Origin of the sequence: Pseudomonas nabeulensis (genome assembly GCF_004682045.1) — a bacterium.
GTDB classification, from domain to species: Bacteria; Pseudomonadota; Gammaproteobacteria; order Pseudomonadales; family Pseudomonadaceae; genus Aquipseudomonas; species Aquipseudomonas nabeulensis.
Map to the genome: position 1 here is coordinate 57672 of NZ_QUZT01000008.1, position 55588 is coordinate 113259.

The following is a 55588-nucleotide window of genomic DNA, read 5'->3' on the forward strand; positions in this document are numbered from 1 at the left end:
CTCAGCCTGTTGACCGTTGGCATCCTTGGGCTGTGTGCCCAACACACGGCCCAGGCCGAAGAAAAATCCCTGAGCAGCGATACCGCGCTGCAAACCGTGGTGGTCACCGGCGCCCGTGACAGCGGCCGCACCGTGGCCAAGAGCCTGGCGCCGATCGATGTGATCAGCGCCGACGACCTCGCTCGTTCCGGCAAGCAGAACCTGCGCGATGCGCTGGCCGCCAGCGTGCCGTCCTATACCAACGCGGCAGGTTTTACCGGCGGCACCGGGCTGTCGGTCAAGTCGGCAACTTTGCGCGGCCTGGGTGGCAACCATGTGTTGGTGCTGGTCAACGGCAAGCGCCGTCACAACACGTCGCTGATCTTTGTGCAGACCGCCGCCACCTCCAGCGGCCAGTCGCCGGCTGACCTCGATTTGATCCCCATCGCCGCTGTCGACCACGTCGAAGTGCTACGTGACGGCGCAGCGGCGCAGTACGGTTCGGATGCGATTGCGGGGGTGATCAACATCATCCTAAAGCGCAACCACTCCGGCGGCAGCGGCAGCGCGTTGTACGGGCAATACGCCAACCGTGTGGGCGGCAAGGGCAACTTCGGTGCGCGGGGCCAGGGCCAGGTCAACCAGGGTTTCGAACTGCCCAATGATGGTTTCTTCAGCCTGAGTGCCGACGTCGGCATCCAGGAAAGCTCTAACGTGGCCGGCGCGGTGCCGGATCGCACCAGCATCTATTTCCGTCAGAATGGCCAGCCCGACCCGCGCGAGACCAGCGAAAGCCGCTATCGCCAGCAATTGGGGCAGCCGCGCTCGCAGACCTACAACTTCGGCTACAACGCCGAATTGCCGCTGAACCAGGATTACACGCTGTATTCGTTCTCCACCCTCAGCCACCGCAACTCCACCAGTTGGGGCACTTACCGCACGGCCAACTCGCCACAGAATATTGTCTCGGTGTACCCGGACGGTTTCTCGCCGCGTTTCGTGGTGGAAGAAGACGACTTCCAAAGCGTGTTCGGCGTGCGCAACGATGACCTGCTCGGCTGGGCCTGGGACCTGAGCACCAGCTACGGCTACAACAACGCCAACACCCGCAACGAGCGCTCGTTGAACCCCTCTCTCGGCCCCGACAGCCCGCAGAATATGGACGGCGGCAACCTGATTGCCAGCCAGTGGACCAACAACCTCGACCTGACCCGCTCGTTCGACACCGGCCTGTTCGATAAGCCCTTGAACGTCTCCACCGGCCTTGAGTTCCGCCGCGACGGCTTCGAAATCCAGGCCGGCGAATACGCCTCCTATGCCGATGGCGGCTACGTGTTCCCCGCCGGCAGCCCGCTGGCCGGCCAGCGCCCCAACCCCGGCGCGCCTGGCCTGGTGGGGTTCACCCCGGCGGACGCACATAACTATTCGCGCACCAACACCGCCGCCTACGTGGATTTCAGCCAGAGCCTCACGGACAAGTGGGACGTGAGCCTGGCCGGGCGTTTTGAGCACTACAGCGATTTTGGCGACACCGGCAGCGGCAAGTTCTCCACCCGCTACGCGTTCACCCCACAATTCGCCGTGCGCGGTACGGTGAGCAACGGTTTCCGAGCGCCGTCCCTGCAACAGCAGTTCTACTCCTCGTCGCTGACCGCCTGGCGCACCAGCCCGCTCAACGGGCAGTTGGAGCAGGCCACCACCCGCTACGTGACGGTGGACGACGCCGCCGGCAAGGCTCTGGGCGCCAAGCAACTCAAGCCTGAACGCTCGATGAACTACAGCCTCGGGTTTGTCGCCACGCCCACCGACAACCTGGACGTGACCGTCGACCTGTACCAGATCGACATCAAGGACCGCATCCTGCAAACCAGTAACCTGCAAGGCACCGCCGTGTCCAACGTGCTGGCCGCCCAGGGCCTGGACCCGAACCAGATCATCTCCTACTTCGGCAACCTGGCCGACACCCGCACCCGTGGCATCGACCTGGTGGCGGACTATCGCTATGACCTGGGCCGCTACGGCAAGACCAAGTGGACCTTGCTCAGCAACCAGAGCCTGCAAACCATCGAGAAGATCAAGGAACCCGCCGCACTCGCCGGCACCGGTGTGAGCGCCGTGGGCCGTGACCGCCAGGGCAACCTGACCTCGGCGTACCCAAAGAACACCACCTCGCTGAATGCCGCGTGGCAACTGGGGGACTTCGAGGTCAACCTCAAGGAAACCCGTTACTCCAAGGTCACCGGGCGCAACCAGATTTCCGCCAGCCGCGATGAAGTGATCAAGCCGGCGTTCATCACCGACCTGAGTGTGGGTTACTGGCTGAGCGATGCGGTGAAAATCACCGTAGGCGGCGAGAACATCTTCGACAAACGCCCCGAACAGTTGAATGACGAAGCCAAGCGTTACTACTTCTTCCCCACCGACAACCCGACCTACAGCTGGTATTCGCCCTACGGCCTGGAAGGCGCGTACTACTTCGCTAAAGTCGACGTGAGCTGGTAATGACTAACTTCGAACGCCCGGCGGCCGTCTTTGACCAACGCCTGTACCGCAAACTGGCGTGGCGGATCATGCCGTTCCTGTTCCTGTGCTTTGTGCTCAATTGGCTGGACCGGGTCAACATCAGCTTTGCGCACTTGCAGTTCAAGACCGACCTGAACATCAGCGACGCCACGTTCGGCATCATCGTCGGGGTGTTCTCCATCGGTTACCTGCTGTTCGAGATCCCCAGCAACTTGCTGCTGGAAAAGATCGGCGCGAAGAAAACCATGATGCGCATCATGGTGCTGTGGGGGCTGGTGACCATCGCCACGGCGTTTGCCCAGACCCCGGCGCAGTTCTATGTGCTGCGGGTGTTGTTGGGCGCGGCCGAGGCCGGGTTCTTTCCGGGGGTGATCCTGTACCTCACCTACTGGTTTCCGGCCAGCCACCGGGCGCGCATCACCTCGCGCTTCATCATGGCAATTGCGGTGTGCGGGATCATCGGCGGGCCGCTGTCCACGGGCATCATGGGGCACTTCGCGGGCGTCGGCGGCTTTACCGGTTGGCAATGGTTGTTTGTGATCACCGGTATTCCGCCGGTGCTCGCGGGGTTGTTCGCCTGGTATTGGCTGGATGACAAACCGGCGTCGGCCAAGTGGTTGAGCGCCGATGAAAAAGCCGCTATCGAACAGGCCCTGGCCCATGAACGCCAGCAGCGCAAACCCGGCGGGCATACGCGGTTTATCGAGGCGCTGAAGGACCGCAAGGTGTGGTTCATCACCCTGGCGTACTGCCTGACCATCATGTGCACCGGCAACGTCACCAATATTTGGGCGCCGTCGATCATCCGCGATTCCGGCGTAAGCAACCTCGGGCAACTGGGGCTGTTGTCGGCGCTGCCCTATGTGGTCGGCGTGGGCGTGATGTTGTGGGCGTGTCGGCATTCGGACGTGCAACAAGAGCGGCGTTGGCACTTCGCCGTGGGCGGCCTGACGGCGGCGCTGGCGATGCTGGTATTGCCCAATTTTCTGTTCAGCCCGTATTCGGCGATTGCCGTGTTGACCCTGATGACCAGCGGCTACCTGGTGGCCACGGCGATTTTCTGGACCATCCCCACGTATTACCTGTCGGACCACGCCAAGGCCGCCGGCCTGGCGCTGGTCAATTGCTGCGGGCAGATCAGCAGCCTGCTCACGCCGATCATGATCGGCGCAATCAAGACCTCCACCGGCAGCATCAGCCTTGCCTTGTACATCGTCGCAGCGCTGGTGGCAGTGGGCACGTTGATCCTGTTGTTCGGCGTTCCACGCAGCGCCCTGCGCGACGCTTCCTGACCTTTTTTGATGGACATTTCCATGACCGATTACCTTGCCCTCGCCCACCAACTCGCTGCGCAAATCCAACCCGGCGCCGCCGACCGCGATGCCGGCAGGATCTTGCCGTATGCCCAGCTCGACCTGATCCGCGAGTCGGGCCTCGGTGCCGCGCGCGTGCCCACCGAATTGGGCGGCGGTGACGTCAGCCAACTGCAAGTGGCGCAGATTTTCATCACGCTGGCCAAGGCCGATCCGAGCGTCGCGCAGGCGTTGTTTCCGCACTTTGCCACCGTCGAACATTTGCGCCTGATCGCCAGCCCGGCGCAGCAACGCGAATACCTCGGTGCGTTTGCCGAACGCCAGTTATCGTCCGGCGCGATTGCCGAGCGCAGCGGCACCTTTCGCGGTGAGATCCACACGCGCCTGGAACGTCGCGGCGACCAGTGGGTGCTCAATGGCAGCAAGTTCTACAGCACCGGTTGCCTGTTTGCCGACCTGCTGAAAATCCAGGCGGTGGACGAGGCCGGTAACGCGGTATACGTGATGCTGCCCGCCGACACCGCCGGCATTACCTTGCTGGATGACTGGGACGGCATGGGCCAACGCGTTACCGCCAGCGGTAGCACTTTGCTGGAAGAGGTGCAGGTACGCCCGGAGCAGGTGATCCCGTTGGCACAGTGGTACCAACGCCGCAACTATATCGGTGCCAGCGCGCAATTGATCCACTGTGCCCTGGATGTCGGCATCGGCCTGGCCGCGCTGGATGACGCCGTGGCCTGGGCGCGCAGCGGTACGCGACCCGTGCGGGAAAGTGGTGTGGATTCGGCACGTCAGGATCCTTACATCCTGCACACCCTGGGCGATTTGGCGGCACGTATCCACGGCGCCGAAGCGCTGGTGGAGAAAGCCGCCGGCGCGGTGGACCTGGCAGCGCGTACGCAGTTGCAGGGGTTGGCGGAGGGTGAGGCACTGGAGGCGATTCTGGTGAAGTCCTCGATTGCGGTGGCCGAAGCCAAGATCGCCTCGACCCGCGCCGCCTTGTTTGTGTGCGAACGCCTGTACGAAGTCGGCGGCGCCGCCACCACGCAGTCGCGCTACAACTTCGACCGCCACTGGCGCAATGCACGCACCCACACCACCCACGACGCGCTGGCCTACAAGTACAAGGCCATCGGCGACTACCTGCTGAACGCCAAGGCACCGCCGATTGCGTTTACTTATTGAGCCTTGGATATGTCCAAACTACCGTTGTTACTGCTGCTTCTGTCCGGTGCGGTCTCCGCCGCCGAGCCTTGGGCGGATCTGGATGCGCAGATCAGCCAAGCCTTGCCTGGCGTGATCAAACTGCGCCATGCCATTCATCAGCAGCCCGAACTGGGCAACCGTGAATTCCATACCAGCGAACGCATCGCGCAGCGCCTGCGCGAACTCGGCCTGGAGGTACAGACGGGGATCGCCCACACCGGTGTGATTGGTATTTTACGCGGTGGCAAACCCGGCCCCGTAGTGGCGATTCGTGCCGAGCTGGATGCCTTGCCGCTCACCGAGCAAACCGGCCTGCCCTACGCCTCGACCGTTCGCACCCAGGACGAAGGCGGTGATTTTCGCAGCCGTGGCAAAGAGGTCGGGGTGATGCACGCCTGCGGTCACGATGCGCATATGGCGATGGCACTGGGCGTCGCCGAGGTGTTGGCGGCCCATCGTGATCAACTGCCGGGCACGCTCAAGTTGATCTTCCAGCCGGCCGAGGAAGGCCCGCCACTGGGAGAACAGGGCGGTGCGCAATTGATGATCAACGAAGGCGCGTTGCAGAATCCGGCGCCCGCAGTGATCTTCGGTATTCACGTAACGGCCGGCACGGCGGGCACGTTCACCCTCAGCCGACAACGCACCACGGCGGCGGCGGATACCTTTGTCGCGCACATCGTCGGTCGTCAAACCCACGCCGCATTCCCCTGGACCGGCATCGACCCGGTGCCGGTGGCGGCCCAGGTAATCCTGGCATGGCAGACCATTGCGAGCCGTCAATCGAACCTCAGCCTGTTGCCGGCGCCGGTGATTTCCGTGGGCCGTATCGAGGCCGGTGATCGCCACAACATCATCCCCGCCGAAGTGCGCCTGGAGGGCTCGATACGTACGGTCAGCGATGAACAGCGCGAAGACGTATTGCAACGCATGACCCGTACCGCCGAGAAAATCGCCGAAGCATCGGGGGCCTCCGCCAAGGTCGACTACCTGCCCGGCAACTACCGCGCTGGCTACAACAACACAGCCTTGGTGGATCAATTGATGCCCGTGCTGCAACAGGTCTCCACCACCCCGGTGCGTATTGACAATGGCACCTACGGCGCTGATGACTTCGCCGAATATGCACGCCAGGTGCCGGGGATTTTCATGCGCATGGGCGTGACGCCACCCGCCTTGGAAGGCAAGACCGTCTGGCCGACCCATTCGCCGGGGTTCCAGGTGGACGACCCAACCCTGGCGGTGGGCATCCGGGCGTTGAGCCGCATGACCTTGAGCTACATGGCCAGCGGTGGTTCGGCCGAATAGATGATGGTTTGCGCGCTATCGGGTGCAACCGACGGCCGGGTGAAGTAGGTGTCGCCTTCGTCGGTAAGAATCTCGTAGTCGACTTTGCGGGTGCCGTTGGCGTGCTTGATGATCTTGAGCACGCGCTGGAACTTCACGCTCTGCGTGCCGTTCTGGTTCGGCCCGGTCAGTACGCTGACGCTTTGGAACCAGCCGGCGTGTTGCTTGTGGGTGACCAGGGTGCTGGTCATCGCCTCGAAACGCTCCAGGCGAGTAAAGCCCCACAGTGTCTGCTCGTGCACCGTGGCATCCGGCGTGGCGGCGCCGGTAAAGACAAACAGATTGATCGCCGGGCTGTCTTCGCAAAAGAAGTCGTAGGGGACCAGGCCGTCGACCATTTTCCTGCCGGGCACGAAGCCCTTTTTGTGCACCTGAAACATCGCCACCTCCACTCAATCAATGGCGACAAGTCTAATCAGGCGTCACGTACAGGGCGGTCAAGCCAATGTAATGTCGTGTAAAGATCGTGCGCTGTGCAGGTTGATTTCGACGGTGAGCCCGCCTTCGGGTTCGTTGCGCGCGAGGATGGTGCCGCCATGCATCTGCACCGCCCTGGCAGCGATGGCCAGGCCCAGGCCGAAGCCGACGCTGGCATCGCCCACGCCGCGCTCGAAGGGGTGGAAGATGCTTTGCAGGCGCTCGCTTTCGACGCCGGGGCCGTGGTCGGTGATGCAAACATTCAAGCGGCCGCCTTCGGTGTTCACCTGGGCTGAAACCCGCACCGTGGTGCCCGGCCGGGTATAACGCACGGCATTGCGGATAACGTTTTCAAAGCAGCGGTAGAGCAACTCGCCACTGACACACGCGATAAACGGCGGGCCAGCGTGCAACTCGACGCGACAGTTTTTGATAGCGGCTTCGAACTGTGCGTTCTCGACAATCATCCTTAGCAGCTCGACGACATCCAACGACTCACGTTCGATGCTTTCGGGGCGACCCTGCAGGCGCGCCAGGGTCAACAGCGCTTCGATGAGCGTGTCCATTCGCTCGGATTCGCGCTCGATGCGCTCAAGCATTTCCACGCGAGCGTTGTCCTGGCGGAACAGCCCAATGGCCGCCTGGATACGGGTCAACGGGGAGCGCAGTTCATGGGAGATGTCGTGCAACAGATGTTGCTGGGCATTCACCAAGACCTTCAACTGGTTGGCCATGCGGTCGCAATCTTCGGCCAGGTCCACGATTTCATCCCGCCGATGGCCCATGGCGGGCCTGACCCGGGTTTCGAAACGCCCCTGGGCCACATCGCTCATGGCCCGGCGCAGGTAAGCCAGGGGCCAGGCCAGGTAATAGGCCATGTAGCCGCTGAACAACGCGCTCATGACCGTGCCGATGATCAACGGGATCTCGTGCCAGGGCCGACCTGGATCCTTGCCAGGCGCGTGGGTGGAACGAATCGACAGCGCCAGGCCTTCCTTACTGATGACTGATCGTTCATGGGCAACGTGCGTCACCGGCGCCCCGGCCAATAATTTGCCAGCACTGTCGTAGACGCCGATGCCCTCATCCGCCGGGCGCTCCCACACCGTCAGCAACTCCCCACCCGCCTCTACGCCAAATTGCTGCAGCAACTTCTCTTCGGCAGCGAGGATGGCTTCTACGTGGGGGTCGTTCGGGCGAAAGCGCCCCAGTTCCAGGACACCGATCCCCACCAGAAAAGTCAGGGTGGTCGCCAGCCAGAAGGCCAGGAACAGTTTCCAGAACAGCAGGCTAGGCTTGGTCATTCGGCAATCAACAGGTAACCGAGACCGCGCACGCTCTGGATCCAGGCCTTGGCGTCGGGGCGCGGCCCGAGTTTTTGCCGGATGCTGCTGATGTGCACGTCGATGCGCCGGTCGTAGCGCGTCAGCGGGCAGCCCAGGGCGTTGAGTGACAGATCTTTTTTACTGACCACCTGGCCGGCACTGCGGGCCAGTTCTTCGAGCAGGCTGAATTCGGTGCTGGTCACCCCCAGCTCGACGCCGTGCCACAAGGCCTGGCGCTTGCCGGGCCAGAGCACCAGTGCGCCGGTCTTGATCACTTCAGTGGTCGGCTGGCCCTGCGGCTGCACCCTGCGCATGATCGCGCGCAGGCGCGCCACCAATTCGCCGGGAGAGCTGGGCTTGGGCACGTAGTCGTCGGCGCCCAGCTCAAGCCCGGTGATGCGATCAATGTTGTCACCACGGGCGGTGAGCAACACCACCGGCACCTGGCTCACTGCACGGATGCGCCGCAGCACTTCGATACCCGAACGTTTGGGCAACATCACGTCGAGCACCACGATGCTGTAGCGCCCGGACAGCGCCTCGGCCTCGCCCTCCTCACCCGTATGCACTGCGGTCGCGGCAAAACCTTCGCTGGCCAGGTATTGGCTCAGCATTCCAGTCAGTTCCTGGTCATCGTCAACCAACAGTACGGAAATCATTGCGGGCTCGTCAGTGGGGGCTGCGCATTATCAGCCTTGGTTAAGGAATGCGGGCCAACCTTTACCTAACTTGACATTCGGTTAACCGCATCAAACGCGGGGCGCTCTTAAGCTGGATATTCACCAGTCCGGCCGCGCCGGCGCTGCTTGTCGATGTGTTCTGGAAAAGATCTTGATGAATTTTTCGCGCCTGCTCTGCTCGGTTGCGCTGCTGCTCAATGCCTCTTTGGCCCTCGCCCAGGGTTTCAAAATCTCGGATATTCGAATCAACGGCCTGCAACGGGTGTCGGCGGGCAGCGTGTTCGGCGCCCTGCCGCTCAATGTCGGTGATGAGGCGGATGACCGGCGTCTGGTGGACTCCACCCGTGCGCTGTTCAAGACCGGCTACTTCCAGGACATCCACCTGAGCCGTGAGGGCGATGTGCTGATTATCAATGTAGTCGAGCGCCCTTCGGTTGCCAGTATCGAGTTCGAGGGCAACAAGGCGATTTCCACCGAAGACTTGATGAAAGGCATGAAGCAATCCGGCCTGGCCGAGGGCGAGATTTTCCAGCGCGCAACCCTGGAGGGTGTACGCAACGAACTGCAGCGCCAATACGTGGCCCAGGGGCGTTATTCGGCATCGGTCGAGACTGAGGTAGTGGCCCAGCCGCGCAACCGGGTGGGGGTAAAGATCAAGATCAATGAGGGCGAAGTGGCAGCGATCCAGCACATCAATGTGGTGGGCAATACGGTATTTCCCGATGAAGCGCTGATCGACCAGTTCACCCTCAAGACCAGCAATTGGCTGTCGTTTTTCAAGAATGACGACAAATACGCACGGGAAAAACTCTCCGGCGACCTGGAGCGGTTGCGCTCGTATTACCTGGACCGTGGCTATATCAATATGGATATCAGCTCGACCCAGGTGTCCATGAGCCCGGATAAGAAACACGTGTTCATCACCGTGAATATCCAGGAAGGCCAGAAGTATACGGTGCGTGACGTCAAGCTGAGCGGCGAGCTGAAGGTCCCGGAAAACCAGGTGCAGTCGTTGCTGCTGGTGCAGAAGGGCCAGGTGTTTTCGCGCAAGTTGATGACCACCACCTCGGAACTGATCACCCGCCGCCTCGGTAATGAAGGCTACACCTTTGCCAACGTCAACGGCGTGCCGCAGGCTGACGATAAATCACACACCGTGGATGTCACTTTCGCCGTCGACCCCGGCAAGCGCGCCTACGTCAACCGAGTCAATTTCCGTGGCAATACCAAGACCGACGACAAGGTGCTGCGCCGCGAAATGCGCCAGATGGAAGGTGGTTGGGCCTCGACCTACCTGATCGACCAATCCAAGGTGCGCCTGGAGCGTCTGGGTTTCTTCAAGGAGGTCAACGTCGAGACCCCTGCAGTGGCCGGTGTGGACGATCAACTGGACGTGAACTATGCGGTGGAAGAGCAGGCGTCCGGCTCGATCACCGCCAGCGTCGGCTTCGCCCAAAGTGCCGGCTTGATCCTGGGTGGCTCGATCACCCAGAACAACTTCCTCGGCACCGGCAATTACGCCAGCCTCGGGCTGACCCGCTCCGAATACCAGAGCAAGTACAACATCGGCTTTACCGACCCCTACTTCACCCCGGACGGCGTGAGCCTGGGTTACAACGCGTTCTACAGCAAGACCGACTACAACAAGTACTACGACGATGGCGTCTCGTATTACTCGGTCAACAGTTATGGCCTGGGCGCCACCCTTGGCTACCCGATCAACGAAACCTCACGCCTGAGCTTTGGCCTGACGGTGCAGCACGACAGCATCGAGCCGGGCACCTACAGCGCGGACGAGATCTATGATTTTGTCGAGCGCGAAGGCAAGGACTTCACCAACTTCAAGGCCAACCTGGGCTGGTCGGAATCCACCCTGAACAAAGGCGTGCTGCCCACCCGAGGCTACTCGCAGAACCTCAACCTGATGGCAACGGTGCCGGGCAGCGACTTGAGCTTTTACAAGATCGACTACACGGGGCAAACCTACGTGCCCGTCACCAACAGCACCACCCTGCGCTTCCATACCAAACTCGGCTACGGCAGCGGCTACGGCTCGACCGATGGCCTGCCCTTCTATGAGACCTACACGGCCGGTGGCGAAGGTACGGTGCGCGGCTTTGAAAGCGGCACCCTCGGCCCGCGCAACACACCGGCCACCGGTGCCTATGCCAGTGCCGGCCAGGCGTACTATTCGGACCGCGACACCGAGGCGCTGGGCGGCAATATCCTGATCACCGGCGGCGCGGAATACCTGTTCCCCGTGCCGTTTATCAAGGACAACAAATCCGTGCGCACCTCCTTGTTCTGGGATGTGGGCACGGTGTATTCGGACAAGTGCTACCTGAGCACCACGCAGGGCTGTGGCAGTGTGGACTTGAGCCAGATGGCCAGCTCGGTAGGGGTGGGCGTGACGTGGTACAGCCCGCTGGGGCCGTTGAGCGTGAATTTGGCGTACCCGATCAAGACGCCTGAGAACGCGGATAAGCAGGTGTTTCAGTTCTCGATGGGGCAGACGTTTTGAGCCGCGAGCGCGGGCAGTGATCCTGGACCGGGCATTGGTTTAGAATCCCGCGCCACGATCCTGCAATGCTACGCGATTGGCTCAATCGTTTGAAAAAAGGGAATTTGAATGCGATTCACCGTCGTCCTCTCGGCGCTTGCTCTGAGCGCCTGTGCTACCCAACCGCCCGCCCTGTCCCAAAGCGCCAAGACGCACCTATACGCCCCCATGCCAACATCCGAGGCGCAGCGCGTCTGGGAGTGCGCTGGCGTCAGTAACGTCATTGAAGGTCAGAAGTTCGTGCTCAAGCTTCAGGGCCGGCCCGAGAATTGGGGCGGTGAAATCTGGGCGACCCGGGAACGGGGCAAGCGCTTGCATTGCTCCCAGGCTGAGATGGATGCGCCGGATATGGGTAACTTCTCCAGTCCGCCCAAGTCGCCGCGACCGCGTTGATGTTGACGTTTTTTAAATGCCAGAAACGAGAAAGGGGGCCAATCACCTAAGTGATTGGCCCCCTTCAGAATATGGTCGGGACGGAGTGATTCGAACACTCGACCCCTAGCACCCCATGCTAGTGCGCTACCGGACTGCGCTACGCCCCGACTAGGCGTGTTACTGGGTTTGCTTCGTAACGAAGCGAACCGGAATATACCGCAAGCTTTTGAAATGTGGAAGTATTTTAAAAGCTTGAATCACTTCTTGAGAACCACCAGCACATCTTCAAGCTCGGCGATCATCTGGCGGATCATTTGCTTGTATTGGGTGGTGTCGTCTTTGGCTTCATCACCGGACATGCGCTGGCGCGCGCCGCTGATGGTGAACCCCTGGTCATACAGCAACGCGCGGATCTGTCGGATCATCAGCACATCCTGGCGCTGATAATACCGACGGTTCCCGGTGCGTTTGACGGGGTTGAGTTGAGGAAACTCCTGCTCCCAATAGCGCAGCACGTGCGGTTTTACCGCACAGAGCTCGCTGACTTCACCAATGGTGAAGTAGCGTTTGCCTGGGATGACGGGTAGCTCGTCGTTATGACTTGGTTCCAGCATAAGCCTCAACTCGGGCCTTCAACTTCTGCCCTGGACGAAAGGTGACCACACGGCGAGCCGTGATCGGGATTTCTTCTCCCGTTTTTGGATTGCGGCCAGGCCGCTGGCGTTTGTCCCGCAGGTCAAAATTGCCGAAACCGGACAATTTGACCTGTTCGTTGTCTTCCAGAGCGTGTCTGATTTCTTCAAAGAACAGCTCGACCAATTCCTTGGCCTCGCGCTTGTTCAGACCCAACTCTTCGTACAGACGTTCCGCCATCTCAGCTTTCGTCAAAGCCCCCATACGTCACTTCCTTAACGTGGCGTTCAACCTTTGTTCGAGCGAGGTGAGGATATTTTGTGTCGTGGTATTCACCTCATCGTCATTAAGAGTGCGCGATGGATGCTGCCAGGTCAAGCCAACTGCAAGGCTTTTTCTATGTGGATCAATACCTTTACCCTGATAGACGTCAAATAGCCTGAGGTCTGTCAGCCATTCCCCTGCATTTTCACGGATTACATCCAGAACAGCAGTGGCGGCCACATCACGGTCAGCGATCAACGCCAGGTCACGGCGCACTTCCGGGAAGCGCGACAACTCGCTGAATTTCGGCATTTTGCCCGAGGCCACTTCAGCCAGGACGAGCTCAAACACGAACACCGGGCGGTCGAGACCGAGGGTTTTCGACAGTTCTGGGTGGATAGCACCGACGAAGCCCACCAGGCGACCTTCACGCTCGATGCGCGCAGTCTGGCCCGGATGCAACGCTGGGTGACTGCCAGGCACAAAAGTAAAGTCGTTCAATGCACCGGCGAAGCCCAGTACCGCTTCCACGTCAGCCTTGACGTCAAAGAAGTCCACGGCATCACGGCCTTGCGCCCAACCTTCCGGCAGACGGCTACCGCACACCACGCCCGCCAGCATCGGCTCTTGCTTCAAGCCATCCAGCTGGCCGACAAAACGCAGGCCGCTTTCGAACATGCGCACGCGGTCTTGCTGGCGGTTCAGGTTATGGGAAAGTGCTTTCACCAGGCCCGGCCACAGGGACGAACGCATGGCCGCCATGTCGTTGGAGATCGGGTTGGCCAGCAGCAACGGCTCGACACCCGGGTTGAACAGCTCGAACTGTTTAGGATCGATGAAGCTGTAGGTGACCGCTTCCTGATAGCCACGGGCTACCAGCAGGCGACGCAGCTCAGGCAGGTGCGCACGCGCCTCGGCCTTGGGTTGCGGTGCCAGGCGGGCTTGCGGGTAACGAACCGGCAGGCGGTTGTAACCATACAAGCGGGCCAGTTCTTCGATCAGGTCGACTTCCAGGCTGATATCGAAGCGATGGCTTGGCACTTCAACGTGCCACTGCCCTTCCCCACTGACGGAGATGGCCAGACCGAGCGCCGACAGCAATTGCTCGATTTCAGCAGGCTCGATTACCAGGCCAAGCATTTGCTCAACGCTTTTGGCACGCAAGGTGATCGGCGCAACGGACGGCAGGAACTGTTCGTTGACGGTTTCAGTAATCGGGCCGGCTTCGCCCCCGGTGATTTCCAGCAGCAGGCCAGTGGCGCGCTCCATGGCTTCACGGGCCAGCTTCCAGTCCACACCACGCTCATAGCGGTGCGAAGCATCGGTGTGCAGGCCATAGGAACGGGCCTTGCCAGCGATGGCGATCTGGTCGAAGAACGCACTTTCAAGGAATACGTCACGAGTGGTCGCAGACACACCGCTGTGCTCGCCACCCATCACGCCAGCAATCGCCAGGGCGCGGGAATGGTCAGCGATGACCAGGGTGTCGGCACGTAGGCTGACTTCCTGGCCGTCGAGCAGTACCAGCTTCTCGCCTTCTTCGGCCATGCGTACGCGGATACCGCCGTTGATTTCGGCAAGATCGAACGCGTGCAGCGGTTGGCCCAGCTCGAGCATCACGTAGTTGGTGATGTCGACGGCAGCATCGATACTGCGCACGTCGGCGCGACGTAGACGCTCAACCATCCACAGAGGAGTTGGCTTGGACAAGTCGACGTTACGGATCACACGACCCAGGTAACGTGGGCAGGCGTTGGGAGCCAATACTTCAATCGGACGCACTTCGTCGTGCACCGCAGGCACAGCCGCAACCACCGGACGGGTGACAGGGGCGTTGTACAGCGCGCCCACTTCACGGGCCAGGCCGGCCAGGGACAGGCAATCACCACGGTTCGGGGTCAGGTCGACCTCGATGCTAGCGTCTTCAAGCTCCAGGTAGACACGGATGTCCTGGCCCACGGGCGCGTCGGCCGGTAGCTCCATCAGACCATCATTGCCCTCGCCGACTTGCAGCTCAGCCTGGGAGCACAGCATGCCGTTGGACTCAACGCCACGCAGCTTGGCCTTCTTGATCTTGAAGTCGCCTGGCAGCTCAGCGCCGATCATGGCGAACGGGATCTTCAGGCCCGGGCGCACGTTTGGCGCTCCGCACACGACCTGGAAGGTTTCCGCGCCATTGCTGACCTGGCATACACGCAACTTATCGGCATCCGGGTGCTGCTCGGTGCTCAGCACCTCGCCCACTACCACGCCGCTGAAAACACCGGCGGCCGGTGTAACGCTGTCGACCTCAAGGCCGGCCATCGACAGACGAGCAACCAGCTCGTCGCGATCTACCTGCGGGCTAACCCAGCCACGCAGCCATTGTTCACTGAATTTCATCCTGCTCTCCTAAAGATTCGTTACGACTAGCGAAATTGCGCGAGGAACCGCAAGTCGTTGTCGAAGAACAGACGCAAGTCGTTCACGCCGTAACGCAGCATCGCCAGGCGCTCAACGCCCATGCCGAAGGCAAAGCCCGAGAATTCTTCCGGATCGATGCCGGACATGCGCAGCACGTTAGGGTGAACCATGCCGCAGCCCATCACTTCCAGCCAACCGGTCTGCTTGCAGACGCGGCAGCCTTTGCCGCTGCACATCACGCATTCCATGTCGACTTCGGCGGATGGCTCGGTGAACGGGAAGAACGATGGACGGAAACGTACCGCCAGCTCCTTTTCGAAGAACACTCGCAGGAACTCTTCGATGGTGCCCTTGAGGTCGGCGAAGTTGATATCGCGATCAACCAGCAGGCCTTCGACCTGGTGGAACATCGGCGAGTGGGTGATATCGGAGTCGCTACGGTACACACGGCCCGGGCAGACAATGCGAATCGGCGGCTTGTTCGCTTCCATGGTGCGGACCTGTACCGGCGAGGTATGGGTACGCAACAGCATGTTCGCGTTGAAATAGAAGGTGTCGTGCATCGACCGGGCCGGGTGGTGGCCTGGGATGTTGAGCGCCTCGAAGTTGTGATAGTCGTCTTCGACCTCTGGGCCTTCGGCGATGCCGTAGCCAATATGGGTGAAGAACTGTTCGATACGTTCCAGAGTCCGGGTGATCGGATGCAGGCCGCCCGAGGCCTGGCCACGGCCAGGCAGGGTTACGTCAATGGACTCGGCGGCGAGTTTGGCTGCAAGATCAGCCTCCTCCATCGTCGCCTTGCGCGCATTGAGCACCTCTGTGACACGCTCCTTGGCAACGTTGATCAGCGCACCGACTTGCGGACGCTCTTCAGCCGGCAAATTCCCCAGGGTCTTCATCACCTGAGTCAATTCACCCTTTTTACCAAGGTAGTGAACCCGGATTTGCTCCAGGGCATTGATATCTTCAGCGCTTTGCACAGCCTCAAGAGCTTGAGCGACGAGCGCGTCCAGGTTTTCCATGTACAGACTCCAGATACAAAATAGGGGAAGAGCTTGAAGGCTCTTCCCCTATTTAAGACGTTCACCACCTTGGGCTGCAGGAGCAACCCAGGGTGACTGTCGGGGGTACTTAAGCCAAGGTGGCTTTAGCTTTCTCGACAATCGCGGCAAACACCGCTTTTTCGTTCACTGCCAGATCAGCCAGAACCTTACGGTCGATCTCGATGGACGCTTTTTTCAGGCCAGCGATGAAACGGCTGTAGGACAGACCGTTAACACGTGCACCAGCGTTGATACGAGCGATCCACAGAGCGCGGAACTGACGTTTTTTCTGACGACGGTCACGGTAGGCGTATTGGCCTGCCTTGATTACCGCTTGCTTGGCAACACGGAATACGCGTGAACGCGCGCCGTAGTAGCCTTTAGCAAGTTTCAGAATTTTTTTGTGACGTTTACGGGCAATGACGCCACGCTTTACACGAGCCATGAGTTACTTCCTCTATTCTTGATCCAAAAATTAACGAAGGCGCAGCATGCGCTCGACTTTTGCCACGTCAGACGGATGCAGCAAGCTGCTACCGCGCAGTTGACGCTTACGCTTGGTCGACATTTTGGTCAGGATGTGGCTCTTGAAAGCGTGCTTGTGCTTGATACCGTTAGCAGTTTTCAGAAACCGCTTAGCAGCACCACTTTTAGTCTTCATCTTTGGCATGTTCGGATACTCCGCATTCAGTTGATAAACATAATCAGAAGGCCTGCCGTGCCCTGTTGATTACTTCTTCTTTTTCGGGGCGATGACCATGATCAGCTGGCGTCCTTCCATCTTAGGATGCTGTTCGACGGTACCGTACTCAACCAGGTCAGCTTCAACCCGCTTGAGGAGTTCCATCCCCAGCTCCTGGTGGGCCATCTCACGGCCGCGGAATCGCAAGGATACCTTGGCCCTGTCCCCATCACTCAGGAAACGTACCAGGTTGCGCAGTTTTACCTGGTAATCCCCTTCCTCCGTCCCTGGACGAAACTTGATTTCTTTTACTTGAATCTGCTTCTGGTTCTTCTTCGCCGCCGCAATCTGCTTCTTCTTTTCGAAGATCGACTTGCCGTAGTCCATCACCCGGCAAACAGGCGGGACTGCGTCGGCGGAGATTTCCACCAGGTCCAATTTGGACTCTTCAGCGATACGAAGCGCTTCATCAATCGAGACGATGCCAATCTGCTCGCCGTCAGCGCCAATTAACCGAACCTCGCGTGCCGAGATATTCTCGTTGATCGGGGCTTTCGGTGCAGCTCGTTTATCTTGTCTCATTTCACGCTTAATAATAATTACTCCGAATCTGGGCGACCACGCCGGGAAACCGCTTGCGCGAGGAACTCAGCGAACTGGGCGACGGGCATCGAGCCCAGGTCAGCACCTTCACGAGTACGCACAGCGACAGTCTGCATCTCGACTTCCCGATCTCCGATAACCAAAAGATAGGGAACCTTGAGCAAAGTATGCTCGCGGATTTTAAAGCCGATCTTTTCATTTCTCAAGTCGGACTTGGCACGAAACCCGCTTTCGTTGAGAGTTTTTTCAACTTCGGCGGCAAAATCTGCCTGTTTATCAGTGATATTCATGATCACTGCCTGGGTCGGAGCCAGCCACGCAGGGAATGCACCCTCGTAGTGCTCGATCAGGATCCCGACGAACCGTTCGAACGAGCCGAGGATCGCCCGGTGCAGCATAACCGGGTGTTTACGGCTGTTGTCTTCGGAGACGTATTCGGCTCCCAGACGGATCGGCAGGTTAAAATCGAGCTGCAGAGTACCACACTGCCAGACGCGGCCAAGGCAATCTTTCAGCGAGAACTCGATCTTCGGACCGTAGAAGGCACCCTCGCCCGGCTGCAGATCGTACGCAAGGCCCGCACTGTCCAGCGCTGCGGCCAGTGCAGCTTCGGCGCGATCCCACAATTCGTCGGAACCGACGCGTTTTTCCGGACGAGTGGACAACTTCATCTCGACTTCGGTAAAGCCGAAATCACGATACACATCCATGGTCAGCTTGATGAACGCAGCGGATTCAGCCTGCATCTGCTCTTCGGTGCAGAAGATGTGGGCGTCGTCCTGGGTGAAGCCACGCACGCGCATGATGCCGTGCAATGCACCCGATGGCTCGTTACGGTGGCAGGCACCGAACTCGGCCAGGCGCATCGGCAACTCGCGGTAGCTCTTCAGGCCCTGGTTGAACACCTGCACGTGGCACGGGCAGTTCATTGGCTTGATGGCGTAGTCGCGGCTCTCCGACTCAGTGGTGAACATGTTGTCGGCGTAGTTGGCCCAGTGCCCGGATTTCTCCCACAGGCTACGGTCAACAACCTGCGGAGTCTTGATCTCCAGGTAACCGTTCTCACGCTGAACCTTGCGCATGTACTGCTCGAGCACCTGGTACAGGGTCCAGCCGTTCGGGTGCCAGAACACCATGCCCGGCGCTTCTTCCTGGAGATGGAACAGGTTCAGGCGCTTGCCGATCTTGCGATGGTCGCGTTTTTCAGCTTCTTCGATGCGCTGGATGTAGGCAGCCAGTTGCTTCTTGTCAGCCCAGGCGGTGCCGTAGATCCGTTGCAGCTGCTCGTTCTTCGCATCGCCGCGCCAGTAGGCGCCAGACAGCTTGGTCAGCTTGAACGACTTGAGGAAACGCGTATTCGGCACGTGCGGGCCACGGCACATGTCGACGTATTCTTCGTGGTAATACAGGCCCATGGCCTGTTCGTCTGGCATGTCTTCCACCAGGCGCAGCTTGTAGTCCTCGCCACGAGCAGTGAACACGTCGATCACTTCGGCGCGCGGCGTGACTTTCTTGATCACGTCGTAATCTTTTTCGATCAGCTGGTGCATGCGCTGTTCGATGGCCGCCAGGTCGTCCGGGGTGAAAGGACGCTCGTAGGCGATGTCGTAATAGAAACCTTCGTCGATGACCGGACCAATCACCATTTTTGCGGTTGGATACAGCTGCTTGACCGCGTGGCCAATCAGGTGAGCGCAGGAGTGGCGAATGATCTCAAGCCCCTCTTGGTCCTTGGGCGTGATGATTTGCAGGCTGGCATCGGTGGTGATCAGGTCGCTGGCGTCGACCAGCTTGCCGTCGACCTTACCGGCTACGGTGGCCTTGGCCAGGCCGGCACCAATGGATGCGGCGACCTCGGCTACGGAAACCGAATGATCGAATGAACGTTGACTGCCGTCGGGAAGAGTAATAGTTGGCATGGCGCCTCCTCTCCTAGTGGTGACCCCTACCAAAGGTCACGTGGGTTGGGATGAGCCAGTACAAGATCCAACACCAGGCCGTTCAGTGATGAACGCCTGCCTTACAGCGGCAGGAGCCTTTCGGCCAACCGATAATCGAACCAGAGTGACTGGAGTGAGCTAAAAAGAACATGGCAAGGCGGCAAATGGCGCGCCTGGGAATAGCCAGGACCACGATGCTAGCACAGATGAACGGTCATCGCGCCGATGCCACGCTGGGTATCTATAATTTCCAGGCTTTATAGCTGCAAAACGGAACTTGAGCTGTACGCACTACCTCAAACCCACTGAGAATCGCCGTTCGTCCTCGACCCAAAGGAGCATCCTCATGATGCGTTTCACCTCTACCCTAGCTCTCGCCGCTTCCCTGACCCTCCTGTCCCTGGGCGCCCAGGCTGCCGCCCCGTCGAACTGGCCTGCCGGTGCACGCGACAGCTTCGTCAAAGACTGCAGCGCAGCCGCCAGCCAGAACGTAGACGTCAAAACTGCCAAAGACCATTGTGAATGTGGCGCCGACAAGATCAACGCCGAGCTGACCACGGCAGAAATCAAGGAGCTGATGACCAACCAGAACGCCAGCCCTGACCTGAAAAACAAAGCGGTGGCGGCAATTTCGTCCTGCAAAGTGGTGAAGAAAAAGTAAGAACGACGCCCGATAAGACGGTCGTCTTGCTGGAAAAACAGCTCTAAAACTGCCATTTCTCACAAATTACGCAGCTTTTACGGCTTTTTTTAACAGCTGATATTTCGCAGCAAAGCCCCGTAGAACGGGGCTTTCAGCCGAAACAGGCACTAAACGCAACGCTATTGATTAGCAAACAATGCCTTGGGGGGGCTCCCAAGCCGAACATTTCGACTATGATAGCCCGGTGTGCCCAGTTGGCCTGAGCAGCACAGCACTACTGAAAATATATGTTTCTTGGAGATACACCATGTCTAATCGCCAAACCGGCACCGTTAAATGGTTCAACGATGAAAAAGGCTTCGGCTTCATCACTCCTCAAGGTGGCGGTGACGACCTGTTCGTACACTTCAAAGCTATCGAAAGCGACGGTTTCAAAAGCCTGAAAGAAGGCCAAACCGTTTCCTTCGTGGCTGAGAAAGGCCAAAAGGGTATGCAAGCTGCACAGGTTCGCGGCGAGTAATTCTCCGCTGAGCTAAAAAACCCCGTCCATGTGACGGGGTTTTTTATGGGCGCTGCAAAAGCCTGGAAAGGCTTAGCCGCAATTGACCCGAGTAATCACCAGATTGTCATCGGTGTTCAGGTTGAGGCGGTCGGAGCGGTACTCCAGGGTAATCATGTCGTTAGGTTTGAGGATCCGCGCGTTCTGCGCACCAGCGCGAGTACGGGCCTGTTCCAGCAACTGGGGCGACGCTTTCTGGCCGATGGTGAACTCGGCGGCCTTCGACTCACAGCGACTATGACCAGCATCGGCCACGGTGGCGTCTTTGGCTGGCTCAGAGGTACCCGGGGTGCTGCAACCCGCCAACGCGAGTGCTGCCAACAAAGTACCGAGTGATGCGAGCTTCCAAGGCATGAAGCCTCCTATGATAAAAATGGACAGAGTTCGTGCGACAGCGGTCTGGCTGATTGGTTTCAAGACGTAAACTGCCGATAGGCAAGTCTGCCTGAGTCCTGACAGGCATTCGCCCGCTCAATCGTGACCAGATATGAACGTAATCAATAGATGTCGATATAGTCAAATGGCGGCTTCGGCCAGTTCTGCTTCAACGCATTGAAAATCTGCGTGACCCAGACTTCGTCACTGGCAGCCACGTTACCGACATAGCCGGAGCCCTTGGCCCAGGTTTCCAGGCGAAACAGCAGCCCGTCGATGTCCACGCCACCCACGGCCCTTCCGGACGAGATATACGCGATTCCGCCCTTGGTTACTCGCAACTGCGTATGTTCGTCGTCACTGGCACTGGCGATGAGTTGGCGTACGGCGGCCAGGGTCAGGTTCTCGGGGTTATTCAAATCGATCTGCACGTGGTAGTCCCCGGTCATTAAACAGAAGACCAGTGTCGCACAGCGACCGCCTCAATCCGAAGCGCCTCATGCCTAAGTCTCAGTGCCAAACCCGACACAAAATGGTTAACTGCCCCGGTATTCCAGCCCCGTGAGACCTCCATGACCACCGTAACGCTCCAAGCCGATATCAAAGCCAAGTGGCCCCAGGGACAGAGTTCCTACAGCCCCGGCAGCCCAGAGGAATTGGCAATCATCGGCATCGACCTGTTGGTCAAGGAATTGGGGACCCAGGCAGCACAAGCGTTCATCGGCCAGATTTTCGAAAAGTACCCGGCCGATCATATGGGCGCCCATAACCCCGAGCGCGAATAAGAGCCCGCCTACTTCAGACGCGCCAGACGCTCGGTCAGCAGATCGAAAAAGCCCTGGGCGTCGCCACTCTCAACCCAGAACACATTCTTTTCCTGCTGCAGGCCGTCGTACCAATCCACAATGGTCTGACCGAAAGTCGGGCCTTCGCGACTGTCGACCACCATATTGGCTTGGCGTCCGCTAAACAGAGACGGCTTGAGCAGGTAGGCAATAACGGTGGCGTCGTGCACCGGCCCGCCTGGAATGCCGTAGTGCTCCATGTCGCCCTTGACGTATTCGTTGAGGATATTGCTGACGACCTTGCTGGCGTTATTGTTCAGGTCGGCGATCTTTTTCAGTCGCGCCTCGCTGGTCAATACCTTGTGGGTCACATCAAGCGGCAGATAGGTCAGCTTGACGCCACTCTTGAGCACGACCTCAGCTGCAACCGGGTCGGCAAACAAGTTGAATTCGGCCACCGGCGTGATGTTGCCACCGTTAAAATGCGCACCGCCCATCACCACGACTTCCTTGATACCTTGGGTGATTTCGGGAGCCTGGGTGAGCGCCAGCGCCAGGTTGGTCTGCGGGCCGAGCATCGCAATGGTGATGCTGTGGGGCTTCGCGGCACTTAACGTCTTGATCAGGTAGTCAACGGCATTACCCTCAGCCAAGCCCTTTTTCGGCTCGTGCACGGTGACACCGGAGATGCCTTCCTTGCCATGGATGTTCTCGGCATAGATCGGCGTGCGCAGCAACGGCTTCGGCGCGCCCGCGTACACCGGGATGTCTTCCCGCCCTGCCCACTCGCGAGCCAGCCGGGCGTTGCGGGAGGTCTTGTCCAGGCGCACGTTGCCGGCAACGGTGGTCAGCGCTCGAATGTTCAATTCATCCGGGGAGGCCATTGCAAACAACAAGGCCACCACATCATCGGCGCCAGGGTCAGTGTCGATGATCAGGTCGATCTTCTCCGCCGCATGGGCGCTTGTTGCTGTGAGCGCGGACAAAAGCAGAACACTCCTAAACAGGTTTGCCAGGGTTGGGCGACTACGCTGCATAAAACTCTCCTTGTTGGTGGGAAACGCTAGAAGGTAACCCCTGATACCAGCGCAATATTGCAGTAAGGCTGGCACTCACCGGTGCGCACCACCGCACGCGCCTGGCGACTCAGTTGCTTGAATTCTTCATGACTGACCAAGCGCCGCTCACCGAGGGCGGCCTGCTCCGTAAGGGTATTGAGCTCGCTCAATGCGGGCGGCTGCTTGAGCAAGATCTCTTCCGCCAACAAATGGCTTTCCACCTGCATCTCGCTCAGCACGACACGCAAGGTGCTGATGAAATCCGGAATACCCTGGGTCAACGCCAGATCGATCAACTCAACGCCTGCAGGAACCGGCAGTCCGGCATCACCGATGACCAGGATGTCACCATGCCCCAGGGAGGCGATCAGCCGTGACAAGGCGATATTAAGTAGAGGGGTCTTTTTCATGGGAACACAAAACCTTGCACTTCATGCAACGTGGGAATGGAGGGTTGCGCACCCGCACGGGTCACCGACAACGCCGCCGCGACCTGGCCAAAACGGATGGCCTCGGCCTCGCTCTTGCCAACCGCCAGCGCGGCAGCAAAGCCACCCACAAACGTGTCGCCAGCCGCCGTGGTATCCACCGCCTTCACCTTGGGCGCCAGCAAGTGCTCAAAGGTCTGGCCGTCCGTGAACAGCGCGCCCTGGGCGCCCAGAGTAATGATGACTTTCCCCGCGCCCGCCTTGATCAGCTGCGTCGCGGCGAGCTTGGCGCTATCAAGTGTGTCGACTGTGATGCCGCTCAACGCGGCGGCTTCGCTTTCATTGGGAATCAGGTAATCAATCGAGGCGTACCATTCAGCAGGCAGCGGCGCACTGGCGGGCGCCGGGTTGAGGATGACCGTCTTGCCCAACTCACGCGCGCGCTTGAGCGTAAACCCCACGGTCTCCATCGGCACTTCCAACTGGCAGACAACCACATCCGCGGCCTGTAGCACCGCATCAAACGACTGCAGCGAGGCAGGTGTCAGCTCACCATTGCTGCCGGCGACGATCACAATTGCGTTCTGGCTGTTGTCGTCCACTACGATCAGTGCAACACCACTGGAACCTTCCACACGGCTGACGGCCTGGCAATCAATACCTTCGACCAACAACGCGTCACGCAGTTGAGTGCCATAGGCATCGGAGCCGACACAACCGATCATCGCCACCTCCGCCCCCAGCCGCGCCGACGCCACGGCCTGGTTGGCGCCTTTGCCACCGGGCACTGTGGAAAACGTTTGCCCGATCAGGGTTTCACCGGCACGGGGCAACCGGCTGGCGCGGGTGACCAGGTCCATGTTCAAGCTGCCTACTACCACTACTTTTGCTGGCATACATCAATACTCATCAATTCGGTTCAGCGGTATTGGGCAAACACACCGGCAACGGGCGCCGTGGACTCACGCAATACGATGCTCGGCGTCACGATACGTTGATCGATCGGCAGTTGGGGTGTCGCAATTCGGTTCAGTAAAAGCTCGGCTGCGGTCTCACCCAGTTGCACAATGGACTGCCCGACCGTGGTCAGCGCCGGATAAACATAACGGCCCATCTGGATGTCATCGAACCCGATGACTGACAGTTCGCCAGGCACGCGAATATTGCGCTCGGCCGCCGCCCGCAATACGCCGAAGCCAATCATGTCGTTACTGGCGAAAATCGCGCTGGGCGGTTTCTCTGCCAGCAATTGCACAGCGGCGGCATAACCACCGGTGCTGGTGAAATCGCTTTCCTGGGTTCGGTTGGGCGCGGCTTCTACGCCAGCCTCACGCAATGCGCGGTGATAGCCGGCCAAACGCATTTGCGCGACGCGGGTATGCGCGGGGCCACCAATACAGGCGATATCCCGGTGCCCCAACTCAAGCAAGTGTCGGGTCGCCAGGTACGCGCCCTCCTCGTGGTCGATGCGTACCAGGTCGACATCAATACCATCCAGCGCCCGGTCGACAATCACCATCGGCGTGCGCACCGCGCTCAAGCCGGCGGCCAACCCGCTATCGTCGCCGCCCACCGAGGTCACGATCAGCCCGTCGATACGCTTCTCCAGCAACACTCGCAAATAGTTGCGCTGCTTTTCAGCATTGTCATCGGAATTGCAGAGGATCACGCAGTAGCCATTACGCTCGCAGTAATCCTCGATACCCCGCGCCAGCTCGGCGAAGTAGGGGTTGAGGCTGTTGGGCACCAGCAAGCCGATGGTGGCCGTGGTCTTGGCTTTGAGCGAGCGCGCGACGGCGCTGGGCACGTAGTCAAGTTGCTTGATCGCAGCCTCGACCTTGATGCGTACCGGCTCGCTGACCGGACGCGTCTTGTTCACCACATGGGACACCGTGGTGTAGGAAATACCTGCAAGCGCTGCCACATCCTTGATCGTTGCCATGGTTCAGCCCCGCCGACTGGCGCGGTGACTGCGGTAGGTATCGAGCACCACGGCAATCACAATCACCGCCCCGGTGATGATGCGCTTGGTGGGTTCCGTGGCACCGATCTGTGCCAGGCCTGCGGCCAATACCGAAATAATCAAAACGCCAAAGAAGGTGCTGATGACCGAACCACGGCCGCCCATCAAGCTGGTACCGCCAATCACCACTGCCGCGATCACTTGCAACTCGAGGCCGGAGCCGGCATTCGGGTCCGCGGCTTCCAGGCGTGAGATCTGGAACAGAGCAGCCACACCGGCCAATAGGCCCATCAGGCTGAATACCAGGATTTTGTAGGGTTTGGGATTGATCCCCGCCAGACGCACAGCCTCTTCGTTCGTGCCGATCCCGATCAGGTATCGACCAAACACAGTGCGTGTCAGCACCAACTGGGCGACGATGATCACCAGCAGGGCAATGATGAATGAAGGCGAAATACCGAACGCCAGCGGGTTGGACAGCCAGGCAAACGAGTCACCGATATAAGCCGTACGCGAGCCGGTCATCTGGTAAGCCACGCCCCGTGCCATCTCCAGCACGCCAAGAGACACGATAAACGACGGAATGCGCCAGGCCACGGTGATCGAACCGGTGATCGTACCGGCCAGCGCCGCGCAGGCCATACCCAGCACGGCGGCCGGCAACACGCTCCAGCCCCAGCCAAGGATTGCCACGCTGACTGCCGACGCCGCCAGCGCCAGCACCGACCCCACCGACAGGTCGATGCCGCCGATGATCAGGATGAAAGTCATGCCCACCGCCAGCACCATCAAGTCTGGAATCTGGTTGGCCAGGGTGCTGAAGGTGTCATAGGACAGGAAGTGATCGCTGAGTACCGAGAACAGCGCGATCATCGCCAGCAACGCACCCGCCAGCCCCAGGTAAGTGCCCAGGCCATAGAAGTTGCCGCCAGTTTTACCGGGGGAAGTTGTGGTTTTCATGGAGTATCCCTAAGCGCCGCTTCGTTGAGCAGCGCATCACGTTTCTGATAGCCGGCAAACGCGGCGGCAAGCAATTCATCCTGGGTCCAACTGTCGCGCTCAAAGGTCTCGATCAAGCGCCCGGCGGACAACACGCCGATGCGGTCGCATATCAGCATAAGTTCGCGCAGGTCACTGGACACCACCACCAGCGCTTTGCCCTGGCGGGTCAATTCGCCGAGCAACGCATAAATATCGAACTTGGCACCGACGTCGATGCCACGGGTTGGCTCATCGAACAACATCACCGAGCAATCGCGCTCCAGCCAGCGGCCGATCACCACTTTCTGCTGGTTGCCACCCGACAGCTCGGAGACCAACTGCGCCGGGCTGGAACTGCGGATGCGCATGGCGTCGATCTGGCGTTTGGCCAAGGCCGTTTCGTCACGACCATTCACCACGCCACCGCCGGAGATCTCCGGCATGTTGCCCAGGGCAATATTGGCGCTGATGGACTGAGTCAGCAGCAGGCCTTCCCCCTTGCGGTCTTCGGTAATCAGGGCGATACCATGGCCCACCGCGTCCACTGGCGAGCGAATACTCACTGCCTGGGCCGGCGACCCCAGTGCGATGGTGCCGCTGTCGGCAAGGTCGGCGCCGAAGATCAGGCGCAGCAACTCAGTACGACCGGCGCCGATCAGGCCGGAAATGCCATAGATCTCACCAGCGCGCACCTCAAAGGACACGTCACGAACCTTGTCCGAGCGCGTCAGGCCTTTCACTGTCAGCGCAGGAGCGCCGATGGTGCGCGGTCCCAGATCAATGTGTTCTCCCAACTCGCGACCGACCATCAAGGTCACCAGTTGCTCACTGTTGTAGTTAGCCATCGGCTCGACGCACACCAGTTTGCCGTCACGCAATACCGCAATGCGCTGGGCAACGCGGGCCAGCTCCTCCAGCCGGTGCGAGATATAAATGATCGCCACGCCCCGGGCCTGCAGGCGAGTGATTTGCTCGAACAACATTTCGACTTCACGGGCGGTGAGCATCGCCGTGGGTTCGTCGAGGATCAGCACGTGACAGTCGCCGATCAGGTTGCGCGCAATTTCGACCATTTGTTGATGGCCGATACCGAGGCTGCCGACCAGGGTGTCCGGGTCGATAGCGTCCAGGCCCACTTGGGCCATGGCTTCGATGGCGGCCTTGCGCAATTGCTTACGGCTGATCCAGCCGCAATGGCTGGGCAGGTTATCCAGGAAAAGGTTTTCGGCCACGGTCAGCGTTGGCAGCAGGTTGAGCTCCTGCATGACCATGCGCACGCCCAGCTCTTCAGCCTGGGTGCGGCTGCCTGGACGGTAGTCCTGCCCATTGAATTGCATGTGCCCGGCGGTCGGCGTAACCAGCCCGCCAATGATCTTCGACAACGTGCTTTTGCCGGCGCCGTTCTCACCGGTCAGCGCCAGTACTTCGCCGCGATTGAGCGTCAGAGTGATGTCGGATAGGACCGGCTGGGCATAAGTCTTACCGATACCGCTGACCGAGAGGACAGCGTTCGGGGCGGAAGATGACATAGGAAAATCTCCAGGCGCCCGCTCAGGACGAGCGGACGCTTCAGCGTGCTGCCAGGGTTACTGCTTGATGACGAGTTCGACCGGGGTTTCGATCACGCCGTCTTTGGCATCGACTTTCTCACCCTTGATCAGCTTGAGCGCGTTCTGGATACCGAACACCGCCTGGTCCTTGGCTGCCTGGTCGGCAGTCGCCAGCACCCGACCGTCCTGCAGCATTGGCTTGATCGCTTCGATGTTGTCGTAGCCCACCACCAGCACTTTGCCGGCCTTGCCTGCCGCACGCACAGCGGAAACAGCGCCCAACGCCATGTTGTCGTTACCGGCCAACAACGCCTTGAGGTCCGGGTATTCACTCAACATGGCAGAGGCCACTTTTTGGCCCTGATCGATTTCCCAGTTACCCGACTGGGTGGACACGATTTTCATGCCAGCCGCATCCATCGCATCCTTGAAGCCAGCGGTACGCTGCTGAGCGTTGGTGGTGGTCGGTACACCTTCGATGATACCGACCTTGTCACCCGCGGCCAGTTGCTTGGCCAGGTAGTCGCCCACCAGTTTGGAACCTTTACGGTTGTCGGGACCAACGAAGGGGATAACGAGGCTTTTGCTTTTCAGCACGTCCGGATCGAGGCGGTTGTCGATGTTGACCACCTTGATACCCGCGTCGGAAGCCTTCTTGAGTACCGTGACCAGTGCCTTGGAGTCGGCGGGTGCAATCACGATGGCGTTCACTTTCGAGAGGATCATCTGATTGACGATATCAATCTGCGCGCTGGTATCGGTTTCGTTCTTGATCCCGTTGGTGATCATGTCGAAGTCGGCAGAGTGAGCCTTTTGATAGTCCTTGGCGCCGTCTTGCATCGTGACGAAAAACTCATTGGCGAGGGATTTCATCACCAGGCCGACCTTGGGTTTGGCGGCGTCATCGGCAAATGCAGAAGAAAGAGGTAGAACGGCGGATGCGGCAGCAAGCACAGCGACAGCAAGAAGACGTCCGGCGAATGGCAGCTTCATGGGTGTACTCCGATCTTATGATTATTCTAAGCAACGCTTGTCGTGAAACATCTCGCAAACGTTTGCGTTACATCAAACTATGAGAATCTTGTCGAGATTTGTCAACGGTCAAAGACAGAATTTCATCCATACGGTCCAGGCTCCCCTTCGCCCTCTTTTTCGGACAACCGAACGCGGCAGTGGCCAATGTTCGGAAAGCCGGACACATGCACTCTCCCCCGCTTCAATCGTTCAATTAAATATTTTATAAATCAATACGTTACCTAATAGTCGAGAACACCCTGACGGCTGGTACAGATCCTGCTCTAACCCAGCACCTCGCGGCGCTCAGAACCGCCCGGGTGTTCTAGATGAACCTGCTACAGCACTCATCAAAAACCAGAGAGAAAAATAATGAAATCTGCACTGAAAAATTTTGTTCCGGGCGCGTTGGCCCTCCTGCTGCTGTTCCCCGTTGCCGCCCAGGCAAAGGAAGTTGAATCCAAGACCAAACTGTCCAACGTGGTGATCCTCGCCACCGGTGGCACCATCGCCGGCGCTGGCGCCAGCGCGGCCAATAGCGCCACCTATCAGGCAGCCAAAGTCGGCATCGAACAATTGATCGCCGGTGTTCCTGAGCTTAGCCAGATCGCCAATGTACGCGGCGAACAAGTGATGCAAATTGCGTCCGAGAGCATCAACAACGAGAACCTGCTGCAACTGGGTCGCCGCGTCGCCGAACTGGCCGACAGCAAGGATGTGGACGGCATCGTGATCACCCACGGTACCGACACCCTGGAAGAAACCGCCTACTTCCTCAATCTGGTAGAAAAAACCAATAAGCCAATCGTGGTAGTCGGCTCCATGCGCCCAGGCACCGCGATGTCGGCGGACGGCATGCTCAACCTGTACAACGCCGTGGCCGTGGCCGGCAGCAAGGATGCGCGCGGCAAAGGCGTGCTGGTGACCATGAACGACGAGATCCAGTCGGGTCGCGACGTCAGCAAGATGATCAACATCAAGACCGAAGCCTTCAAGAGCCCTTGGGGCCCGCTGGGCATGGTGGTTGAAGGCAAGTCCTACTGGTTCCGCCTGCCGGCCAAGCGTCACACCATGGACTCGGAATTCGACATCAAGAACATCAAGAGCCTGCCCGATGTTGAAATCGCCTATGGCTATGGCAACGTGAGTGATACCGCCTACAAGGCCCTGGCCCAGGCTGGCGCCAAAGCCATCATCCACGCCGGTACCGGCAATGGGTCGGTCTCGTCCAAAGTCGTTCCTGCATTGGTGGAACTGCGCAAACAAGGCGTGCAGATCATTCGCTCTTCCCACGTGAATGCCGGTGGCATGGTCCTGCGCAACGCAGAGCAGCCTGATGACAAGTATGACTGGGTCGCTGCCCTCGATCTGAACCCGCAGAAAGCCCGCATCCTGGCAATGGTCGCCTTGACCAAGACCCAGGACAGCAAAGAGCTGCAACGGATGTTCTGGGAATATTGATTCCGAGTGACACCCTGGCAGGGGCGGCTCAACCGCTCCTGCACCGCTGACATATCCCACGATACAACCATCCCCGCCCTACGCCGATCTACCTGAAACGCTGTCAGACGAACTTCTTGAAGTTTAAGCAGTTGCGAAATCGCTTACAGTTAAATACTGTATGCACATACAGCTAATTAAGGAGTTCTCCGTGGCAAAGTCTTCTTCCGCAGCGCCAACACCGCCTGACGCCTACCAACGCCTGGCGATTCGCGTACAAAAGATCATCAATTCGACCAATGCCCAAAAAGCCAAGGCAGCCTTGATCTTCCGCCTGCCGGATGAGCCCGAGGATGAGTGGGAACGCTTGCTGGAGGAAATCGCGGAAAACGACAACGTCACCCTCGCCTATCGGGACGACGGCGGCGTGCAGATTTTCTGGGTAGTTCCAAAGGAAGATTGATTCAATGAGTGCCCGTTTTATCGCCGTGTGTTGTCTGCTTTTCGCCATCACCGCCCATGCCCAGGCACCTCGAACGTTCAGCGAAGCCAAGAAAGTTGCCTGGACGCTCTACGCCCCACAATCCACCGAGTTCTATTGCGGTTGCAAATACACCGGCAACCGTGTGGACCTGAAGGCCTGCGGGTATATCCCGCGCAAAAACGCCAGCCGTGCGGCCCGCATCGAATGGGAGCACATCGTGCCGGCCTGGCAGATCGGGCATCAGCGCCAGTGCTGGCAGAATGGCGGGCGCAAGAATTGCACCCGAAATGACAAGGTATTCCAACGCGCCGAAGCCGACCTGCACAACCTTGTGCCCAGCATTGGTGAGGTCAACGGCGACCGTAACAATTTCAGTTTTGGCTGGCTGCCGGTGCAAAGCGGGCAGTACGGTTCTTGCCTGACCCAAGTGGACTTCAAGGCCAAGAAGGTCATGCCGCGCCCCTCCATTCGCGGGATGATCGCTCGGACGTACTTCTACATGAGCAAGCAATACGGCCTGCGCCTGTCTAAACAGGACCGCCAACTCTACGAAGCCTGGAACAAGACGTACCCGGTTCAGGCCTGGGAGCGTCAGCGCAACCAGACCGTTGCCTGCGTAATGGGGCGCGGCAATGAGTTTGTCGGCCCGGTGAACCTCAAGGCCTGCGGCTGAGACTGGGCGGGACTCCCGCCCAACCGTTCCCCTACTGCGCGGACGTGTGTTCGATAATTTCCGACACGGTATCGGTTTTCTTGGCACGCGCCATTTTTTCGTTGAGCAGTGTTTGCTTGGCCTCGGCCTCAGCCTTGGTCGCAAATGGGCCCAGCAACACTTCATCCTTGCCGTCGACCTTGACGATGTAGAAATTGAAACCATGCTCCAGCAACCAGGCGGTCAGATCGGTAATCGCCTGCAACTTGTGGTCTGGCGGCCCAACTCGCACATCCCACTCCTGAGGGGCAATCGCGCCGGTCTGTGGCTGGCTTTCGGTCACGGCAGGCTTGGCCTTGGGTGCATCAACGCTTTTGCCTTCACCGCAACCGGCCAATGCCAACACCACAATTGCCATCGCTACTTTACGCACTGCCCTGCTCCTTTGAGGATAAAGAGGCGACTTTATCATTCACTGTCTATTCTGGCCGTCATAAACGTTGTCTTAAACAATGCGAATCATGTATCGCAGACCTGTATGATGCCGCCATGGGAATTAATGTCGCCTCTATGCGTCCTAAAAGAGGCAGTCACAGGGAAGCGCTTAGCAGTAAGCTACACACATCCGACACCTGCCCTGTCTGAAACATGTGTCCTTAAAAGTAATCAAGGAGAAGTCCATGCTGATACTCACCCGTAAAGTTGGTGAAAGCATAAACATCGGTGATGACATTACGATCACCATCCTGGGCGTCAGCGGCCAGCAAGTTCGAATCGGCATCAACGCACCCAAGGACGTTGCCGTGCATCGCGAAGAGATCTACCAGCGTATCCAGGCCGGTCTGACTGCTCCGGACAAAAACCAGACGCCTTGAAGCGCCCTCAGTAGCCAGCCCTTTCGATCACTGTTACGGCTGGCGAAAACCTCTCGAGCGGCCCTTGCCCTGGCAGAGGGAGCAGCGCACTCATCTTTGCGCAAAGATGAAACTGTCTACGCCCCTGGAACTTGTCACCTCGTTAACAGCCGAAGCTTCTGACTGACACCTTGCCATCCGTGTGTGTTCAGGAGCATGTCGATGAGGCCTACCTCTGCGCAATCCTTTACCTCCAGATCCTGGGTAATCACCCTGCTGATCGGGGTGGTTTTCGTCTCGCTTGAATACGCCTTGTGGGCTGAAATCGAAGGCCACGATGCCTCCGACAGCCATTCATGGTTCGACCTGGCATTGCTGCTATCGGGCTACCTGTTCATGTTTTGCCTCAAACCCATCCAGAAAGCGGTCCAACGCAAATTGTGGCAACAATTCGTTCGGAAAAAGGCCCTTTGATAGCTCAACGCGGGCTATCGGATTACTGGTATTTACAGCCCCGAAACAGAGCCTATGCTTTGCCTTGCACGACCACTGAAAGGCGCCAAAGCAGATGGATACCCTGAGTAAATCCGAAATCGAATCTGCACTGGCCGCCCGCCTGCCCAGCTATACGGTCACCTGCTCTCTGCATGCTGACGGTACGCTTTCAGCAGTGCTCAGCGGTCCGGAAACCGACCATTTCGCAATTACTGGCATCGTGCGCGCGCACTACCGAGGGGCCGAGGCCATTTCGCGCCTGGCCAACGAGTTGCTCAGGGAAATGGTGCTTTCACGCCAGGGTATTCGAAGCGGCCGGTTGCTAGTGCCGCCCGGCCCGACGCCCAGCGAGCAAGATTGAGCCCTATAACAATCTCGGACATGCCACATCAGCCCGTCGCGATAGTCAGGCTCAGCAAGCCATCAGCGCCGCGCTGCACCTGCAATTGCTCGTACCCGTCGATCGAAGGATGCTGCGTCGTCATCGGTTCATGATGTGTGGACGTCAGCACCATCACATCCGCCCCCGCCGCCTCTCCCGCGCGAATACCTGCCAGCACATCTTCGAACACCAGGCATTCCTCTACCGGCACGCCCAGACGCTGGGCACCGAGCACATAACAGGCAGGGTTCGGTTTGCCGATGGCGACGTCTTCGGCCGTTACCAGCGCTGCCGGGGGCACAATACCTGCCGCTTGCAAACGACGCAGCGCCAACGCTTTGGGCGCGGACGTGACCAGTGCCCATTGATCTCCAGGCAGGCTGTTTAAAAACGCAACGGCACCGGGAATCGCCACGACGCCTTCGACATCATTGATTTCGGCCTCGGTAATCCACTGCGCCTCAAGCTCGGGATCAACGCCAGGCAACCCCTGGCGCGTGATGGTGTCGATAGCGCGCACACCGTGAATGGTGGCCAGGAACCTCGGAACATCCAACCCATGGCGCTCAGCCCAGGTACTCCATACGCGCTCAGCTGCGGCAATGGAGTTGAGCAGGGTGCCGTCCATGTCGAACAAGAAGGCACGGTAACGTCGGGCAAGTACGGCTGAACCTCGGATGGACACTGCGCAATTTCCTCGTAAGCGGTAACAAATGATCGGCCCGGTGCAATCTACGGATCAGCTCATCGCTTGTAAACGCCACCGGCTCTGTGTTCGCAATCCACGACAAACGAGCTTCTTCATGCATCTGGACGTCAACAAGGTGCTGTCGAGCACCGATAACTACGGACAATGCAGCATCATCCCCGCACGTCTCGACTACCTGGACCACCAGGGTCGCGAGCACGTGCTGGCGCGCGCATGTGACATGCTTTGAGTTGTTCTTTCCGCGACGCGAGGACTGAAAAGTACGCGCCAGACACTCGGTGGTATTTTGCAAAAATTTGCCTGCCACCCTTGGTCCCGGCTCCTACTATTCTTGCTTCCCAAGTGCAGTCTCACAGTATTTGAAACAGGTGGAATGCTTTGGAGAAGAAACAGTATCGATTTGGCGATGCGAATACGCTGAACATCCCGGTTCAAGGTGGAAGCGGTGGCGGTAACGACGGAGGCTCAGGCATGGAAAAACGCTTGGGCCTACTGGAAAAGAGGCTGGCTGAAATGAAAGAGAAGCTATTTGCCGTTTCGAGCAAGACCGACTCCATTGAGAAACACTTCGCGACCAGGGCCGACCTGGCGACCACGGAGTTGAACCTCATCAAATGGTACGTCGCCACCGCATTCGCAATGACTGGGCTGGCCTGCGCCATCACGTTTGGGCTAACCCGATTGTTCGCATCCTGAAACCGCACGGGGATGGTCAACTGACTTGACCACCCCCTTGCATTACATCCACGGATGTTTGCCAAGCTGTCAGTACAGCCTTCAGCAGCCCGTCGACCATGGCGTCCAGCGCCATCGAGGATTGTCCCGGATCCACTACCTGCTCCGGCAGATAGGGCACGTGAATAAAACCACTGCGTACGGCCGTCCCGGCGAGGGTGTGCTGTAGCAGATAGAACACCTGGTTGCACACAAATGTACCCGCTGTCTGCGAAACCGACGCTGCGATCCCCGCCTCACGCACAGCCTGGACCATCGCCTTGATCGGCAGCGTACTGAAGTAAGCCGCCGGCCCCTCCCGCACCACCGCCGTATCGATAGGCTGGTCACCCAGGTTATCGGGGATACGTGCATCGTTAATGTTAATCGCCACCCGCTCAATGGAAATATCGCTGCGCCCTGGGCCAAGACCTGTGGCGATCACCATCGCCGGGCGCAGCTCACTGATCAACTGGGCCACGCACTCACCCGCCGTGGCAAATGCGCAAGGCAGTCGACGCGCAACAATTTGCACATCGGCTTCCAGCAGCACACCGTCCAACTGGCGCACGGCCTCCCAGGACGGGTTCACCGTGTCTTGGTCAAACGGCTCGAACCCCGTCAGCAGTACGGTTTTCATCCTCACCTCACATCAACAGGTAAAGCAGCACGATATTCACCACCAGCATCATCAACGCTGTAGGTAACTGGGCCTTGATCACGGCATTTTTGTCCGGCAGTTCCAGCAACGCCGCCGGCACGATATTGAAGTTGGCGGCCATGGGCGTCATTAGGGTTCCGCAGTAGCCGGAGAACATGCCGATCGCCGCCATCACCGCCGGGTTGCCGCCGTAGATGCCCACCAGCACCGGCACGCCGACACCGCCAGTCATCACCGGGAACGCGGCAAAACCATTGCCCATGATGACCGTGAACAACGCCATGCCCAGTACATAGACCATCACCGCAACCAACTTGAAGTCCAGGTTGATGTACGTGGTGGTGACGTGCGCTACCGCCGTGCCGACGCCGGCTTCATTGAACAGTAACCCGAGCATCGCCAGCATCTGTGGCAACACCATGGCCCAGCCAAGGGCCTCGGTGAGGCGGCGCGATTCGCGCAAGGCTTGCACTGGGGTGTCACGCGTCAGCCAGCAGGCCAAGCCGAGGGCAATCAGGCAGCCTATGCCCAGGGAAACGAAGGTGGTGTTCTTGGGATCCAACAACGGAACGCCGCCGATCTCGGTGTGCTTGAGCAAGACCGAGCCGATCACCGTGGTCAACGGAATGGCCAACGCCGGGATAAACAGCTTGTGCCCCAGGCGACCGGCACTGGCGCGGGAAGCCTTGTCATGCAACTCGGCATGCTGGCCGCGCCCCACGCCGCCCATGCCGGCGATCAACGCCATGACCACCACGCCTGCACCGATAACCACCGATGGCAAGCGCTCACCGACCAGGAATGGAATAGCGAACAACAACCAGAACAACGCACTGGACCAACGCTTGGGATGGGTGCGGTCGATCAGGATCATGCCGGCGGTAATCAGCAGCAGAACCCCGGCCAGCCAGTAGAGGTATTGAATGGAGATGATCATTGCGCGGCCTCCGCTGGGGTGGCCGCAGGGGTCAGCTCACGGGTGAGCCTTCGATCAAAGCGATGGAGTCGGATGGCATGCACGATAAACGCACAGATCGCTGTAGGAATGCCCCACACCGCAATATGCAGAGGCTCGACATCGATGCCCGACCCCAGCAAGAACGTGTGCATCAACGCAATCGCGCCAAAGGCCACAAAGATATCTTCACCAAAAAACAGCCCGACATTGTCGGTTGCCGCGCACATGGCCAACACTTTGTGGCGCAACTTGTCCGGCAGTTTGCCGAAGCGTTTTTCCGCTGCGCCTTCGGCCATCGGTGCCAGCAGCGGCCGCACCATTTGCGGGTGCCCGCCCAGGCTGGTCAACCCCATCGCCGCCGTGGATTCACGCACAAACAGATAGATGATCAACAAGCGCCCGACGGTGGCGCGCTCGAACCGCGCAATCCAGTTCTGCGCATGCAGGCGCAACCCGTGACGCTCCAGCAAGCCAATGACCGCCAGAGGCAACAACAGGATCAATTGCAGGGCACGGGTCTGAAGGAAACCATCCCCCATGGTGGCGAGGATTTTTTCCAACGGGAAATGGGCGGCAAGCCCGGTAGCGATAGCGGCGGCGGTCACCACCAACAGCGGGTTGAAGCGCAAGACAAAGCCAACCACGATGACGAGTACGCCGATCAACGGCCATAAGTTCACAACAGTTTGCATGACGGTGAGGTCCTTGGGTGCGCACTGCGGCGCCATTACAGCAGGATGTGAACAAAGGGTTCACAGCAAGAAGGTGGCGTGCAGTCGGCTCGGTTTTTTATTGTTGACGTCGATGGCGGCAACTTTGCTGCCTGGGGCGGGAGGTGTCCAACAAGAAAAATTGTTGCTGCACACCAATAAATTTTGTGGGTATTGGCTGTCGCTGAACGACCCGCGGACCGCCGAGCGGCACGCCACTTTGATGTTGCATCACGCGCGCGCATTCCTCAGGATGACGCACTGATTTGAAGACCTGCGAAAGGCCAAGGCATGAAGCTATTGCGTAAGTGGCGCGAACATCAAGAACGCAAGGCGCTCAGGGCGCTGAGTCCGCTTGAACGCTCCACTCAAAAACTGCGAAATCGTTACCCCAAGTACAGCTTTGGCCTGGGCACCTATGGCGAGCCGAAAGTGCATGACTGGAATGAAGGCACCACGCTGCGTGTCGGCGCCTACACGTCGATTGCAGGCGATGTAGAAATCTACCTCGGTGGTCACCATCGTACAGACTGGCTGAGCTGCTACCCCTTCCCCGCCAAGGTCAAGGCACTTGCACACATCACCGATTTTGGCGGCAGCAACGGCGACGTGAACATCGGCAATGATTGCTGGATCAGTTCTCACTCCATCATTCTATCGGGCATCACCATTGGCAATGGCGCCGTGGTGGCAGCCGGTTCGGTGGTGACCAAAAGCGTCGAACCCTACGCCATCGTAGGTGGCAACCCGGCCAAACACATTCGCTGGCGCTTCGATGAGCCCACTCGCCAACTGCTTGAGCAATCCGCCTGGTGGGACTGGCCAGAGGCAGAGGTTCGTGCCGTGGCCCACCTGCTGTGCAGCTCGGATATCGAGCCGTTCGTTGACTACCTCAAGCAGCGCACACGTCCTTAGTCCCGGCAACATCCATTGCAAAGAGGCAGCATCGGTGACCACTCCAGACACGACCACCGCAACCAGCCTCAACCTGCAAACCCGCCTGATTGCGCTGGTGGTCGCGGTGACCTTCTTTATGGAAAACCTCGACGCCACCGTCATCGCCACGGCGTTGCCGACCATGGCTTCGGCGTTCGGCGTAACACCGGTGGACATGAACATCGGCATCACCGCCTACATTCTTGCCGTGGCGATCTTCATACCGCTCTCCAGCTGGGTCGCCGATCGTTTCGGTGCACGGCGGGTGTTTGCCGGCGCGATCATCGTATTCACCTTGGCGTCGCTGCTCTGCGGGCTTAGCCAAAGCCTTGGGATGTTCGTCTTCGCCCGTGTGCTACAAGGCATCGGCGGTGCACTGATGGTGCCCGTCGGGCGCCTGGCGGTGCTGCGCAATACGGATAAAAAAGATTTGGTGAAAATGATCGCGATCATCACCTGGCCCGGCCTGGTCGCCCCCATTCTGGGGCCATTGGCTGGCGGGCTGATCGTGACCCATGCATCGTGGCCCTGGATCTTCTACGTGAACCTGCCGCTCGGCGCACTCGCACTGGTCGCTGCCCTGTGGCTGGTACCGGAAGGCCGCGAAGCGAGCGTACGCAAGTTCGACGCAAAGGGCTTTGTGTTGCTGGCAGGCGCTTGCGTGGCGCTGCTGGGCGGTTTGGAATGGCTCGGCAGCCAGACAGGGGAAATGTTAATCCCAGGCGCTGCCCTGGTTGCGGCGGGCGTATTGCTGACCGCATGGGCCATCCACCATTGCCAGCACTCCAGCGGCCCGCTGCTGCCGCTGGACACCCTGTCCATCAATACCTTCCGCGTGAGCATCTACGGGGGATCGCTGTTTCGCCTGGCGATCAGTGCCCTGCCGTTCCTGCTGCCCCTCTTGTTTCAGGTCGCCTTTGGACTGTCACCCGTGGATGCAGGCCTGCTGGTGCTGGCGGTATTCGCCGGCAACCTGGCGATGAAGCCTTTCACCACCGCCATCATGCAGCGCTTTGGGTTTCGCAGAGTGTTGCTCGTGAATGGGGTGATTGGCGTGGTATCGATTGTCGCTTGCGCGTTTTTTACCGCACAGACGCCCTTTGCGGTGATTGCAGTGGTGTTGTTCGTGGGCGGGCTGTCACGCTCGATGCAGTTTACCTGCTACAACTCTATCGGCTTTGCGGACGTGCCCAAGGCACGCATGAGCGAAGCGTCGGCACTGTTCAGCATGTCGTTCCAACTCGCCATGGGGATGGGCGTGACAGTCGCGGCGCTCTTGCTGCGTGCGTCCATGACCGTACAGGGGCATGAGATCCAGGCCCAGGCCGGGGATTTTCGGGTGGCGTTTATCGGGGTGGCGCTGCTGGGAATACTGGCGCTGGTGGACGTGTATCGTCTGCCGGTAGGCGCAGGTGAAAGTGTGTTGAAACGCGCTTGAGCGCCTCAACACACTTTACAGATCATCAAGCGGTGGTGCTGACCATTGAGCCCGACGTGCTGCCACCCTCTTGGGTAAGGGCTTGCAACAGCGCGGAAGTAGCGGTCTGCAAGGCAGCGGTGGTCGCTGCAATCTGCGTTTGAGCGGCGGCAACGGCAGCTGCTTTAGCATCCTCGCTCTGGTTGCTTGATTGCACCTTCTGCAAATTCTGTTGCTGTTCCTGCAGCTGCTTTTGCAATTGCTCGATCTGCTTCTTCAGCTCTTTGACCGTGTCCGACTCGGTTGAGCTCGAATCGCTCTCACTGCTACCGCCTACGCCACCCGCACCTTGCGCACCCGCTTTCGCGTCTACGGTCGTACCGCCGGTGCTCTCAGTGCCGTTGGTGCTGTCGACGTTCGTGGCATCAACCGGGCTGACAACGTTGGGAGTGCTAGTGACCGAGGCGGGATAGCTGATATTGACCTGCATGCCAAATGTCCGATAACGAGAAAGTACTAACCACATCGGCCTGACGGAGGAATACTTTAGGAAAACGTAGAGGTCCTTCGCAAGCTTTTGGTCTTTCTTGAGGATCGACGAGCCCTACATTTACGCGAATCCGGAAAACCACCGCATGCCATGACCCACCCAGGACATCCCGAATGGTTGTCCGAATCTACTTACGAAAGCCCACCAAACCAGCTCAGCACTGTTATCGTCTTCGCAAACTGTTTTTCATTCGCCAGCAACACCAGCAACACCAAGCCGCCCCCCATAAAGATGCAAAGCCCACCCCCCGTTCTATCAATGACAATCAGAAACATACCCAGCGCCACAAGCGCAACGCCGAACGCCCCTACCCACTTTCGGGCCTGTTTTTGCTCGGGATACTTGTCGAACATCCATTTTCTCCCCATCGAGTAACGCCTCGATCAACTGTAGACCAACCGCGACTACTCACTGCCCGCCTCCAGTTGCCCAAGTCGCCCAGCGCGGCGACGCCTCATGTTCGCAATCAGACGCCCGCTGATGCTCGCAGGCAGGCGCTGATGGGTCACGCGGATTAGAAGATGACCAAACACTTTCAGGAGGGGCACGAAGAAAGAAGATCGAGCACCTGATGGTGGCGCCGAATTAGCGTTCTGAGGTGGGGGCTTTGCAAATCACAGACAACAAAAAAGGGCCCACCTTTCGGTGAGCCCTTCTAGACCGCCCAGCAGAGCGGATTTTGTTTGGTAGGCGCGATTGGACTCGAACCAACGACCCCCACCATGTCAAGGTGGTGCTCTAACCAACTGAGCTACGTGCCTGCTGTGAGGCGGCATTCTACGGAATTCCGGAGGGGTGTCAACATCTTTTTTGCAGCTAACCCTATGAATATGCGAATTTTTTATTTGTGCCGGGTACACACGGGATTTCCGGGTGGCTGGCAGGCAATTTTCAACTCAGGTAGGATCGGAACACTCGTAAAAAATATAAAACAGAGGTTCCAGGATGGCGAACACCCCCTACCCCCAGTCGTATTACGCCGCGTCCGCGAATTCGGTGCCGCCACGTCCCGCACTCCAAGGCGAAGTCGAAACCGATGTCTGCATCATCGGCGCCGGTTATACCGGCCTGTCCAGCGCACTGTTTCTGCTGGAGAACGGTTTTCGTGTAACCGTACTGGAAGCTGCCAAGGTGGGGTTTGGTGCGTCGGGCCGTAACGGCGGGCAGATCGTCAATAGCTACAGCCGCGATATCGACGTGATCGAGCGCAGCGTGGGCCCCAAGCAGGCGCAGCTTCTGGGGGAGATGGCGTTTGAGGGCGGCAAGATCATTCGCGAGCGTGTGGCCAAATACCAGATTCAATGCGACCTCAAGGACGGTGGCGTGTTCGCCGCTCTTAATAGCAAACACATGGGCCACCTGGAATCGCAGAAGCGCTTGTGGGAACGCTATGGCCACACGCAACTGGAGTTGCTCGATGAGCGCCGCATCCGCGACGTGGTGGCCTGTGACAACTATGTGGGCGGCCTGCTGGATATGAGCGGCGGGCATATCCACCCGCTTAACCTGGCATTGGGTGAAGCGGCTGCCGTGGAATCTCTGGGCGGCACGATCTACGAGCAATCCGCCGCCCTACGCATTGAGCGTGGCGCCAATCCGGTGGTGCACACCGCCGAAGGCAAGGTCAGGGCCAAGTTCATTATCGTTGCAGGCAATGCCTACCTGGGCAACCTGGTGCCGGAACTGGCGGCCAAGTCGATGCCCTGCGGCACCCAAGTGATCACCACCGCACCTCTGGGCGACGAGCTGGCGAAAACATTGCTGCCACAGGATTACTGCGTCGAAGACTGCAACTACCTGCTGGACTACTACCGCCTCACCAGCGACAAGCGCCTGATCTTCGGCGGTGGCGTGGTGTATGGCGCGCGCGATCCGGCGAATATCGAAGCGATCATCCGTCCAAAGATGCTCAAGGCTTTCCCGCAGCTCAAGGATGTAAAGATCGACTACGCCTGGACCGGCAATTTCCTGCTGACCCTGTCGCGCTTGCCGCAGGTAGGCCGTCTGGGTGACAACATCTATTACTCTCAAGGCTGTAGCGGCCATGGCGTGACGTATACGCACTTGGCGGGCAAGGTGTTGGCGGAAGCGCTCAGGGGCCAGGCAGAGCGTTTTGATGCGTTTGCGGACCTGCCGCACTACCCGTTCCCGGGTGGACAGTTGTTGCGTACGCCGTTTGCAGCGCTGGGGGCTTGGTATTACGGGTTGCGGGATAAGCTGGGCTTCTGACGCAATCGGCTGTGAGCGGGCTTTTTGTGGGAGCGGGCTTGCTCGCGAAAGCGGTGGGTCAGCTTGCATATGTGTCGGCTGACACTCAGTCATCGGGGGGCAAGCCCCCTCCCACAGGGGATTGGCGGCGTGGCTAATTTCCAAGCCCGGCACAAGTCCAAATGTGGGAGCGGGCTTGCTCGCGAAAGCGGTGGGTCAGCTTGCAGTGGTGTCGGCTGACACTCAGTCATCGGGGGCAAGCCCCCTCCCACAGGGGATTGGCGGCGCGGCTAATTTCCAAGCCCGGCACAAGTCCAAATGTGGGAGGGGGGCTTGCCCCCGATGGCGGTGGATCAGCTTGCAGAGGTGTCGGCTGACACTCAGTCATCGGGGGCAAGCCCCCTCCCACAGGGGTTGATGGCGTGGCTGTTTCTTGAGCCTGGCACAAAGCCCCACAAAAGCCACTGCAACAAAAATTGCGGACACAAAAAACCCCGGTCTTTCGACCAGGGTCTTTGCTATCGGATCAAAGTAGCCAGTGGCTTTCTTTGTGCTTCAAGGCGTTCAGTGGGCCTTGAGGCAGATATGGCGCAGCGGACGGGACTCGAACCCGCGACCCCCGGCGTGACAGGCCGGTATTCTAACCGACTGAACTACCGCTGCGTATCGCTTGACCAGTTGAGCAATAACCCTCAACCGTCTTTAAACATCTGATTAACCAGCCTTGACTGTTTAATCTCAAACCCGACAAGTCAGGCCTGGAAAATATGGCGCAGCGGACGGGACTCGAACCCGCGACCCCCGGCGTGACAGGCCGGTATTCTAACCGACTGAACTACCGCTGCGCGTCGGTGCAACCTTTAACGTTGCGTCTTGCCCTAAGGCAAAACTCTCAAGAAGTGGTGGGTGATGACGGGATCGAACCGCCGACCCTCTGCTTGTAAGGCAGATGCTCTCCCAGCTGAGCTAATCACCCTTTGCTTCGTTGAGGCCGCGAAATTTACGCAGGTAACGGACCTAAGTCAATAGCCTGCTTGAAGTTTTTCTGAAAAAGACAAAATTACTTCAAGACAGCCATCCACCCTACTCGCTGTAAATCATCTTCTTGCTCATGCCACCGTCCACCACAAACTCTTGCCCGGTGACAAAGCCGGCCTGACGCGACAACAACCACGCCACCATGGCGGCCACATCCTCCACGGTGCCCACCCTACCCGCCGGATGCTGGGCATGATCGGCATCGGTCAAAGGCTCGGCACGCCGTGCAGCAGGATCACGCGCATCGATCCAGCCAGGGCTCACAGCGTTGACTCGCACTTCCGGCCCAAGACTGATGGCCAGCGCGTGGGTCAGCGCCAACAGCCCGCCCTTGCTCGCTGCGTAGGCTTCGCTGTCTGCCTCCGATTGACGAGCACGAGTAGACGCCAGATTGACGATGGCCCCGCCATGGGCACGCAGGTACGGTGCACAGTGCTTGGCCAACAACATCGGCCCGGTGAGATTGACCGCCAGCACACGATTCCAGTACGCCAGGTCGAGGCTCTCCAGGGTGATATTGTGCGGGTCCGCGACGGCTGCGTTGCACACCAACGCGTCCAAACGGCCAAACTGCCCCAGCACCTCGGCAACCGCCTGGGCAACCTGTTTTTCGTCCGCCACGTCCATGGTGATAAACCAGGCATTGTCGCCCAGCACCTTGGACACCTTGGAGCCGCGCTCGCGGTCCAGGTCGGTCAATACGACCTGCCAGCCCTCGCTGATCAGCCACGCTGCAATCCCGAGGCCAATGCCCCGGGCTGCGCCCGTCACCAGTGCAACACGCCCGTTACTGGCCGATGCGGCCTCCAGGGACATCTCGATCACAAGGCTGCCAACCCACGCGCCAGGTCAGCCTGCAAGTCCGCCACATCTTCCAGGCCCACCGCGATGCGGATCAGGCTGTCGCGAATGCCCGCCGCTTCACGCTCTTGCGGCGCAAGACGCCCGTGAGACGTAGTGCTCGGATGCGTGATGGTGGTCTTGCTGTCACCCAGGTTGGCAGTGATGGAGATCAGACGCGTGGCATCGATAAAGCGCCAGGCGCCCTCTTTGCCCCCCTTCACTTCAAAGCTCACCACGGCGCCGAAACCACGCTGCTGGCGCTGAGCCAACTCGTGTTGCGGATGGCTCTTGAGGCCCGCGTAGTGGACTTTCTCGATACCGTCCTGCTGCTCCAGCCACTCGGCCAGTGCCTGGGCGTTGGCGCAATGGGCCTTCATCCGCAGATTCAGGGTTTCGAGGCCCTTGAGGAAGATCCAGGCGTTGAACGGGCTCAAGGTCGGGCCAGCGGTGCGCAGGAAGCCGACGATTTCTTTCATCTGGTCACTGCGCCCAGCAACCACGCCACCCATGCAACGACCTTGGCCGTCGATGAACTTGGTAGCCGAGTGCACAACGATGTCCGCGCCCAGCTTCAACGGCTGCTGCAGTGCAGGGGTGCAGAAGCAGTTGTCCACCACCAGCATCGCACCCTTGGCATGAGCCACTTCGGACAGCGCCGCGATATCCACCAACTCGGCCAGCGGATTGGACGGCGATTCGACGAACAACAGCTTGGTGTTGGCCTTGATGGCCGCGTCCCAACCGGAAAGATCCGCCAGAGGCACGTAGTCCACTTCAATACCGAAGCGCTTGAAATACTTCTCGAACAGGCTGATGGTCGAACCGAACACACTGCGCGACACCAACACATGGTCGCCAGCGCTGCACAGGCTCATCACCACGGCCAGGATCGCGGCCATACCGGTCGCGGTGGCCACCGCCTGCTCAGCCCCTTCCAGCGCAGCAATACGCTCCTCGAACGCACGCACGGTCGGGTTGGTGTAGCGCGAATACACATTGCCCGGCACTTCGCCCGCGAAACGCGCAGCGGCGTCGGCGGCAGTGCGGAACACGTAGCTGGAGGTGAAGAACATCGGATCGCCATGCTCACCTTCCGGCGTGCGGTGCTGGCCGGCGCGCACAGCCAGGGTATCGAAAGCTACGCCATCGAGGTCGCTGTCCAACCGACCGGCATCCCATTCCTGACTCATGCTGCCACTCCTTACTCAATTCTTTATTTAAGATACAAAACCGGCCCCTCAGGGCCGGTGTTTACTCAGTTGTTGTACAGATCGATGATCGCGCTGACCGCCTGGGTCTTGATCTTCGACGAGTCGTTACGCGCCTGCTCGATCTTGTTCAGGTAGGCCTCATCGACATCACCGGTCACGTACTTGCCGTCGAACACAGCACAGTCGAACTGGTCGATCTTGATCTTGCCACCGCCGACCGCTTCGATCAGGTCTGGCAGGTCCTGGTAGATCAGCCAATCGGCGCCGATCAGGTCGGCAACGTCCTGGGTCGAGCGGTTGTGAGCGATCAACTCGTGAGCGCTCGGCATGTCGATACCGTACACGTTCGGGTAACGCACGGCAGGCGCTGCGGAACAGAAGTACACGTTCTTCGCACCGGCTTCGCGGGCCATCTGGATGATCTGCTTGCAGGTGGTGCCACGCACGATGGAGTCATCCACCAGCATGACGTTCTTGCCGCGGAACTCCAGCTCAATGGCGTTGAGCTTCTGGCGAACCGACTTCTTGCGTGCCGCCTGGCCAGGCATGATGAAGGTACGACCGATGTAGCGGTTTTTCACAAAGCCTTCGCGGAACTTGACGCCCAAGTGATTGGCCAGTTCCAGCGCAGCGGTACGGCTGGTGTCTGGAATCGGGATGACCACATCGATGTCGTGTTCAGGACGCTCGCGCAGGATCTTCTCGGCCAGCTTCTCGCCCATGCGCAGACGCGCCTTGTACACCGAAACGCCGTCGATGATCGAATCCGGACGCGCCAGGTAGACGTGCTCGAAGATGCATGGGGTGAGTTTCGGTGCCACGGCGCACTGGCGGGTATGCAGCTTGCCGTCTTCGGTGATGTACACCGCTTCACCTGGCGCGAGGTCGCGGATCAGGGTGAAACCCAGCACGTCCAGGGACACGCTTTCGGAGGCGATCATGTACTCGACGCCTTCGTCGGTGTGACGCTGGCCGAACACGATTGGACGAATGCCGTGCGGGTCACGGAAACCAACGATACCGTAGCCGGTCACCATCGCCACAACCGCATAACCACCGACGCAACGGTTGTGCACGTCAGTGACGGCCGCGAACACGTCTTCTTCGGTCGGCTGCAGCTTGCCGCGCTGGGCCAGTTCGTGGGCGAACACGTTGAGCAGCACTTCCGAGTCGGAGCTGGTGTTGACGTGGCGCAGGTCAGATTCGTAAATCTCCTTCGCCAGCTGTTCAACGTTGGTCAGGTTGCCGTTATGCGCCAGGGTGATGCCGTAAGGCGAGTTGACGTAAAACGGTTGAGCTTCAGCCGAGGTCGAGCTACCGGCAGTCGGGTAACGCACATGGCCAATGCCCATGTGCCCGACGAGGCGCTGCATGTGACGCTGATGGAACACGTCACGTACCAGGCCATTGTCCTTGCGCAGGAATAACCGGCCGTCGTGGCTGGTCACAATACCGGCAGCGTCCTGGCCGCGGTGCTGGAGGACGGTTAGCGCGTCATACAGCGCCTGATTGACGTTCGACTTACCGACGATACCGACGATGCCACACATGCGACGCAACCCCTACTTAATGAATCTTGACTGAACACAGCTTACTGCGGCGTTTTGGCCGGTAAGAGGTGTTCCTTGAACGGAATATCAGCGGGTACGCTGATTCCGCTGGCCAGCCACTGACTGCTCCACCCCAGGATGAGGTTTTTGGACCAATCTGCAACCAATAGAAATTTTGGCACGAGCACAGACTCCTGCCACCACGAATCCTGCTGTACTGGCCCCAGGCTCAACAGCCCGACCGCCACAACCACCAGCAACGCACCACGCGCGGCGCCGAAGGCCATGCCGAGAAATCGATCGGTCCCGGAGAGGCCGGTGACACGTATCAACTCGCCAATAAGATAATTGACCATTGCCCCCACCAGCAGCGTGGCGATGAACATGATGGCGCAGCCCGCGATGACGCGAGCCGAAGGTGTCTCGATGTATCCGGCCAGGTAGACCGACAGTGAACCACCGAACATCCAGGCTACGACTCCTGCAATGATCCAAGTCAGCAACGACAGAGCTTCTTTTACGAAGCCGCGGCTTAGACTGATCAAAGCGGAGATGGCGACGATTGCAACAATCGCCCAATCAACCCAGGTAAATGGCACGTTTGAGCCTACGGACAGATAAGGCGGCGCATTTTAGCAGAGCGCTGGGCTATCGGTAAGCTGTGATTGTCGATGCCTTGCAAATCAGTAGTTTGTGGCGAGCAAATCCGATTTCAACCCCACCACAAAACCAATGTGGGAGGGGGCTTGCCCCCGATAGCTGTGGACCAGTCAACAGATCTGTTGCTGACCCACCTCAATCGGGGGCAAGCCCCCTCCCACATTTGACTGCATTTCAAGCTCGAATCTATACGAACTTAGCCGCGCTCAGGCTGGAAGCGAGTAACGAAGCCCTTGAGGTTCTGCTGACGATCCAGCAAGTCCCGCAGGCGATCCGCCTCGGCACGCTCGATCAGCGGCCCGATAAACACCCGATTTTTACCGTCGGCGCTGCGGATATAAGCGTTATAGCCCTGGCTACGCAGCTTTTTCTGCAACGCGTCCGCGCCTTCACGATTGCCCAGGCTGGCCACTTGAATGGACCAACTGATCGGCAAGCCATTCGGGTCAATACGGCTCTGCCCCACGTCCGGCTTACCCGGCGCCGCAGGCTGCGGTGCTACTGGCTTTGGCGCTGGCGCAGGCGCAGGCGCAGGCGCAGCAGGCTTGGCCGCTGCAACCGGCGCAGCAGGCTTGACTACCGGCACACTCGGTTGCACCGGCATCGACGGCGCTGGTTGAGCCGCCACCTCTTCATCAGTCGGCACAGGCTCTTCTTCCGGCAAGGCCTGCGGCTCAGGCACTACCACCGGCTCAACCTGCACCTGCGGCACTGCCGGCGCCTGTGGCGCAGCCGGAGCCTCGACGACCACTTGACGCTCTTCGTCTTGGCGAGAAAACAACATCGGCAAAAAGATCACCGCCAGCGCCACCAACACCAGGGCGCCAACCATGCGCTGCTTGTACGCGCTATCCAGTAATGCCATGTGCAGCTTCCTCCGTGGAACGCCGGGCCAGCCACTCTAGCGCCTCGGCAACACAATAAAATGATCCGAACAACAGGATCTCGTCATCAGGCGTGGCAGCCGCGCACTGCGCCTCAAGGGCAGCGGTGACGCTTGCATACGACGCCACAGGCGCGCCAAGGTTCTGCAAGGCGACTGCCAGCTCGGCGGCCGGACGACTGCGTGGTGAATCCAGTGGGGCGACCGCCCAATCCTGGACGCTACCGAGCAACGGTGCGACCACACCCTCCAAATCCTTATCGGCCAGCAAACCGAATACCGCAAGGCGACGACCCGCCGGCGGCGTGCGCGACAGGCGCTGCGCCAGGTATTCAGCCGCATGGGGGTTGTGCCCTACATCCAGCAACAGATTCAAGCACTTGCCCTGCCACTCGAATGCACGACGATCCAAACGCCCGACCACACGGGTCGCCTGCAAGGTCGCGGCAATCTGCTCGGCATTCCACGGCAGATCCAACAGCAGATAGGCCTGCAGCGCGAGTGCGGCGTTTTCCATCGGCAGGTTCAGCAGCGGCAAATCGTGCAACTCCACGAGCTGGCCACGGGCATCGCGCCCACGCCACTGCCAGTGCTGGTCACCGACCTCAAGATTGAATTCGCGGCCACGCAGGAAAAACGGGCAATCCAGCTCACGCACCTTGTCGAGCAAGGTGTGCGGCGGATCCACATCACCACACAGCGCAGGCTTGCCCTGACGGAAGATTCCGGCCTTTTCGTAGGCAACGGATTCACGGGTATTGCCCAAGTAGTCAGCGTGGTCAACACCAATGCTGGTGACCAGCGCCAAGTCAGCATCGACTACGTTGACCGTGTCCAGACGCCCACCCAGGCCCACTTCCAGAACGACCACATCCAACTGGGCACGCTCAAACAGCCAGAACGCCGCCAGGGTGCCCATTTCGAAATAAGTCAGGGAGGTCTCGCCCCGGCCGGCATCAAGCGCGGCAAAGGCTTCGCAGAGTTGCTCATCGGTGGCTTCGACACCGTTGAGCTGCACCCGCTCGTTATAACGCAGCAGGTGCGGGGAATTGTAGACGCCGACTTTCAGCCCTTGGGCTTGCAGCAGCGCCGCGACAAAGGCACAGGTAGAGCCTTTGCCGTTGGTGCCGGTCACCGTTATGACGCGCGGCGCCGGGCGGCCCAACCCGAGGCGGGCCGCTACCTGTTGCGAGCGCTCCAGGCCCATGTCGATGGCGGACGGATGCAACTGCTCAAGGTAGGCGAGCCATTCGCCCAGGGTACGTTGGGTCATAGGTTTGCAGGCACCGGCGGCACGACGATCGGCTCGACTTTAGGCGCGACATACAGAGGGGTCGGCAGGCCCATCATTTGCGCCAACAGGTTACCCAGGCGTGGACGAAGCTCACCGCGCGGGATGATCAGGTCGATGGCACCGTGTTCCAGCAGGAACTCGCTGCGCTGGAAGCCTTCCGGCAGTTTTTCACGCACGGTCTGCTCGATCACACGCGGACCGGCAAAGCCGATCAGGGCTTTCGGCTCGCCGACGATCACGTCGCCCAGCATGGCCAGGCTGGCGGAAACGCCACCGTAGACCGGGTCGGTCAGCACGGAGATGAACGGGATGCCTTCTTCACGCAGACGCGCCAGCACCGCGGAGGTCTTGGCCATTTGCATCAGGGAGATCAAGGCTTCCTGCATGCGCGCGCCACCGGAGGCGGCGAAGCAGATCATCGGGCAACGATTTTCCAGGGCGTAGTTGGCGGCGCGTACAAAGCGCTCACCGACGATGGCACCCATCGAGCCGCCCATGAAGGAGAACTCAAAGGCCGAAACCACGACTGGCATGCCCAGCAGTTTGCCGCTGACGGAAATCAGCGCGTCTTTCTCGCCGGTCTGCTTCTGGGCACCGACCAGGCGGTCCTTGTACTTCTTGCTGTCGCGGAACTTGAGACGGTCAACCGGCTCCAGGTCTGCACCCAGCTCGTTACGGCCTTCAGCGTCAAGGAAGATGTCGATACGGGCGCGAGCGCCGATACGCATGTGGTGGTTGCACTTGGGGCAAACGTCCAGGGTCTTTTCCAGCTCCGGGCGGTACAGCACCGCGTCGCAGGAAGGGCACTTGTGCCACAGACCTTCAGGAACCGAGCTTTTCTTCACCTCGGAACGCATGATCGAAGGGATCAGTTTGTCTACTAACCAGTTGCTCATGCTTTCTTTCTCCAGTACCGGTGGCTTGAACACAGCCCCGCGTATGCCCTTGAGCTAAATTCATATGTGGCGATGACACATGCTGGACGGGGTCAGACGTTCGACCGGCCTTTTCCCGCATGAGCCCTCAGCCTTCCAGACAACCTGCCAGTGCAGGGTTGCCACTTCGTTTCCGGGCCACCACAGGCGGCGCCGGGCTGTTTTACACAGTGGTAGTTATGGACGGCGGCAGACTGCCAGCCGTCACATCCCGCGCACAGCTTGCATGAATGCGCGAATCTTGCCGTGATCCTTGATGCCCTTGCCCTGCTCCACCCCACCGCTGACATCCACGGCATACGGGCGAACCTGCTCAATCGCCGCCTCGACATTCCCGGGGTTGAGCCCTCCAGCAAGGATGATCGGCTTGCTTAAGCCCGCCGGAATCAGCGACCAATCGAACGCTTCACCGGTACCGCCGGGTACACCCTCAACATAAGTATCCAGCAGAATCCCGCGGGCACCGACATAGGCTGCACTCGCAGCAGCGATATCATCCCCCGCCTTGACCCGCAGAGCCTTGATATACGGGCGCTGATAGCTGTCACATTCATCGGGACTTTCATCCCCGTGAAACTGCAGCATGTCCAGTGGTACGGCATCCAGGGTTTCGTTAAGTTCGCAACGGCTGGCATTGACGAACAAGCCCACGGTGGTCACGAATGGCGGCAGCGCGGCGATGATCGCTCGCGCCTGCAGCACATTCACCGCCCGCGGGCTCTTGGCATAAAAAACGAAACCGATGGCATCCGCCCCCGCCTCGACGGCCGCCAGCGCGTCTTCTATGCGGGTAATCCCGCAAATCTTGCTGCGAACGGCTGACATATCGTGGAAACCCCAGGGCTTGGAACGAGAAAGTCCCGGATGGTAACAAAAGCTTTTCCGGGCGTCAGCCGCCAAGTTCGCTGAAACCTGTGAGGAAGTGTGGCCCGATGAAACGATCCGGCAGTTCGAACTCGTCGCGGTACTCCACATCCACCAGATACAAGCCGAATGGATGCGCCGTCACCCCACCCGTACGACGGATGCGGCTCTCCAGCACTTCCCTGGCCCATTCGACCGGACGCTCACCCGTGCCAATGGTCATCAGGACGCCCGCGATATTGCGCACCATATGGTGCAGGAAGGCACCCGCGCGGATATCCAGCACGATCATCTTGCCGTGACGGGTGACGCGCAAATGATGAACTTCCTTGATCGGCGACTTGGCCTGGCACTGGCCCGCGCGGAAGGCGCTGAAATCGTGCACACCCACCAGATGTTGCGCGGCTTCGGCCATGCGCTCGGCATCGAGCGGGCGGTGGTTCCAGGTGATTTCTTCGTTGAGGTGCGCCGGGCGGATCTGATCGTTATAGATCACATAGCGATAACGTCGGGCGATCGCCTTGAAGCGCGCATGAAAGTGCGCAGGCATGACCTTGGCCCAACTGACGCTGACATCATGGGGCAGATTGATATTGGCGCCCATCACCCACGCTTTCATGGAGCGCTCGGCCTGGGTGTCGAAGTGCACCACTTGGCCGCACGCATGCACACCGGCATCGGTACGTCCGGCGCACATCAGTGACACCGGAGAATCAGCGACTTTCGACAGGGCGTTTTCCAGGGTTTCCTGCACGGTCAACACGCCGGACGCCTGGCGCTGCCAGCCGCGATAGCGCGAACCTTTGTATTCCACGCCCAAGGCGATGCGGTAAAAGCCTGCGGCCGCCATTTCGGCGGCCGCGTTATCTATGTTTGCCAAGAACTGAGTGCCTGATGAGTTGCGCAAAGGCGGGCATTATAAAGGCGGCTGACGCATGACGGGCGCTTTTGTTGCAGGTTGACGCAGTCGTCCGTTAGATACGACCGAGCATTTCCTTGGCCTCGCCGCGCTGGGTTTCATCACCCTCGGTCAACACTTCGGACAAGATATCCCGCGCACCGTCCGCATCGCCCATATCGATATAGGCCTGAGCCAAATCGAGCTTGGTGGCAACCTCATCGGTCCCCGACAGAAAATCAAACTCCGACTCATCCCCACCCTGCGCCGCGTCTTCTGCGGTAAAGGATGGCTCGATGGACGGATGCTCCAGGCTCTGGGACAGGCGATCCAGCTCAGCGTTGACATCATCCAGTTCCGAGGCAAAGGCATCGGGCTTGGCAGCCGCTTCCGGCTCGTCCGCCAGGGACAGGTCAAAATCTTCCGGCAATTCGAAATCATCCAACGCGGCCGGGGCCAACGTCGGCGGCTCGACAGCCGGCACATCATTCACCGGCACTTCCAGACCCGAGAGAAAATCATCATCCGATTGCGTCGACGTCGGCGCATCCAGCTGCAGGTCCAGGTCGAAGTCCGACAGGTCATCCGGGGCCGCACTGGCTTCGGTCTGCTGTTGCAGAAGCGACTCGAACGTCTGCTGATCGTCTTTGACGTCGGCCGGTGAAACGGCTTCCAGTTCATCAAGGCTCAAATCGAAATCCGTGTCTGCGGGCTTGTCTTCCAACAGGTCCTTGACGTACTGGGCGTCCAATGCAGCAGCGGCAACCGCTGCACTCACGCCTGCCGCCAGCACGGCCATCGCCGGGAAGCGCGATTTGAGCTGCTCGACCTGGGCATGGTTGTCGCCATTGGCCACCAACTGACGCTCCTGCGTGACAAAACCGTCTTTGTCATTTTGCAGGCCGTAGACCTCCATCAACTTCAAGCGCAGGTCGCTGCGCTTGGGCTCGCGCTTGATCGCCTGTTCCAGCACATCCGCGGCCTGGTTCAGATGACCACGGTCGATATGGGACTGCGCTTGCGCCAGGGCATCGCTGGAGTTTTCCGGTGCGACAGCCACTGCCAGCGGCGCCAACACGGAAGCAACCGTCGGCACGACGACAGCGGGCTCAACGACAGGGGCAGGCGTCGGAGCGGCCGCCAGCTTGACGCTCGGCGGCGGTACTTCGAGGCCCTCGAAGCTGTCTGGCGGCAGGTCTTGGTCGATATTCGGGGTAAATACCGGCTCTTCCGCCAGCGCTCGCGCCATGCGCAGGTGCTTTTCCTCTTCACGACGGGCGTTGCGATGGCGCGCCCACAACAACAGGAGCAACAGCACCAGCAAGCCGGCCGCGCCGCCGATCACACCCAGCACAATCGGATTGGTCAGCAGATCGTTGAATTTTCCTTCGGTGGTGTCAGCCGCAGGCGCCTCGGGCTTGACCGGTTCAGCCGCCGGTGCAACGGGGGCCGGTGGGGCGGCCGAGGCCGGTGCAGGGTCGCCAGCCAACTGAGCGGGTATTGCTGCCGCTGCCGGATCACCCTTTTCAGCCTGCAAACGCGCCAACTGGTCGTTTTTCAGCTGGATCAGCTTTTGCAGCTTGTCCAACTGGCTTTGCAAATCGGCCGCACGGCTTTTCAGCTCGTCATTGTCACGGCGAGTGGTGTCCAGTTGCTCCTGGGTCATCGCCAACTTGTCGCTCAGGGCCTGGCTATCACCAACATTGCCCTTGCCGCCCTTCTTGCCAGCTTCAGCGGAGACCAGGCTCAGATTGTCCTTGGCGTTGGTGCTCGACGGCGCATTGCCAGGCTGTGTACGCCGGGTCGCGTCCAACTGCTGCTGGCCGGCAGGCTGGTTGGCAGGCGTACGACGCCCCTGACGCCAGGCAGCGTTCTGCGCAGCCACCTCGGCAATGGCCTGGGACTGGGGCAAGCTGGTCGCCTGCACGTGGTCTGGCAGGCGCAGGACCTGGCCAGTTTTGAGACGGTTGATATTCCCATCGCGGAACGCGTCAGGGTTCAACGCCTGAATGGCCAGCATCGTCTGCTGGACCGACGCGCCATGGCGATTCTTCTCGGCGATTTCCCACAACGTATCGTGAGCGGTGGTGGTGTGCAGGGCAGGCTTGCTGGCAGCGGGCGCTGCCGAGGTCGGTGCCGGCTGTTCGAACTTCGCCGGGTCGAGCAATACGCTGTAGTCGCGCATCAAACGGCCGTTGGGCCATTGCACCTGTAGTAGGAAACGTACGTAGGAATCCGGCAACGGCTTACTGGAAGTGACCTGCACCACACTGCGACCATTGGGGTTGATCACCGGGGTAAACGTCAGGTCGTTGAGAAACGCCTCGCGATCAACACCGGCATCCACGAACGCTTGGGACGAGGCCAGGCTCGGCGTGATCTCGGAAGCCGTGAGGCCACCGACATCGAGCAACTCGATTTCCACCGACAACGGCTGGTTCAACTTCGACTTGAGGGTCATTTCCCCCAGCTGCAGCGCCTGCGCCATACCGGAGGACAGCGCCGAGGCGGCCGCTATTGCTAACACCAGTTTGCGAACTTGAACCATAGCCTCATCCTTTGTTTGAACACTCCCCGGCCTGCGAGAAGGTTGGTAACCGCTGCCATATGGCATGGCGAGCCGATAGGTTACCGACGCGCTTCTATTCCTGTTTGGGGCCAAGCATAGCGCCTGGGTAGAATCAATCTACAAATTGCCGCCAAGTATCTTTTACACAAGGTCTTTTATCAACAACTGCGCCAACTGCACGGCGTTAAGCGCGGCGCCTTTGCGTACGTTATCTGACGTCAGCCACAGATTTAGTTCCGCCGGGTCATCCACACCGGCGCGGACTCGTCCTACATAGACCACGTCCTGCCCCACAGCATCGCCAACCGCAGTCGGGTAATCACCCTCTTCCACCCGCTCTATACCCGGCGCTGCATCCAAAACACGGTTCACCGCAGCAAGATCGACCGGCGCGCCCAATTGCAGCGACACAGTCAGGCTATCGCCAAAAAACACCGGGGCTTGAACGCAGGTTGCGGAAATTTTTAGCAAAGGATTTTCCAGCAGTGCACGCAGTTCGTGTACGAGCCGTTTCTCCAGGGCTGTATGACCCTGGGCATCTGGTGTACCGACTTGTGCCAGCAGATTAAAGGCAACCTGACGGTCAAAGAACTTCGGTTCCAGCGGTCGCATATTCAGCAGCTCAGCGGTCTGGCGCGCCAGCTCACTGACGGCTTCGCGACCTTGGGCCGACATTGCCAGGTTGGCGGTAACGCTGACGCGCTGGATATCCAACATTCCGCGCAACGGCGCCAGCACCACGGCCAGATTGGTCGCGGACGGGCTTGGACTGCCAACCTGGATAGGCTTTTTCAAACCGCTCAGGACATGCGCGTTAACTTCCGGGACAACCTGCGGCGCCTGATCGGCCGGTAAAGCACCCGACAGATCGATCACTGCGCAACCGGCCGCCGTCGCGCGCGGAGTGAAGCTCAGCGTCACTTCAGGCCCGGCCGCGAAAAACGCCAGCTGCACCTTTTTGAAATCGAACTCATCCACTTCCTTGACCCGCACGTTCTTGCCGCGAAACGGCACCGAGGCGCCG

The 55588-nt window shown here is 59.5% G+C and carries 56 protein-coding genes, 5 tRNA genes and 1 pseudogene (2 of these 62 only partly in view); 19 read left to right on the forward strand and 43 right to left on the reverse strand.

What is annotated here, in order from left to right; genetic code table 11:
• The 4 genes in view from DYL61_RS06590 to DYL61_RS06605 are tightly spaced (at most 21 nt apart) and all read left to right on the forward strand, a layout consistent with a single transcriptional unit that may run on beyond the window.
• Positions 1 to 2481, forward strand: partial view of a TonB-dependent receptor plug domain-containing protein gene (locus DYL61_RS06590; RefSeq protein WP_135307701.1) — the 3' portion only. The gene continues 33 nt to the left of window position 1, outside the view; the window shows 2481 of its 2514 coding nt (coding positions 34-2514); the start codon falls outside the window, past its left edge; its stop codon occupies positions 2479 to 2481.
• Positions 2481 to 3794, forward strand: a complete 1314-nt coding sequence (locus DYL61_RS06595; protein WP_135307702.1) for an MFS transporter — start codon at positions 2481 to 2483, stop codon at positions 3792 to 3794. Before DYL61_RS06590 ends, DYL61_RS06595 begins: the two co-directional genes overlap by 1 nt.
• A 21-nt stretch (positions 3795 to 3815) precedes the next feature.
• On the forward strand, positions 3816 to 5000 hold the full coding sequence (locus tag DYL61_RS06600) for an acyl-CoA dehydrogenase family protein (RefSeq protein WP_135307703.1): 1185 nt from the start codon (positions 3816 to 3818) through the stop codon (positions 4998 to 5000).
• A gap of 9 nt (positions 5001 to 5009) precedes the next feature.
• On the forward strand, positions 5010 to 6329 hold the full coding sequence (locus DYL61_RS06605) for an amidohydrolase (protein WP_135307704.1): 1320 nt from the start codon (positions 5010 to 5012) through the stop codon (positions 6327 to 6329).
• On the opposite strand, the gene DYL61_RS06610 is transcribed toward DYL61_RS06605, so the two are convergent.
• Genes DYL61_RS06610 through DYL61_RS06620 form a run of 3 tightly spaced genes read right to left on the reverse strand, consistent with a single transcriptional unit; the run spans position 6299 to position 8769 of the window.
• Positions 6299 to 6748 (reverse strand): hypothetical protein, encoded by a 450-nt coding sequence (locus DYL61_RS06610; RefSeq protein WP_135307705.1) that lies wholly within the window; start codon positions 6746 to 6748, stop codon positions 6299 to 6301. The two genes, DYL61_RS06605 and DYL61_RS06610, sit on opposite strands and share 31 nt — an antisense overlap.
• Positions 6749 to 6805: 57 nt before the next feature.
• Positions 6806 to 8089 carry a HAMP domain-containing sensor histidine kinase gene (locus tag DYL61_RS06615; protein ID WP_135307706.1) on the reverse strand — a complete coding sequence of 428 codons (1284 nt, stop codon included), beginning with the start codon at positions 8087 to 8089 and terminating at the stop codon, positions 6806 to 6808.
• On the reverse strand, positions 8086 to 8769 hold the full coding sequence (locus tag DYL61_RS06620; RefSeq protein WP_105696471.1) for a response regulator transcription factor: 684 nt from the start codon (positions 8767 to 8769) through the stop codon (positions 8086 to 8088). Before DYL61_RS06620 ends, DYL61_RS06615 begins: the two co-directional genes overlap by 4 nt.
• A gap of 175 nt (positions 8770 to 8944) precedes the next feature.
• On the opposite strand from DYL61_RS06620, the gene bamA reads away from it, so the two are divergent.
• Positions 8945 to 11311 (forward strand): outer membrane protein assembly factor BamA, encoded by a 2367-nt coding sequence (gene bamA, locus DYL61_RS06625; RefSeq protein ID WP_135307707.1) that lies wholly within the window; start codon positions 8945 to 8947, stop codon positions 11309 to 11311.
• A 504-nt stretch (positions 11312 to 11815) separates the two neighbouring features.
• Here bamA and DYL61_RS06635 read toward each other — a convergent pair.
• The 9 genes from DYL61_RS06635 to thrS form a co-directional block, all read right to left on the reverse strand.
• Positions 11816 to 11892 (reverse strand) — tRNA-Pro (locus DYL61_RS06635).
• Positions 11893 to 11982: 90 nt separating this feature from the next.
• Positions 11983 to 12339 carry a MerR family transcriptional regulator gene (locus tag DYL61_RS06640; RefSeq protein ID WP_010209127.1) on the reverse strand — a complete coding sequence of 119 codons (357 nt, stop codon included), beginning with the start codon at positions 12337 to 12339 and terminating at the stop codon, positions 11983 to 11985.
• On the reverse strand, positions 12320 to 12622 hold the full coding sequence (gene ihfA, locus DYL61_RS06645; protein WP_002553164.1) for an integration host factor subunit alpha: 303 nt from the start codon (positions 12620 to 12622) through the stop codon (positions 12320 to 12322). Before ihfA ends, DYL61_RS06640 begins: the two co-directional genes overlap by 20 nt.
• 3 nt (positions 12623 to 12625) lie before the next feature.
• Positions 12626 to 15004 carry a phenylalanine--tRNA ligase subunit beta gene (pheT, locus tag DYL61_RS06650; RefSeq protein ID WP_135307709.1) on the reverse strand — a complete coding sequence of 793 codons (2379 nt, stop codon included), beginning with the start codon at positions 15002 to 15004 and terminating at the stop codon, positions 12626 to 12628.
• A 26-nt stretch (positions 15005 to 15030) separates the two neighbouring features.
• Complete coding sequence (gene pheS, locus DYL61_RS06655) at positions 15031 to 16047, reverse strand: phenylalanine--tRNA ligase subunit alpha (protein ID WP_017737822.1); 1017 nt, start codon at positions 16045 to 16047, stop codon at positions 15031 to 15033.
• A 109-nt stretch (positions 16048 to 16156) separates the two neighbouring features.
• Positions 16157 to 16513 carry a 50S ribosomal protein L20 gene (gene rplT / locus DYL61_RS06660; protein WP_007913489.1) on the reverse strand — a complete coding sequence of 119 codons (357 nt, stop codon included), beginning with the start codon at positions 16511 to 16513 and terminating at the stop codon, positions 16157 to 16159.
• A gap of 30 nt (positions 16514 to 16543) precedes the next feature.
• The gene (gene rpmI / locus DYL61_RS06665; RefSeq protein WP_002553160.1) at positions 16544 to 16738 is read right to left on the reverse strand and encodes a 50S ribosomal protein L35; all 195 of its coding nucleotides are present in this window, start codon (positions 16736 to 16738) and stop codon (positions 16544 to 16546) included.
• A 60-nt stretch (positions 16739 to 16798) separates the two neighbouring features.
• Positions 16799 to 17350, reverse strand: a complete 552-nt coding sequence (gene infC, locus DYL61_RS06670; protein WP_181157274.1) for a translation initiation factor IF-3 — start codon at positions 17348 to 17350, stop codon at positions 16799 to 16801.
• Positions 17350 to 19272 carry a threonine--tRNA ligase gene (thrS, locus tag DYL61_RS06675; protein ID WP_105696533.1) on the reverse strand — a complete coding sequence of 641 codons (1923 nt, stop codon included), beginning with the start codon at positions 19270 to 19272 and terminating at the stop codon, positions 17350 to 17352. Before thrS ends, infC begins: the two co-directional genes overlap by 1 nt.
• Positions 19273 to 19639: 367 nt before the next feature.
• Between thrS and DYL61_RS06680 the strand changes: the two genes are divergently transcribed.
• Both DYL61_RS06680 and DYL61_RS06685 read left to right on the forward strand, forming a co-directional pair.
• Positions 19640 to 19954 carry a hypothetical protein gene (locus DYL61_RS06680; RefSeq protein ID WP_105696534.1) on the forward strand — a complete coding sequence of 105 codons (315 nt, stop codon included), beginning with the start codon at positions 19640 to 19642 and terminating at the stop codon, positions 19952 to 19954.
• A gap of 289 nt (positions 19955 to 20243) precedes the next feature.
• Entirely contained in the window at positions 20244 to 20456 is a 213-nt protein-coding gene (locus DYL61_RS06685; protein WP_003234260.1) for a cold-shock protein, read from the forward strand.
• 72 nt (positions 20457 to 20528) lie between these two features.
• Here the strand turns inward: DYL61_RS06685 and DYL61_RS06690 are convergent, their stop codons facing one another.
• Both DYL61_RS06690 and DYL61_RS06695 read right to left on the reverse strand, forming a co-directional pair.
• On the reverse strand, positions 20529 to 20849 hold the full coding sequence (locus DYL61_RS06690) for an I78 family peptidase inhibitor (protein WP_105696535.1): 321 nt from the start codon (positions 20847 to 20849) through the stop codon (positions 20529 to 20531).
• 143 nt (positions 20850 to 20992) lie between these two features.
• On the reverse strand, positions 20993 to 21301 hold the full coding sequence (locus tag DYL61_RS06695) for a hypothetical protein (RefSeq protein ID WP_135307751.1): 309 nt from the start codon (positions 21299 to 21301) through the stop codon (positions 20993 to 20995).
• A 141-nt stretch (positions 21302 to 21442) separates the two neighbouring features.
• Here DYL61_RS06695 and DYL61_RS06700 point away from each other — a divergent pair, with 141 nt between their 5' ends.
• Entirely contained in the window at positions 21443 to 21655 is a 213-nt protein-coding gene (locus DYL61_RS06700; protein ID WP_015884938.1) for a hypothetical protein, read from the forward strand.
• An 8-nt stretch (positions 21656 to 21663) separates the two neighbouring features.
• On the opposite strand, the gene DYL61_RS06705 is transcribed toward DYL61_RS06700, so the two are convergent.
• The 7 genes from DYL61_RS06705 to DYL61_RS06735 are packed head-to-tail and all read right to left on the reverse strand — an operon-like array spanning position 21664 to position 28628.
• Entirely contained in the window at positions 21664 to 22692 is a 1029-nt protein-coding gene (locus DYL61_RS06705) for a nucleoside hydrolase (RefSeq protein ID WP_135307710.1), read from the reverse strand.
• Between the two features lie 26 nt (positions 22693 to 22718).
• Positions 22719 to 23123, reverse strand: coding sequence for a D-ribose pyranase (gene rbsD, locus DYL61_RS06710; protein ID WP_135307711.1), 405 nt, complete (start codon positions 23121 to 23123; stop codon positions 22719 to 22721).
• Complete coding sequence (gene rbsK / locus DYL61_RS06715; protein ID WP_135307712.1) at positions 23120 to 24037, reverse strand: ribokinase; 918 nt, start codon at positions 24035 to 24037, stop codon at positions 23120 to 23122. Before rbsK ends, rbsD begins: the two co-directional genes overlap by 4 nt.
• Positions 24038 to 24060: 23 nt before the next feature.
• A complete protein-coding gene (locus DYL61_RS06720) occupies positions 24061 to 25083 on the reverse strand; it encodes a LacI family DNA-binding transcriptional regulator (RefSeq protein ID WP_135307713.1) in 1023 nt (340 codons plus the stop codon).
• 3 nt (positions 25084 to 25086) lie between these two features.
• The gene (locus DYL61_RS06725) at positions 25087 to 26064 is read right to left on the reverse strand and encodes an ABC transporter permease (RefSeq protein WP_105696541.1); all 978 of its coding nucleotides are present in this window, start codon (positions 26062 to 26064) and stop codon (positions 25087 to 25089) included.
• Positions 26061 to 27614, reverse strand: a complete 1554-nt coding sequence (locus DYL61_RS06730) for a sugar ABC transporter ATP-binding protein (RefSeq protein ID WP_135307714.1) — start codon at positions 27612 to 27614, stop codon at positions 26061 to 26063. Before DYL61_RS06730 ends, DYL61_RS06725 begins: the two co-directional genes overlap by 4 nt.
• Positions 27615 to 27671: 57 nt before the next feature.
• Positions 27672 to 28628 (reverse strand): sugar ABC transporter substrate-binding protein, encoded by a 957-nt coding sequence (locus DYL61_RS06735; RefSeq protein WP_135307715.1) that lies wholly within the window; start codon positions 28626 to 28628, stop codon positions 27672 to 27674.
• Positions 28629 to 29021: 393 nt separating this feature from the next.
• On the opposite strand from DYL61_RS06735, the gene DYL61_RS06740 reads away from it, so the two are divergent.
• The 3 genes from DYL61_RS06740 (at position 29022) to DYL61_RS06750 (ending at position 31246) form a co-directional block, all read left to right on the forward strand.
• Entirely contained in the window at positions 29022 to 30110 is a 1089-nt protein-coding gene (locus DYL61_RS06740; RefSeq protein ID WP_135307716.1) for an asparaginase, read from the forward strand.
• Positions 30111 to 30300: 190 nt separating this feature from the next.
• Positions 30301 to 30552: a DUF1654 domain-containing protein gene (locus tag DYL61_RS06745; protein WP_181157271.1), complete on the forward strand. Its 252-nt coding sequence runs from the start codon at positions 30301 to 30303 to the stop codon at positions 30550 to 30552.
• A gap of 4 nt (positions 30553 to 30556) precedes the next feature.
• Positions 30557 to 31246 (forward strand): endonuclease, encoded by a 690-nt coding sequence (locus tag DYL61_RS06750; RefSeq protein ID WP_135307718.1) that lies wholly within the window; start codon positions 30557 to 30559, stop codon positions 31244 to 31246.
• Positions 31247 to 31277: 31 nt separating this feature from the next.
• On the opposite strand, the gene DYL61_RS06755 is transcribed toward DYL61_RS06750, so the two are convergent.
• Positions 31278 to 31643, reverse strand: coding sequence for an SPOR domain-containing protein (locus DYL61_RS06755; protein WP_167497942.1), 366 nt, complete (start codon positions 31641 to 31643; stop codon positions 31278 to 31280).
• 262 nt (positions 31644 to 31905) lie between these two features.
• Here DYL61_RS06755 and csrA point away from each other — a divergent pair, with 262 nt between their 5' ends.
• The 3 genes from csrA to DYL61_RS06770 all read left to right on the forward strand — a co-directional run bounded on the left by csrA (position 31906) and on the right by DYL61_RS06770 (position 32935).
• A complete protein-coding gene (csrA, locus tag DYL61_RS06760) occupies positions 31906 to 32100 on the forward strand; it encodes a carbon storage regulator CsrA (protein ID WP_003192511.1) in 195 nt (64 codons plus the stop codon).
• A gap of 201 nt (positions 32101 to 32301) precedes the next feature.
• Complete coding sequence (locus tag DYL61_RS06765; protein ID WP_135307720.1) at positions 32302 to 32553, forward strand: hypothetical protein; 252 nt, start codon at positions 32302 to 32304, stop codon at positions 32551 to 32553.
• A 94-nt stretch (positions 32554 to 32647) separates the two neighbouring features.
• On the forward strand, positions 32648 to 32935 hold the full coding sequence (locus tag DYL61_RS06770; RefSeq protein WP_135307721.1) for a hypothetical protein: 288 nt from the start codon (positions 32648 to 32650) through the stop codon (positions 32933 to 32935).
• Between the two features lie 28 nt (positions 32936 to 32963).
• Here the strand turns inward: DYL61_RS06770 and DYL61_RS06775 are convergent, their stop codons facing one another.
• Positions 32964 to 33641: an HAD-IA family hydrolase gene (locus DYL61_RS06775; protein ID WP_135307722.1), complete on the reverse strand. Its 678-nt coding sequence runs from the start codon at positions 33639 to 33641 to the stop codon at positions 32964 to 32966.
• A 53-nt stretch (positions 33642 to 33694) separates the two neighbouring features.
• Between DYL61_RS06775 and DYL61_RS06780 the strand changes: the two are divergent.
• Together DYL61_RS06780 and DYL61_RS06785 are read left to right on the forward strand one after the other, a co-directional pair.
• A pseudogene (locus DYL61_RS06780) lies at positions 33695 to 33894 on the forward strand (DUF2790 domain-containing protein).
• A gap of 149 nt (positions 33895 to 34043) precedes the next feature.
• Positions 34044 to 34361, forward strand: a complete 318-nt coding sequence (locus tag DYL61_RS06785) for a hypothetical protein (protein WP_238704541.1) — start codon at positions 34044 to 34046, stop codon at positions 34359 to 34361.
• A 16-nt stretch (positions 34362 to 34377) separates the two neighbouring features.
• Here DYL61_RS06785 and pcp read toward each other — a convergent pair whose 3' ends face one another.
• Genes pcp through DYL61_RS06800 form a run of 3 tightly spaced genes read right to left on the reverse strand, consistent with a single transcriptional unit; the run spans position 34378 to position 36690 of the window.
• On the reverse strand, positions 34378 to 35019 hold the full coding sequence (pcp, locus tag DYL61_RS06790) for a pyroglutamyl-peptidase I (protein WP_135307724.1): 642 nt from the start codon (positions 35017 to 35019) through the stop codon (positions 34378 to 34380).
• A 7-nt stretch (positions 35020 to 35026) separates the two neighbouring features.
• Entirely contained in the window at positions 35027 to 35977 is a 951-nt protein-coding gene (locus tag DYL61_RS06795; RefSeq protein WP_135307725.1) for a DUF979 domain-containing protein, read from the reverse strand.
• Positions 35974 to 36690: a DUF969 domain-containing protein gene (locus tag DYL61_RS06800; protein WP_135307726.1), complete on the reverse strand. Its 717-nt coding sequence runs from the start codon at positions 36688 to 36690 to the stop codon at positions 35974 to 35976. The genes DYL61_RS06795 and DYL61_RS06800 overlap by 4 nt, the downstream gene beginning before the upstream one ends.
• A gap of 309 nt (positions 36691 to 36999) precedes the next feature.
• Here DYL61_RS06800 and DYL61_RS06805 point away from each other — a divergent pair, with 309 nt between their 5' ends.
• Both DYL61_RS06805 and DYL61_RS06810 read left to right on the forward strand, forming a co-directional pair.
• Positions 37000 to 37623, forward strand: coding sequence for a CatB-related O-acetyltransferase (locus tag DYL61_RS06805; protein WP_135307727.1), 624 nt, complete (start codon positions 37000 to 37002; stop codon positions 37621 to 37623).
• 34 nt (positions 37624 to 37657) lie between these two features.
• Positions 37658 to 39082: a DHA2 family efflux MFS transporter permease subunit gene (locus tag DYL61_RS06810; RefSeq protein WP_135307728.1), complete on the forward strand. Its 1425-nt coding sequence runs from the start codon at positions 37658 to 37660 to the stop codon at positions 39080 to 39082.
• A 25-nt stretch (positions 39083 to 39107) separates the two neighbouring features.
• Here the strand turns inward: DYL61_RS06810 and DYL61_RS06815 are convergent, their stop codons facing one another.
• The 3 genes from DYL61_RS06815 to DYL61_RS06825 all read right to left on the reverse strand — a co-directional run bounded on the left by DYL61_RS06815 (position 39108) and on the right by DYL61_RS06825 (position 40372).
• On the reverse strand, positions 39108 to 39551 hold the full coding sequence (locus DYL61_RS06815) for a hypothetical protein (protein ID WP_135307729.1): 444 nt from the start codon (positions 39549 to 39551) through the stop codon (positions 39108 to 39110).
• Between the two features lie 191 nt (positions 39552 to 39742).
• Positions 39743 to 39964, reverse strand: coding sequence for a hypothetical protein (locus tag DYL61_RS06820; protein ID WP_135307730.1), 222 nt, complete (start codon positions 39962 to 39964; stop codon positions 39743 to 39745).
• Between the two features lie 331 nt (positions 39965 to 40295).
• Positions 40296 to 40372, reverse strand: a tRNA-Val gene (locus DYL61_RS06825).
• 184 nt (positions 40373 to 40556) lie between these two features.
• Between DYL61_RS06825 and DYL61_RS06830 the strand changes: the two genes are divergently transcribed.
• Positions 40557 to 41840 carry an NAD(P)/FAD-dependent oxidoreductase gene (locus DYL61_RS06830; RefSeq protein WP_135307731.1) on the forward strand — a complete coding sequence of 428 codons (1284 nt, stop codon included), beginning with the start codon at positions 40557 to 40559 and terminating at the stop codon, positions 41838 to 41840.
• A 565-nt stretch (positions 41841 to 42405) separates the two neighbouring features.
• On the opposite strand, the gene DYL61_RS06840 is transcribed toward DYL61_RS06830, so the two are convergent.
• The 14 genes from DYL61_RS06840 to DYL61_RS06905 form a co-directional block, all read right to left on the reverse strand.
• Positions 42406 to 42482, reverse strand: a tRNA-Asp gene (locus tag DYL61_RS06840).
• Between the two features lie 105 nt (positions 42483 to 42587).
• Positions 42588 to 42664, reverse strand: a tRNA-Asp gene (locus tag DYL61_RS06845).
• Between the two features lie 55 nt (positions 42665 to 42719).
• Positions 42720 to 42795: transfer RNA gene (locus DYL61_RS06850), tRNA-Val, on the reverse strand.
• A gap of 107 nt (positions 42796 to 42902) precedes the next feature.
• Positions 42903 to 43673: an SDR family oxidoreductase gene (locus tag DYL61_RS06855; RefSeq protein ID WP_420825067.1), complete on the reverse strand. Its 771-nt coding sequence runs from the start codon at positions 43671 to 43673 to the stop codon at positions 42903 to 42905.
• 5 nt (positions 43674 to 43678) lie between these two features.
• Entirely contained in the window at positions 43679 to 44890 is a 1212-nt protein-coding gene (locus tag DYL61_RS06860) for an O-succinylhomoserine sulfhydrylase (protein WP_105699653.1), read from the reverse strand.
• 65 nt (positions 44891 to 44955) lie between these two features.
• Positions 44956 to 46461, reverse strand: coding sequence for an amidophosphoribosyltransferase (gene purF / locus DYL61_RS06865; protein ID WP_015884965.1), 1506 nt, complete (start codon positions 46459 to 46461; stop codon positions 44956 to 44958).
• Between the two features lie 41 nt (positions 46462 to 46502).
• Entirely contained in the window at positions 46503 to 47060 is a 558-nt protein-coding gene (locus tag DYL61_RS06870) for a CvpA family protein (protein WP_028617112.1), read from the reverse strand.
• Between the two features lie 257 nt (positions 47061 to 47317).
• Positions 47318 to 47986 (reverse strand): SPOR domain-containing protein, encoded by a 669-nt coding sequence (locus DYL61_RS06875; protein ID WP_135307734.1) that lies wholly within the window; start codon positions 47984 to 47986, stop codon positions 47318 to 47320.
• Positions 47970 to 49277: a bifunctional tetrahydrofolate synthase/dihydrofolate synthase gene (gene folC / locus DYL61_RS06880; protein WP_135307735.1), complete on the reverse strand. Its 1308-nt coding sequence runs from the start codon at positions 49275 to 49277 to the stop codon at positions 47970 to 47972. The genes DYL61_RS06875 and folC overlap by 17 nt, the downstream gene beginning before the upstream one ends.
• A complete protein-coding gene (gene accD, locus DYL61_RS06885; RefSeq protein WP_135307736.1) occupies positions 49274 to 50194 on the reverse strand; it encodes an acetyl-CoA carboxylase, carboxyltransferase subunit beta in 921 nt (306 codons plus the stop codon). The genes folC and accD overlap by 4 nt, the downstream gene beginning before the upstream one ends.
• A gap of 243 nt (positions 50195 to 50437) precedes the next feature.
• Positions 50438 to 51058, reverse strand: coding sequence for a phosphoribosylanthranilate isomerase (locus tag DYL61_RS06890; RefSeq protein WP_135307737.1), 621 nt, complete (start codon positions 51056 to 51058; stop codon positions 50438 to 50440).
• A gap of 64 nt (positions 51059 to 51122) precedes the next feature.
• The gene (gene truA / locus DYL61_RS06895) at positions 51123 to 51947 is read right to left on the reverse strand and encodes a tRNA pseudouridine(38-40) synthase TruA (protein WP_135307753.1); all 825 of its coding nucleotides are present in this window, start codon (positions 51945 to 51947) and stop codon (positions 51123 to 51125) included.
• Between the two features lie 124 nt (positions 51948 to 52071).
• Entirely contained in the window at positions 52072 to 54543 is a 2472-nt protein-coding gene (locus DYL61_RS06900; RefSeq protein ID WP_135307738.1) for a FimV/HubP family polar landmark protein, read from the reverse strand.
• Between the two features lie 162 nt (positions 54544 to 54705).
• Positions 54706 to 55588, reverse strand: the 3' portion of a protein-coding gene (locus DYL61_RS06905; RefSeq protein WP_135307739.1) for an aspartate-semialdehyde dehydrogenase. The gene runs 128 nt beyond the window's last position; 883 of the gene's 1011 nt are visible here — the last part of the coding sequence; its start codon lies off the right edge, out of view; the stop codon is at positions 54706 to 54708.

What these genes read in the sequence shown, in the direction of transcription:
- DYL61_RS06595 (WP_135307702.1), top strand. Translation starts at nt 2,481, where the DNA reads ATGACTAACTTCGAACGCCCGGCGGCCGTCTTTGACCAACGCCTGTAC.
- DYL61_RS06600 (WP_135307703.1), top strand. Translation starts at nt 3,816, where the DNA reads ATGACCGATTACCTTGCCCTCGCCCACCAACTCGCTGCGCAAATCCAA.
- DYL61_RS06605 (WP_135307704.1), top strand. Translation starts at nt 5,010, where the DNA reads ATGTCCAAACTACCGTTGTTACTGCTGCTTCTGTCCGGTGCGGTCTCC.
- DYL61_RS06610 (WP_135307705.1), bottom strand. Translation starts at nt 6,748, where the DNA reads ATGTTTCAGGTGCACAAAAAGGGCTTCGTGCCCGGCAGGAAAATGGTC.
- DYL61_RS06615 (WP_135307706.1), bottom strand. Translation starts at nt 8,089, where the DNA reads ATGACCAAGCCTAGCCTGCTGTTCTGGAAACTGTTCCTGGCCTTCTGG.
- DYL61_RS06620 (WP_105696471.1), bottom strand. Translation starts at nt 8,769, where the DNA reads ATGATTTCCGTACTGTTGGTTGACGATGACCAGGAACTGACTGGAATG.
- bamA (WP_135307707.1), top strand. Translation starts at nt 8,945, where the DNA reads ATGAATTTTTCGCGCCTGCTCTGCTCGGTTGCGCTGCTGCTCAATGCC.
- DYL61_RS06640 (WP_010209127.1), bottom strand. Translation starts at nt 12,339, where the DNA reads ATGCTGGAACCAAGTCATAACGACGAGCTACCCGTCATCCCAGGCAAA.
- ihfA (WP_002553164.1), bottom strand. Translation starts at nt 12,622, where the DNA reads ATGGGGGCTTTGACGAAAGCTGAGATGGCGGAACGTCTGTACGAAGAG.
- pheT (WP_135307709.1), bottom strand. Translation starts at nt 15,004, where the DNA reads ATGAAATTCAGTGAACAATGGCTGCGTGGCTGGGTTAGCCCGCAGGTA.
- pheS (WP_017737822.1), bottom strand. Translation starts at nt 16,047, where the DNA reads ATGGAAAACCTGGACGCGCTCGTCGCTCAAGCTCTTGAGGCTGTGCAA.
- rplT (WP_007913489.1), bottom strand. Translation starts at nt 16,513, where the DNA reads ATGGCTCGTGTAAAGCGTGGCGTCATTGCCCGTAAACGTCACAAAAAA.
- rpmI (WP_002553160.1), bottom strand. Translation starts at nt 16,738, where the DNA reads ATGCCAAAGATGAAGACTAAAAGTGGTGCTGCTAAGCGGTTTCTGAAA.
- thrS (WP_105696533.1), bottom strand. Translation starts at nt 19,272, where the DNA reads ATGCCAACTATTACTCTTCCCGACGGCAGTCAACGTTCATTCGATCAT.
- DYL61_RS06680 (WP_105696534.1), top strand. Translation starts at nt 19,640, where the DNA reads ATGATGCGTTTCACCTCTACCCTAGCTCTCGCCGCTTCCCTGACCCTC.
- DYL61_RS06685 (WP_003234260.1), top strand. Translation starts at nt 20,244, where the DNA reads ATGTCTAATCGCCAAACCGGCACCGTTAAATGGTTCAACGATGAAAAA.
- DYL61_RS06690 (WP_105696535.1), bottom strand. Translation starts at nt 20,849, where the DNA reads ATGCCTTGGAAGCTCGCATCACTCGGTACTTTGTTGGCAGCACTCGCG.
- DYL61_RS06700 (WP_015884938.1), top strand. Translation starts at nt 21,443, where the DNA reads ATGACCACCGTAACGCTCCAAGCCGATATCAAAGCCAAGTGGCCCCAG.
- DYL61_RS06705 (WP_135307710.1), bottom strand. Translation starts at nt 22,692, where the DNA reads ATGCAGCGTAGTCGCCCAACCCTGGCAAACCTGTTTAGGAGTGTTCTG.
- rbsD (WP_135307711.1), bottom strand. Translation starts at nt 23,123, where the DNA reads ATGAAAAAGACCCCTCTACTTAATATCGCCTTGTCACGGCTGATCGCC.
- rbsK (WP_135307712.1), bottom strand. Translation starts at nt 24,037, where the DNA reads ATGCCAGCAAAAGTAGTGGTAGTAGGCAGCTTGAACATGGACCTGGTC.
- DYL61_RS06720 (WP_135307713.1), bottom strand. Translation starts at nt 25,083, where the DNA reads ATGGCAACGATCAAGGATGTGGCAGCGCTTGCAGGTATTTCCTACACC.
- DYL61_RS06725 (WP_105696541.1), bottom strand. Translation starts at nt 26,064, where the DNA reads ATGAAAACCACAACTTCCCCCGGTAAAACTGGCGGCAACTTCTATGGC.
- DYL61_RS06730 (WP_135307714.1), bottom strand. Translation starts at nt 27,614, where the DNA reads ATGTCATCTTCCGCCCCGAACGCTGTCCTCTCGGTCAGCGGTATCGGT.
- DYL61_RS06735 (WP_135307715.1), bottom strand. Translation starts at nt 28,628, where the DNA reads ATGAAGCTGCCATTCGCCGGACGTCTTCTTGCTGTCGCTGTGCTTGCT.
- DYL61_RS06740 (WP_135307716.1), top strand. Translation starts at nt 29,022, where the DNA reads ATGAAATCTGCACTGAAAAATTTTGTTCCGGGCGCGTTGGCCCTCCTG.
- DYL61_RS06750 (WP_135307718.1), top strand. Translation starts at nt 30,557, where the DNA reads ATGAGTGCCCGTTTTATCGCCGTGTGTTGTCTGCTTTTCGCCATCACC.
- DYL61_RS06755 (WP_167497942.1), bottom strand. Translation starts at nt 31,643, where the DNA reads ATGGCAATTGTGGTGTTGGCATTGGCCGGTTGCGGTGAAGGCAAAAGC.
- csrA (WP_003192511.1), top strand. Translation starts at nt 31,906, where the DNA reads ATGCTGATACTCACCCGTAAAGTTGGTGAAAGCATAAACATCGGTGAT.
- DYL61_RS06765 (WP_135307720.1), top strand. Translation starts at nt 32,302, where the DNA reads ATGAGGCCTACCTCTGCGCAATCCTTTACCTCCAGATCCTGGGTAATC.
- DYL61_RS06770 (WP_135307721.1), top strand. Translation starts at nt 32,648, where the DNA reads ATGGATACCCTGAGTAAATCCGAAATCGAATCTGCACTGGCCGCCCGC.
- pcp (WP_135307724.1), bottom strand. Translation starts at nt 35,019, where the DNA reads ATGAAAACCGTACTGCTGACGGGGTTCGAGCCGTTTGACCAAGACACG.
- DYL61_RS06795 (WP_135307725.1), bottom strand. Translation starts at nt 35,977, where the DNA reads ATGATCATCTCCATTCAATACCTCTACTGGCTGGCCGGGGTTCTGCTG.
- DYL61_RS06800 (WP_135307726.1), bottom strand. Translation starts at nt 36,690, where the DNA reads ATGCAAACTGTTGTGAACTTATGGCCGTTGATCGGCGTACTCGTCATC.
- DYL61_RS06805 (WP_135307727.1), top strand. Translation starts at nt 37,000, where the DNA reads ATGAAGCTATTGCGTAAGTGGCGCGAACATCAAGAACGCAAGGCGCTC.
- DYL61_RS06815 (WP_135307729.1), bottom strand. Translation starts at nt 39,551, where the DNA reads ATGCAGGTCAATATCAGCTATCCCGCCTCGGTCACTAGCACTCCCAAC.
- DYL61_RS06820 (WP_135307730.1), bottom strand. Translation starts at nt 39,964, where the DNA reads ATGTTCGACAAGTATCCCGAGCAAAAACAGGCCCGAAAGTGGGTAGGG.
- DYL61_RS06830 (WP_135307731.1), top strand. Translation starts at nt 40,557, where the DNA reads ATGGCGAACACCCCCTACCCCCAGTCGTATTACGCCGCGTCCGCGAAT.
- DYL61_RS06855 (WP_420825067.1), bottom strand. Translation starts at nt 43,673, where the DNA reads ATGTCCCTGGAGGCCGCATCGGCCAGTAACGGGCGTGTTGCACTGGTG.
- DYL61_RS06860 (WP_105699653.1), bottom strand. Translation starts at nt 44,890, where the DNA reads ATGAGTCAGGAATGGGATGCCGGTCGGTTGGACAGCGACCTCGATGGC.
- purF (WP_015884965.1), bottom strand. Translation starts at nt 46,461, where the DNA reads ATGTGTGGCATCGTCGGTATCGTCGGTAAGTCGAACGTCAATCAGGCG.
- DYL61_RS06875 (WP_135307734.1), bottom strand. Translation starts at nt 47,986, where the DNA reads ATGGCATTACTGGATAGCGCGTACAAGCAGCGCATGGTTGGCGCCCTG.
- folC (WP_135307735.1), bottom strand. Translation starts at nt 49,277, where the DNA reads ATGACCCAACGTACCCTGGGCGAATGGCTCGCCTACCTTGAGCAGTTG.
- accD (WP_135307736.1), bottom strand. Translation starts at nt 50,194, where the DNA reads ATGAGCAACTGGTTAGTAGACAAACTGATCCCTTCGATCATGCGTTCC.
- DYL61_RS06890 (WP_135307737.1), bottom strand. Translation starts at nt 51,058, where the DNA reads ATGTCAGCCGTTCGCAGCAAGATTTGCGGGATTACCCGCATAGAAGAC.
- truA (WP_135307753.1), bottom strand. Translation starts at nt 51,947, where the DNA reads ATGGCGGCCGCAGGCTTTTACCGCATCGCCTTGGGCGTGGAATACAAA.
- DYL61_RS06900 (WP_135307738.1), bottom strand. Translation starts at nt 54,543, where the DNA reads ATGGTTCAAGTTCGCAAACTGGTGTTAGCAATAGCGGCCGCCTCGGCG.